Raw genomic sequence first — 57,671 nt, 5'->3', positions numbered from 1 at the left:
AGTCAACAGGAGAATGACAACGATGATTGTTGATGAAAGGATTGTTTGCCGAAGTATAATAAGGGGTCAAACTTATTATAACTGGTATATCCTTGAATAAGGGGTATACTGTCATGCATATGTGTTGCATGGAGAACTACTGATCGAAATGGAGGATAACGTATTTTGTAAAGAACAAAGATGGTTATTTTCTATCTTTGTTCTTTTTATTTGGATTTATTTAAATGTTTTATCAATTCTATGAATAAAGCCGCGTATCCTATCAAAAAAACTTTCAGAAGTACACCGATCATTTCACACATCAATATAAGAAAATAACTTGGAGGTAGCAACATGGAAGGGACATTTTATTCGCTTATTCCTGCTATGGTAATGTTAATTCTAGTGCTATTAACTAGAAAAGTAATTCTATCATTAGGTATTGGTATTATTATAGGGGCATTATTTATACATGATTTTAATATTTTGGGAACCATTCAAGAAATATGGAAATCATTCTATGAGATTTTTGTATTAGATGGTGCTTTAAATGTCGGTAATTTATTGTTATTAGGGTTTTTATTATTACTGGGAATGATGATTGCCTTTTTACAAGCTTCTGGTGGTAGTCGAGCATTTGGGAAATGGATGCTAACACGTGTGAAAACTCGTAAAGGTGCAACTCTAGTTTCTGCTCTATTAGGTATTATTATATTTATTGATGATTATTTCAACGCATTAGCAGTTGGACAAATAGCTAGACCGATTACAGATCAATATAAAATTTCCCGGGTAAAGTTAGCTTACATTGTAGACTCTACTTCTGCCCCAGTTACAGTTATATCACCAATATCTAGCTGGGGGGCCTATATCATTGGAATTTTAGGGGGAATATTTGCTGCAAATGGCTTAACGGATATGCAACCATTACAAGCATTTATCCAAATGATTTCACTTAACTATTATGCAATCGCAGCAACGTTATTAGTTTTTCTAGTAGCCTTTTTCAAAATGGATATCGGTCCAATGCGAACACATGAGGAACGTGCTATTCGGACGGGTGAATTAATTGATCCAAAAAATAATAAAATAGCTGGAGATTTAAGTGGTGTATTTGAACCGCATCCTGAAGGGAAAGTTCGTCATCTAATCTTACCTATTTTGGTGCTTATTATTGTGACAGTCTTAGCTATGTTTTTAACAGGAATCAATAATAGTGAAGGTAATGTTAATATCTTTTCTATTTTTGCTAACACTGACGTAAATTTATCCTTATTTGTTGGTGGCTTAGCGGCTGTTTTAATATCACTTGTATTTCATATAAATCAAAATACACCTAAAGCAAGTTTAGGTAAATTGTTAATAGAAGGAATGAAAACGATGCTTCCGGCGATATATATTTTAATATTTGCTTGGATGATCGGTTCTATCATTGGTACTCTTCAAACTGGTGAATACCTAGCACATATATTTGATAATTTACAGGTGAATGTCGCTTTATTACCATTTTTATTCTTTATCATTGCAGGTTTTATGGCACTAGCAACTGGATCTTCATGGGGAACCTTTGGGATTATGTTGCCAATTGCAGCGGAAGTTGCACTAGTAACAGATACAAGCACACTTCTACCATCATTAGCTGCAGTTTTGGCTGGTGCGGTATTTGGGGATCATTGTACACCAATTTCAGATACGACAATCCTTTCCGCAACTGGATCAGGTGCGAACCATATTGACCATGTATTAACACAGTTACCATATGCAATAATTGCAGCGGTAGTAGCTATGGTAGGATATTTGATAGTGGGCTTCACCAATCAAGTATTTTTATCTTTTATTTTAACTGTTGGATTATTAATTGTAATAGGTTTGGGAATTAATTATTTTCATAAGAAAAATGCATAATTTGAACTATTGACTCATTTATTGAAAATGAGTCAATAGTTTTTTTAGTTATTTTAAATTCTTAAAAATATATTTTGACATAGTAGGAAAATGCCGCTATAATATTTTTAAATATCTGAAAATACACACTAATCTAAGTTCTCTTCTGTTATCGATTGAATAAAAAAAGGGAGGATAATTTATGAGAACTCGTTCACAATGGGGGACAAGAGCAGGTTTTATTTTTGCAGCAGTTGGATCTGCAATAGGCCTTGGGAATATTTGGAGATTCCCGGCTGTTGCATATGAGAATGGTGGAGGAGCGTTTTTTATACCTTATTTATTTGCGCTTCTTACTGCCGGAATTCCATTATTAATTATGGAATTTACTATTGGGCAAAAATATCGTGGATCGGCCCCGCTATCTTTCAAACGGATGAATAAAAAGGCTGAATGGATTGGCTGGTGGGGAGCATTAGTTGCATTTGTAATTGGAACCTATTATTCCGTAATCATTGCTTGGGCTATGTCTTATTCTGTATTCTCACTCAATTTAAATTGGGGATCAGATACAGAAGCGTTCTTATTTAATGATTATTTAGGATTAACAGTTGATCCGGGTAAAACAGGGAGTTTTGTCCCAAGTGTACTTATCCCACTTATTATTGTTTGGGCGATTGTATTTGTCATTTTATTTAGAGGTGTGAAGAAAGGCATTGAAATTGCTAACCGAATTTTTATTCCTTTATTAGTGGTATTATTCTTCATTCTTGTTGTGCGTGCAATTACCTTACCTGGAGCGCTTACAGGGCTTAATGCATTCTTCCAACCCGATTTTAGTGCCATTATGTCATCTGATGTTTGGGTTGCAGCTTATGGACAAATTTTCTTTAGTTTATCGATTGCATTTGCGATCATGATTGCTTATTCAAGTTATTTGCCTAAAAGATCCGACATTACGAATAATGCCTTTATTGTCGGCTTTGGAAATTCTGGTTTTGAGTTATTAGCCGGTATTGGGGTCTTCTCCATTCTAGGATTTATGGCCGGTCAAGCTGGGGTAGGAATTGATGAAGTTGTTGCGGGTGGAGTTGGTCTAGCATTTGTAGTATTCCCGCAGATTATTAATGAAATTCCGGCGTTCAGTGAATTCTTTGGTGTGTTGTTCTTCGTGTCATTAGTTCTAGCTGGTTTGACCTCCTTAATTTCTATTTGTGAAGCTTATATTTCTGCTATAATCGATAAATTTAACCTAACTAGAACGAAAGCTGTTACGTTTGCCGGGGGACTTTCAGCCATCATATCCCTTCTATATGCTACACAAGGTGGATTATTCTTCTTAGATACGGTGGATTACTTTATTAACCAATTTGGCGTTGCGTTTATCGGCTTAGTTGAAGTAATCGCAGTGAGTTGGGTTATGAAACAATTGAAAGATTTAAAAGAGCATGCAAATGGTATTTCTGATATTCGTCTAGGTTCCTGGTGGACGTTTAGTTTAGGTGTGATTACACCAATTGTTCTTGGTTATATGATGTTTGATTTGTTTAGACTTAACCTATTAAGATTATTCCCAACAGATACAGGAAACTATGAAGGATATCCAGATATATTTATTGCCACAGCAGGTTGGGGTGTTGCTGCAGGTGCTTTAATAATCGGTATCCTGTTTACATTTACTAAATGGAAGAACGAAGAACCTTCTGAAGATCTAAAACAATCGGAGGAGGCTAAATAAATGACCGGTGGGGCTATTGTCGTAATGATTATTGGTATTGTAATTATCTGGGGGGGCCTTGGCTTAAGTATTGCTCATGCTATGAAAAGTTCAAAAAAAGTTGATTAGAAGACTCGGTATATCGCTAGGTTTCTGGGCGGATGCCTCAGTTGCACTTATGTAAATCTTTACGGCGGGCGATTAATCGGAGCTCCGCCGTAAAGATTTTTATGCTTTCTACCTGCAGGAATACGGAAAAGGGCGCTTTTCTTTTAATCTTTCGCCATCCGTTCCCATTTTCTTAAAAAAGGATAAGGGTCGAAAGAAAATTCATTTACTCCGTTATCTTTGTACATACCATAATGTAAATGTGGAGGGAATTTTCCTGAAGTCCCGGGAGGTCCATATCCAGTTGATCCTACACTGCCAAGTACATCACCTGGTTGTACGACTTGTCCAATTTTTACATCGTCATTAAAACCGCTCATATGTGCGTAATAGTGGTAAATATTGTAAATATCACGAATACCAATACGCCAACCACCATATAAATTCCAACCCATCATTTCAACAACACCATAAGTTGTTGATTTTACAGGTGTTCCATAATCGGCAAATATATCCGTACCTTCATGGATACGTAAACCTCCAAAACCTCTTCTATCTCCCCAGGTGCTACGATAACTATAATTGTAATTTGTTGCTACAGGGAAATCTCTATTGGTTAAGTTAATGTCTTGAAACTTTCGAAACACTTTCGCTGTATTCTTGATGGTTTGTACGGTTAAGTCGCGTTGATAGTAATTCCACAATCCAATTTTAATATCGTCTTCCGTTGGTCCGGATTCAAGAAGTATATTTCCCATCGTGTATAAAATATCTTCCGGATCATTAGGGTCAGCTTGGCCATCCCCATTTCCATCTTTTCCTTTTCCATCGTGCATTTCAACTATTCCAATGTCTTTGTTTTTCCCTATATTCCCAATTCCAAACCAAATTTCATCTGGTATATCAATGGAAACAACTTGTTCAGGCTCATTGCTATCTAATATATTTCGCTCAAAGTTATCAATAGCAGCAAAATAATACCAAGGTATTTGAGTTAATGCTTCTGTTTTTTTAAATAAGCCCATTCTTTCTTCATAAATGGTATTTTTAACTTCTTCCTCTTCTGCTGCTGCACTAATCGTTGAAACGGAAACGATGAGCACTATCAAATAGAGCATTGGAATGATTCGTTTCTTCAAGTATTTTTCACCTCCTAAAAATACAGGTTCAAAAGAAGGATAAAAAGGATCGACTCGGCTAAAGTCGAACATCCTGAGATTTCGATTACTCATTTCACCCCACCGTAAAGATTTGTTTGAACATCATCTAAAATAGACATTAGCTATCGCCAGGTATTATGGCGATAGCAAAATAAAATGAATTATTCATGTTCGTATGGTTTTTCCATGTCATTAATTAACTTTTGAATCAACTTATCGTAATTACGATTCGTATTTGAGTTATGAAGACTTTGGATATCATACATTAAAGATTTGTTATCACTTACATATACCTTGTAAAAACGTGGCATGACAGATTCAGCAGTTTTTTGGGCAACCTCTTTTGTTAACTTGGAATCACTATTGTTATCTCTATCATAAGCAATAAGCACTTCTTGATCTGTAACAAGTGTTGCCACTTCATTAAATCCATTATTGTTTAAAATTAAACGAGTAATCATGTCAGCCATTTCTCTTCTATCAATTCTAGCTTCATGATTGTCCAGATTTTGTGTATCGATTTCATCTTTTGAATATCGGACATATCCTAATTGATGATTAATATCTTGATTGGATGGGGTTTGAATTTTATGATTTGGATTCAGCTGGTCTTGAATTTGATTTCTATTTTGCATATCTTGTGTCGCGTTGTCTGTATCATCGTTTGTGTTACATGCACTTATTACGATCAACATATATATTGCAATAATGGAAGCGAAGACTTTTTTCATGGTAAACCACCTTTTTTCATATAGTTCGTGTTCAAAAAGGAGGATGAAAAGGACCGACGTTGGCTAAATGCGCAACATCCTAATGTAACGCTGTCTCTATACAGGGGAATGTCTTTTTCACCGGACTTTTTGAACAATCTCATATATCTCAATTATAGTGTGGTAATAAAATAGGAAATAATGCACTGAATTAGGTGGTTTCTATTCAGCAAGATATGGTAAAATATATTCAATTAGGTGAGGTGACTGATACATTGATCGAGTTACATGGAAAGCATTATGAGATCGTAGAAAATATTAAGAATGGTTTTGAAGAAAATGCAATAAAGGAACGGTATTCGGATATCTTGAGTAAATATGATTACATTGTTGGGGATTGGGGATATAACCAGCTTCGTTTAAAAGGTTTTTATCACGATCGAAACGCAAAAGCGCAGGTAGATACTAAAATCAGTGCGTTAGATGATTACATTTACGAATACTGTAATTTTGGTTGTGCTTATTTCGTATTGAAAAAGGTGAAAAAATAGGAGCAGTAATCCTAACACTGCTCCAATTCATTCAAGTCTAGCTCCAGCGCCTAGCGAGACTTCCTTCACCTCTGTCCGTCATTTAAATGGGCGCTTGCGCCTTTGTTATTCATCATGTAAGGGGTGTGCTCCTGGGAATTGTCTTGGCAGATCATCATGTTGATCTTCATCAGGGTAAACATACGCACTCATTCGTTTTTGCCCTTCTTTCCATTCTGTTGATTTGCTTGATACCGTTTCTTCTTTATTTATAGCAGAACCAACAGCACCCTCAGGAAATTCCTCTGGTATTAACTCATTTTTCATTTTTTCGACATTTGAAAAGTTGGAATACTTTTTATTATGATCTTTTGGCATGTTTTTTCCTCCCTTTAGAATTAGCTTTCTCAGAAGTAAAGCATAATATGTTTAGGAGTGAAACGTGTATTCATAAAAGTTTAGGAAAGGGAGTGTAGATCGTTGAATATTTCAACTATATTGAAGTGGATAAGCGGTGGTCTTGAAGCGTTTTGGGGAATACCGTTTATCGGTGGAGTTATTATTATTAGTTATGCGTGGTTACCATTAGCGGTAATGTTTATTTTGCATTTAGTGACCCTGATTTTTTCGGTTTACGAAAAGAAAAAAATCCACGGAAGTATTCTTGGAATTATAACATCATGTATCGGATGGATTCCGATTGTTGGTATGATTATGCATATTATTACAGCAGTATTTCTCCTTATCGATGCCTATAAATCATCACAAATAACAGGCTTTGAAGAGAATTAAATGAACAAGAAGCAACCTTTTGAGGCGAAGGTTGCTTCTTTAAATTTAGTGTAAAGGATAAAACTTTCTTCTATTAAATGCCAAGGTTTTAATCATAATAAGAACAACGGGCATATCCTCTAAACCGTTTTTCAATTAATCTTCCAAGGCGGAATATGGCATCTTCATTTCCTATACTACTCATAATTTGGATGCTAATCGGCATCTGTTTATCATCCACCCCAATTGGTATGGTTAATGAGGGGAGCCCCCAAACATTAGCATAAGTTACATATGGCATATATTGTAAAAAGGTCTTACGTATCGAAAAAATATCATGATATACTTTTCCATGTTCCTTGGCAGCTTGATAATACACAGGAAAAATAAGTAGACGGTTTTTCAAATACTCCGCTAATCTTTTATCTCCCTTTTCAATTATTTCCTTCACTTCTAATGTTCGTTTACCATTTGGCTTAAATAATTTCGAACCAAAAATTCCCCAGGACAACGAAGGGCGAATGGAGGTTCTTTCTGTTAATTTTTCTCTAAAAAAGGCTTTGAAAACTCCTGAACGATCATTGTTATATGCCTCTTGTTCTAAGATATGATTATGATCACTTGCAAGAATATCTTGCCAAAGTTTAGCACTATCTTCAAAGAAAGGGGGAACGGTACGTTTTATAGAGAAGAACTTTTCTAAGTAGGTCTCTACGGTATCAAGCATTTCTTTCATGTTTTCCGAAAGAGGGTATTCGATTGTTCCAGGTAGGATTTCGACTTTATAATTTTGTAAATGTTTAGTTTTTAAACTTTTATTAGATATGATTTCATATAAAAATCGCATATCCTGCACAGATTTACCCATTGGGCCAATCGATAGCATTCTTTCTGCGAATGTATTCATAACTGATGGAAAATGACCTTCTTGTGAGACTTGATTCATTCCTGGTTTAAAACTGATAATACCATTAAAGTGAGCTGGAATGCGAATGGACCCACCAATATCCGAGCCAATTCCTGCTGCTGCACCGCCTACAGCAAGTAAAGCTCCTTCTCCACCACTTGAACCACCCGCTGTTTTTGTGAGATCCCAAGGGTTGTTCGTTCTGCCATATAATTTATTTTCCGTCTCTTGGCTAAAACAAAGAGCAGGTGTATTTGTTTTCCCTAAAATGATTGCCCCTGCTGCTTTTAATTTAGTAATTACCTCTGCGTCCTGCCTAGCTATTAAATCTTGTCGATGTTGCAGTCCGCCTGTAGTTTTCATGTTAGAAACATTGATTGATTCTTTTACACTAATAGGGACCCCATATAAGGCACCTTTATTGTTATTATGTAATGATTGTTCATCTAATTCCTTCGCTTCCTTTAAAGCCTCTTCAAAACGTTTTTCAATCATCGCATTGATACTTAGATTTGCCACATTTATATGCTTTATGTATGCCGTAACTGCTTCCGTACTAGTTAGTTCCCCTTTTCTAATCGCAGAAGCCGTTGATGATGCATCCATTTCAATTATCGCTGTAGTATCCATACCTAGTTCCCTCTTTATTTTTGTGATGTTTTTTTCAGTTTTCCCACTTATGATATAAATATAATGATATGGTAAAATGGAGGAAAGTCAATTAGGGGGAGACGAAAACAATGTATTTTGTTGACAGAAATAATATAGAAATTACTTTAAAAAATATGGATCAATTACTAAATGAGCTATCTAACAATAAAATTGAAAGTTATATAAGTCAATTAGCCCAGGAAAGAATTGCGCATATCTTAATCGAATCTATCCTCGACGTTGGAAACATGATGATTGATGGATTTATTATGAGAGATCCTGGGAGCTATGATGATATCATTGACATATTAGTAGATGAGAAAGTGATACCCCAATTGGAAGAAAAAGGATATAAAGAGGTAATAAGCTTACGTAAGATGCTTGTCAATGATTATCAAAATGTAGACCATGAACAACTAAACGCTGTTCTTTCAAAAAATAAAGCGCTATTAGAACAGTTCAGTACTCATATTAGAACATACCTAAAAAATGAATTAGGGGTTGCTAATGCTTTTTCTAATCATGTCTAACTTCAGCGCCCAGCGACTAGCGAGACTTCCTTCACCTCCGTACGATAAGTCAACATCGGCTCGCTTACGCTCACCGTGTTTCCTTTATCTCCTACGGCTCAGTCCAGTCCGTACGTCGCTAAACGGGCGCTTATGTTTTTCTAATCATAAATAAGGGTGATGTAAATGGGTAAAAAGATGCCTCCAAAACAAAGAATTTTACATCTTTTAAAGAAGAATCATTCCATGGCGATAGGGGAAATCATGGAATATTTTACGATTTCAGAAGTAGCAGTTCGAAAGCATATTCATGAACTAGAAAAACAAGGACTCCTTACTAAAAAAGCCTATAGTCAAAGTATTGGAAGACCTTACTATCAATATACATTAACTAAAGCAGGTCATGAAACTTTTCCAAATCAGTTAAAAACATTGCCATTAGATTTATTAAAGGATTTAGAGGAACTTCAAGGTTCAGAAATTGTCAATGATTTGTTTAAAAAACGGATGCAAAGAGAAACGGATTATTATGAATCATGCATTACTTCTGAAACGCTGCCCGATAGAATCAATCAAGTCGTCCAAGTTCAAAATGACAATGGTTATTTAGTAGAAGTGGAAAAGACAGAAAAGGGTGATTATGAAATTAGAAATTATAATTGTCCAATACTAAATATCGCATCGGAGTACCATCAAGTATGTGAAAATGAAATTACCATGCTTGAGAAATTGTTTTCTGATGGAACCGTTTCTGTTCATTCACTAATTACAAAAGGGTCACATGTTTGCAAATGGACCATTAAAACATCTTAAAATAATTTGATCATGAAATGAGGAAGAAAATGAAGCAATATAACGGATATTTAATCGATTTAGATGGCACCATGTATCTAGGCAAAGAACCAATTCAAGAAGCAACTCTATTTATTGATAAATTAGTGGAGAAAAATATACCTTTCTTATTCGTAACGAACAACTCGACAAAAACGGGGGAAGATGTTGCGGGCAAGCTAAATAATATGGGAATACAGGCAAAGGCAGACCAAGTTGTGACAACAAGTTTAGCAACTGCCAAATATATTAAACAACAAAAACCTAATGCGACCTGCTATGTCATTGGTGAAGCAGGTCTGTATCATGCATTAGAAGAAAATGGACTTAAAGTTGTGGATGGAGAAGAAGCAGATTATGTTATTGTCGGGCTTGACCAAGAACTAACTTATGAAAAATTAGCAAAAGCATGCTTATCTGTCAGAAATGGAGCAACATTTATTTCAACAAATGGGGATGTAGCTTTACCGACAGAAAGAGGATTATTACCTGGGAATGGATCCATCACTTCTGTAATCACGGTGAGTACAGGAGTTGACCCTATATTTATTGGTAAACCTGAATCTATTATTATGGAAGAGGCTTTAAACTTAATTGGATTAACAAAAGAGGAAACATTAATGGTCGGCGATAATTATGATACCGACATTAAAGCAGGGATAAAAGCAGGAATGGACACATTAATGGTTTTTACAGGAGTTACTCCTTTTTCCGAGTATGAACATTTAACTGAAAAACCAACTTATTATGTTCATGGTTTAAATGAATGGTTAGATAACATATAAAGAAGACTTCCATCAGTGGGGGTTTTCCTTCACTCCCACCTACCTTCTTTGTTTCACCAGAACTTTAGGTGGGATAAAATTTTTAGCGAGAAGCGGATACGTCCCAAAATAAGAAAACCTAACACATTCGCTAACAGATGTGTTAGGTTTTCTATGTTAATCATTTTCCATTTCTTCCGCATACGTATGGGCTAGTCGACTCGAAGCTGCTGCTGCAATTGCACCAATAATATCGTCTAAAAATGTATGAACTTCACCCGTTGATTTATCGTTTAATCTTTTTAGAATTCCTGGTTTTTGTTTATCGATGTATCCATAGTTTGTAAAACCAATAGAACCATAAACATTGATGATGGATAATGCAATTACCTCATCAATACCATAAAGCCCTTCATCCTTCTCAATAATTTCTTGTAAAGGTTCTTCTAATTGTTTTTTCTCCGCTAAGATATCTAATTGAATACCTGTAATGATTGCATTTTGTACCTCTCTTTTGGCAAGAACCTTTTCCACATTTTCCCTACATAGGTCTAAATCTAAATCTGAGTGGTAGGCGGATTGTAAATAATAAACTAGCTCCGCGATATGGTCAATGGTGACACCTCGATTAGATATTAAGTCTCTTGCCTTTTTTTCTAGTTCACTTGTTTTTGCCAAATTAATCACCTTTTCTTTTTAGTTAAATAATCATTTTCTCTACATATAATGTTAGTAATGGAGAGGAGAGATATTAGTGCCTTTTAATGATTTTCTTTCTACCTATTATGGTATCCAAGTTGATGAAAAAATAGGCTTTGACCGAGAAGAAGGGTATAGGACTGGTAATTATATCAATTTTATCACTTCTGTTGAAAACAAGGAAATGGTTTATTTGGAACAGGCGAGTCTTGCTTACTTTTTAAGAGATAATCATATAGATCATATCACCTTACCGATTCCGAATCTTCAAGGAGAATGGTTTACCTCTTACCATAATAATAATTATATGGTGATGCAGGTAGCCAATATACAACAAATGGATAAAAACTTTGAAGGTAGAAGATTGGCGGAGTTTCATCAGATTGGATCAAGGTATCAGTATCAACCAAAGGAAATCTCAAGTTACGGTAAGTGGAAATCACTATGGATAGAGAAACTTGATTATGTTGAGGCCAAGGTTGAAAAAGAAGCAAATAAAAATCCGAATGCTTACTACCGACTCGTTATGGATGTTCTACCGTATATTATTGGTATAAGCGAAAATGCTATACAATATATTCGAGAAAGTGAAACAGAAACTAGGTTTCATGAAGTGGATCAAGGAACGATCACATTTCACCGTTATCATCATCAATTAAATGATTCCATCTTATGGATTGATAATTTGGTCTATGATCATCCGATTAGAGACATAGCAGAACATATTAGGAATTGTATAGTAAAAGGGGAAAGTAAAGAAAAAATACTCCAATTTCTAAATGAATATCAATCGGTTCGTCCGTTATCTGTTTTTAGCTTCCGTTTATTATATGGGCGCTTATTATTTCCTGCTCATATTTTAGATTTATTCATACATGGATTTACGGAAGAAAAAGATGAAATTCTATATGAAGAATTGAGGCAGCTTTTAGATAACCAAACTTATTACGAAGATATGCTACGAAACTTTTATGAGAGTTTAGATATTAATCCTAAGATTTTAAATATTCCTGTGGTAAACTGGTTATGAAACAACAACCAAAGGGCGGGGATAGCATGAATAAGCCAAGTATTTATATTACAAGAAAAATACCTAGAGAACTTGTAAATATTTATGAAAATCAATACAACATTCGTATGTGGGAAAAAGAAGAAGAGCCAGTACCAAGGGAAATATTAGTAAAAGAAATCCAACATGCTAATGGAATCATATCTATGCTCAGTGAAAAAATAGATGAAGAACTATTGTCTAAAGCACCACACTTGAAAGTAGTGGCAAATCTTGCAGTTGGATTTGATAACATCAATGTAGATGTAGCAAAAAAACGAGGAATAATCATTACCAATACACCTGATGTATTATCGGAAACCACTGCCGACCTCGGATTTGCATTGCTTATGGCAACAGCTAGAAGAGTGATTGAAGCAAATAATTACATAAAAACGGATCAATGGAAAAATTGGGCACCGTTTTTATTAGCAGGAACGGACATTCACCATAAAACGATAGGTATCGTTGGAATGGGAAGAATAGGTGAAGCAATCGCTAAACGTGCAAAGGGTTTTGAAATGGAAATTTTATATCATAATCGAAGCAGAAAGGAAGAAGCAGAGAAAGAGTTAGGAGCATCCTATGTTTCTTTTGATGAACTATTACGTTTATCGGATTATGTTGTGTCCGTTGTACCATTAACAGACGAAACGAAGAGACTGTTTAATAAGGATACTTTTCGTAAAATGAAGCCATCTTCCATTTTTATTAATATTTCCCGTGGAGGAGTAGTGGACGAAGAAGCGTTAGTAGATGCATTAAAGAATAAAGTGATTGAAGCAGCGGGATTGGATGTATTTAAAAACGAACCAATTAATAGTGATCACCCATTATTAAAGTTAAATAACGTTGTGTGCTTACCACACATCGGTTCCTCTAGCATAGAAACAAGAACAAGAATGATTCAACTTTGTTTGGAGAATGTGGATGGGGTAATACAGGGTAGAGGTGCAAAAACACCGGTATAATATACAAAGGCGGAAGCGCCCGTTTAGTGACGTATAGACTGCGCCTGGCCATGCCAGGTGGTCCGATGTTGCCGCGCAAAGCGGCGGTTTTAATCGGACATTCCACCGCCGTAGGAGATAAAGGAAACACGGTGAGCGTAAGCGAACCGATGTTGACTTATCGTACGGAGGTGAAGGAAGTCTACTAGTCACTGGGCGCTGGAGCCGGACGTGGCTATTTCTGTATCTAAGTTATCCACAGCCATACAAATGTTATAATTTCCTAGACAAGAACAAAGGCAGGTAACGGAATGGTTCCTGCCTTTCATATGTTATTAAAATACTTGCTCGATTTCTTTTACACCAGGTACTTCCGAAGTAAGGGCGCGTTCAATACCGGCTTTTAAAGTAATAGTTGAACTTGGGCAATTTCCACAAGCTCCCATCAGACGTAGAAGAACGACTCCATCCTCGTCCACATCAACTAATTCTACATCTCCACCATCACGTAATAGGAATGGACGTAATTTATTTAACACTTCTTGAACTTGTTCATACATAGTTTTTTCTCCTTTCCCTGAATTCATTATAAAGTTTTCGACTAAAAAAATCTATTTGAATTTTTTTTGATTAATCCATGTTTATTGTTATTTTATCTTGAATATAACATTTTGTAAAATGAAAATCACTAGGGATACGGTGAATCCTGAGATATGAAAAAAATAAAGAGGTAAAGAAAAAATGAATTAGTTGAAGTTGTTAATTTTACTTTGTATACTTAAAATAAAGATTAAGTAAGGAGGTCCGTGAAAAAGATGGTAATTAATTTAACCGATCAAGCAAGTACAAGAATAAAAGAAATGATGCAAGAAGAAAGTGAGAATGTACGTCTACGTTTTGGTGTAAAAGGTGGCGGATGCAGCGGATTATCTTATTCAATCGGATTTGATTACGAAATAAACGAGGAATTGGATGTACAAGAGGAAGTGAATGGTATTCCAGTTGTCATCAATTCACAGGATATTCCAATTATAGAAGGTACAACTATTGATTATAAAGAGAATATGATGGGTGGCGGATTTAGCATTGATAATCCTAAGGCTGTATATTCTTGTGGATGTGGCTCATCCTTTAGAACGAAGGAAGTTGTTGGAACACCAGGTGATTGTTAGTTTCTCTCGCTAGGATGCTTTTTTAAAGTGTTCTAGCTTTTTAACTTGAATGGAGAGTGCGAAATGGGTAAAAGGTGTCATCATGGAATTAGCAAAGATCAGCTGTGTGTTGCAAAAGTACCTTTTTTTAATCATTTAACATTCGATGAGATGGAAAAAATTGCAGATATGAGTCGCCATCTCAATTTTAAAAAAGGCGAAATTATTTTTAGTGAAGGAGATCCATTAGAATATCTATACATCATACATCAGGGGCGGGTTAAAAACTATCAATTGTTTGAGTCTGGTAAAGAACAGTTACTTCGTATATTGGAGTCTGGTGAATTCATGGGGGAGTTAGCTTTATTTACTGAGAAAACGTTAGATAGTTACGCCGAGACAATCGAAAAAACAGAAATATGTGCCATTCATCGTAGTGACATGCAGCAGCTTTTGAAGCAATATCCGACAATAGCTATAAAAATATTAGAGCAATTTAGTAATAGGTTAGATGAAACAGAAAAGTTAGTTGGAAATCTAAGTTCAAAGGATGTAGAAACACGAACGGCAAGTTATTTATTAGAGTTAGTTGACAAATACAATACAACGAGTGTCGAGTTACCTATAAGCAAAAAGGATCTCGCATCTTATTTAGGGACAACTTCGGAAACGCTAAGTAGACGTTTGTCTAGTTTCCAAACAAATGGATGGATTGAGCAAAGAGGTCAACGCAAAATTCAAATATTAGATAGAGAAGCGTTAAGGGAAATGAGTATTCATAAATAAAGAAGCTATAATCAGAAGAAATCTATTATTATAGCTTCTTTATCTATTTCGTCCGGCTCCAGCGCCCAGCGACTAGCGAGACTTCCTTCACCTCCGTGCGATAAGTCAACATCGACTCACTCCGTTCGTCGTGTTTCCTTTATCTCCTACGGCTCAGTCCAGTCCGTACGTCGCTAAACGGGCGCTTCCGCCTTTGTTCTTTTAAAACAAATCTAAATCAGATGAGTGTTTAGGTTGTACGCGTGCTTTTGGATCAATATAACGTTTAGCGTTATTAATTGCTGTTGGTCCTTCACCGAATCCAGTAGCAATCAATTTTACTTTGCCATCATACGTACAAACATCTCCAGCCGCATAAATTCCTGGAATATTTGTTTCCATTTTAGAGTTAACAACAATACTGTTCTTTTCAATTGTTAAGCCCCAATCTTTGATAGGACCTAATTTAGAAATAAAACCATAATTACAAATAATAGAATCGGGTTCTAATGTAATTTGATTCTCACCTTTTACTTCTTGTAAAATCAATTGATCAATTTTGTTGGAAGAAACAATATCAGCCGCAACATAAGGAGTTAGAATATCAACATTAGAGGCATGGAGTTTCTCTACAGTATGTTCATGAGCCCTAAATTCATCACGCCGATGAACTAAGGTAACTTTTTTGGCAATAGGTTCTAACATTAGAGCCCAATCCACTGCGGAATCTCCACCACCTAGTAAAACAACGTGTTGGTCTTTGAATATACTCATATCTCTTACATAATAATGCAGATTTACTCCCTCGAATTGTTCACTATCTCCAATATTTAAGCGGCGCGGTTGAAATGCACCATTACCTGCTGTAATGATCATTGTTTTTGTTAAATGAACATCACCGGTATTAGAAGTAAGCTTCAGAACGTTTTCATCTATTCGATCCACTGTTTCAATAGACTGACTAAGCACAATTTCTGGGTCAAATAAACGAGCTTGTTTTTCTAAATTATCTACTAATTCCTGAGCTCTTACTTTTGGAAAGCCGGCAACATCATATATATATTTCTCTGGATACAGGGCTGTTAATTGCCCACCAGTATGCGGTAAACTCTCAATGATTTTAACACTTGCTTGTCTCATTCCACCGTAAAACGCAGTGAACAATCCGACAGGGCCTGCTCCAATAATCGTAATATCATAGATTTTTTCTGACATGGATATTACCCTCATTTCTACTATTTTAAATTACAATATAGTATTTATAGTATCATAAACAGGGTGGTAGTGGTATGAAAAGACTTTGAATATTGATAAATATAGTAGCGTATACATGGTATCATTCGAATTCAGAAAATAAATAATTAGGAAATTAGATATTAGGGGTTGAAAAAGAAAACAATACACGCTATGATTACATGTGAATTATGTTACAATTTTGTAACAAAATGGTTAAATTTATATTACCAATAAATGTTAATGTACTAGGAAGAGAACAAAGGCGCTGGAGTCTGACGTGGCTATTTCTGTATCTAAGTTATCCACAGCCGTACAAATTTTATAATTTCCTAGGCAATTAGGAAACTTGACATTCACCAAGCTTTTTAAGTGAATGCTAAGTCTATTAAAGTAATAACGAGGTTAGGAGATGGAAGTGAAATTATGCATAGACCACATATCGTCATACTTGGAGCGGGATATGGGGGAATAGTAACTGCATTAAATCTACAAAAGAAATTAAATGCAAATGAGGCACAAATAACACTTGTGAATAAAGAAGATTACCATTATCAAGCTGCTTGGCTACATGAAAATGCGGCTGGATCTTTACATCATGACCAGCTAAGAATTCCTATTAGGGATATTATTAATGAAAAGAAAATAAATTTTATTTTAGATAAAGTGGTTTCCATTAAACCTGAAGAAAAAAAGATAAAACTAGAAGACCAGACAATAGCATACGATATTCTTATTATTGCTTTGGGTTTTGAATCGGAAATGCCAGAGAATCATGGATTAGAGGAAAATGCCTTTTTTATAGGGGATATAAATAGTGCAAGGCTTATAAGGGAGCATTTAGAATATAATTTTGCTTGTTACCATAATGAAGATGTAAAGAATAAAGGAAGATTGAACATCGTAATTGGCGGTGGCGGTCCAACAGGAGTAGAATTTGCTGGTGAATTAGTTGATCGTATTCCAGAAATCTGTAAAGAATATGATATTGAAAAAGCATTGGTTCGTATAATTATGTTAGAGTCAGAAGCAACGATTTTACCTGCTGTTGATGAATCGTTACAACAATATGCAACGAACTCCTTGGTTTCTCGTGGTGTGGAGATAATAACAGGGGCAACGATTAAGGAATGTCATGCAGATACAATAACTTATGAAAAAGATGGGATACTAGAGGAAATACCTACCGTTACCAAAATATGGACAGCGGGGGTAAGAGCTAATTCTTTAGTTAAAAAGTCTGGATTACAAACCAAAGATGGAAAAGTAGCAGTAACTGGAGAGATGAAGGCACCTGACTTTCAAGATATCTTTGTTGTAGGTGATTGTGCAAATGTTATAGATCAAAAAAGTGGAAAAGCCTTTAACCCTACAGCGCAAATTACTGTTCAACAAGCAGCATTAGTTGCTTATAATGTTGTAGCAATGATAAAAGGAAATAAATTAAGAACGTTTGAACCTAAAATTAAAGGCATGGTTGTTTGTTTAGGGAGCCATGATGGAATCGGCCAAATTTTTAATAAACGTAAATTATTCGGGTGGAAGGCTCCACTCGCTAAACGATTAGTCGATACACAATACCTTTTAAAACTAGGAGGATTAAGCTTAGTGCTGAAAAAGGGAAAGTTCAAATTTTTAAATAGTTAATGAAAAGCAAAGGAGTGAACTGTTCCTTTGCTTTTTGTTTGAATTCATATAAAATGAAAATGATATCTTTGTATATGGGGAAAGGAGTATCTCGATTGGTTCAATTATTAGTTATGATCATTTTATATTTTGTCATGTTTTTTGGAATTGCATTTATTGTAAATATGCTTATACGTAAAACATGGCTTATGGCGTATTTATATCCATTTATTCTAATTATTATGATCGATAATTTAGCAACTTGGGAATATATTGTGAGGCCTGGACAAGCTTTTTCAGCTCTAGGTACTAAATTAGTAAATTTAACTGGATTTGACATTATTTTATTTGTGTTTGGTTTCTTAGGAACCATTACAGCTGGATATGTTATGAAACTACTAAGAAAGAATGGTTATCAAATGTTTTAATAGTTTTATATGAAAAAAATGAATAAAATCTAATGTGATTGGAAATGATGACACCCAGAGAGGTGTTATTCATGAAAATCAAAAATTTTATTCGAAGGACGACTTTGACTTTCTTATTTTTAGTAGCATTATACGTGACAATATCTACTATATCTAATATTACCATTGCAGATATGAAAATTTGGGCAGATAATTTACAGATACAACGCACAGATGAAAACTCATTAGATTACAGAAATCTAGAAAAGAAAGAGGAAAGACTTAAGAAAGTTAAACCTACTGAACGATTAATATCTAATAATGAAGTTGATGGATCTAAGACTTTAGAAGATATAGTTGATGTGGAAGGTTATCCCTCTAAGGTTGTAATGGCGACGGGTTATACAGCGGGTTATGAATCAACAGGTAAGACGGAAGCTCATCCTTCTTTTGGAATTACGTTCTCGGGAGTAAAAGTGAAGAGAGATCTATATTCTACTATCGCTGCAGATACGAGTGTATTTCCGATTGGTACTATTCTGTTTATTCCGGAGTATGGTTATGGTGTCGTAGCTGATACTGGTAGCGCTATTGTTGGGAATAAAATTGATTTGTATTTTAATACAGTGGAAGATGTTTTTAATGAGTGGGGAAAAAAAGAAGTAGAAGTGTTTATTATTCAAGAAGGTAATGGAAGTATAACGGAAGAAGAACTAGTAGCATTAAATGAAGAAAATGAAGCATTACAAGTGTTTAGACAGCAATTTATATCAGAGGATTAAAAAAGATTTTTCTTCTTCCAGTTTAAAATTGTGGAAAAATAATAATAAATGAAAAAGCATACCATATCGAAATCGGTATGCTTTTTATATTGGCGGTTAAGAAAGCATAAAATCTTTCCCGTCCGCATAAGTGCAACTAAGGCATCCGCCTACCCTAAAGCGGATGCCAAGATTTTTAAGAGAAACGTGGAGTCTAGAACAATGGATATAAAGCCAAAGCGACGATGATTCCAGTCAGTCCACCGAAAAAGACTTCGCTAGGTTCATGACCAAGTAATTCCTTTAATTCTTGACGTTTTTCATAATCTTTTTTTCTATTCCAGTCTTTTGCGTGTTCAAAGAATAATTGAAAATCATTAATTAACCGATTTAATACAACAGCGTGCCTTCCTGCATGTCTACGAACACCTGAAGCATCGTACATGGTGATTACACTAAATATGGCGGATATTGCAAACATAGACGAAGATAAGCCTTCAACTATACCAATCGCTGTGGTGAGGGCGGCTACTGCTGCTGAATGACTACTTGGCATGCCACCAGTACTAAATGCAATACTCGGCGTAAATTGCTTAGTTACTAAAAACTTTATTGGGATTTTTATGAATTGGGCAAAAACGATTGCTGATAATGCCGCCCAAATAGGGAAATTAGAAAATATCTCCATCTAAGTTTCAACACCTACCTAATTATTTTAGTGGTTAGGAAATTTAAAGTTTCCCAACTATATTACCTGCTTAGTAAAGAAAAAGCTTTTAAATATAGATTATGTAATTGTAGTAATTTTAACATAGGTGAAAACTAGGTAAAAGAATTAGCTAAATAAAAGAGAACCTAAACGTGCAGTAGACTCCCATCTCAAGCTTCTTGAGAAACAAAGAAGGTAGGTGGTAGATCAACAGCCCGTAAAGGTCCGATAAGTTCGACTAACCATCAGTGAGGGATGAAGGAAAACCCCCATTGATGGAAGTCTTCTTTATTGAATGATGGTATCTAAAGCGATTTCCATCATGTCATTAAATGTTGTTTGTCTTTCCTCAGAAGTCGTTTCTTCGCCTGTTAAGATATGATCTGAAACGGTTAAGACAGATAATGCTTTTCGGCTATACTTTGCAGCAAGCGTATACAGTGCCGTCGTTTCCATCTCAACAGCTAATACTTGATAGCTTGCAAGCAGTTCATTAATTTCCTGTGCATTTTCACGATAAAAAGAATCGCTCGTAAAGACATTACCTACTTTTAAGTTCAAACCTTTTTGGACCCCATTATCGTAGGCGGCTTTTAATAAATGGAAATCTGCTAATGGTGCATAATCAATTTGATTAAAAATCATTCGATTCGTTTGGGAATCAGTAGTTGCCCCTTGTGCTAAAATGACATCTCTTACTTTTACATCTTTTTGAAGAGCACCACAGGTTCCAACACGAATTAGTTTCTGTACATCATATTCTCGGATTAATTCATTTACGTAAATGGATATGGAAGGGACACCCATACCTGTACCTTGAACAGATACACGTTCCCCCTTATAAGTTCCAGTAAATCCTAACATTCCCCTAATTTCATTATATGGATTTACATTTTCAAGGAAATTCTCTGCAATAAATTTTGCACGCAATGGATCGCCCGGTAATAAAATTTTATCTGCAATTTCTCCCTTTTTTGCGCCAATATGGACACTCATTATTTTATCCTCCCTTAACGAATGGTGTAAAATAACGGTATCATATTATAAAAAGGAAGACAAATGTCATTTACAAACGGAACAAGGCTTAAATGGGGAGGTGAGTATGACACTTTAATGAGTTGTCTTCACAGCAAACTTCTTTCACGAATGATGTCGTTTCGTTTGATAAATATATAAAATTGTATATAATAAACATAGTTAACTCGTACAGCTTAAATAGTGTTCGAGTGAATTATAGGAAGAAGGGTGAAAAAATGAAATCACAAACATTTAAAATCACAGCTGAGTCTGGAGTGCATGCAAGACCAGCTACATTATTAGTTAATAAAGCTGGACAGTTCGAATCCGAAGTAAACATTAATTACAAGGGTAAATCCGTTAATTTAAAATCCATTATGGGTGTTATGTCTTTAGGAATCCCTGGTGGAGCAGAGATCGAAATTTCTACTGAAGGAAATGATGAAGAAGAAGCATTAAATGCATTAGCTGACGTAGTTAAAGAGCATTTAGGGGAATAAATAATATTATAAAAAGCTAGAGGGAGACAAATTTTCCTCTAGCTTTTTATGTTATAATATCGCTTTTTATAGTTGTTTTCTTCCAAACGGTTTAAAGTTAGTATTGCTTGTTGGTTATAAGGGGTATCCTCTTGTAAAAGCTTTTCTTTATATGTATGAACCGCGACTTTTAAAGAATCCCCATACGAAGGTACTTCTGCATCGTAAGGATGAACAGCAGGTTTTTTTACATTCATTTTTTCTTGATAGAATAAAGCTTTTCGTTCATGAAAAAATACACCCTCCACTTGTCCAGGATTATGCAGATCCCCTTGCATTGGATGCTTTAGCACAGCTAACACTTCTATTAGATAGTTTTTACCTCTATCTTCCTTGACTTTTCCAATGTAAGTTCCTGAATGGTAATGAGCTTTTACAATATCTCCAATGTTTACTTCAGCCATAACATATCACCTCTAAGTACATTGTGCCAAAAAAAGTAAAATTAAGCGAATAATATGGAAATAGGTTTAGTAAATAAGCTTATTTTGCTATAATGAACATTGGAAGGAAGGCGATAGAATGAATTTATATATATTAATGCCATTTTTATATTTTCCAGAAGATAAGACTGAATATATTCCAGCTGTCATCTCGTTAATCATTTTTATGACATTAGCATGTGTTGCAATGTATATCTTTTATAAGAAGTCGAAGAAGGATGAAAAGGAATTCAATAAAAAATATAGTGAACAGTTGCAACAGGTTGCTAAGAATAATAACGAAAAGTAACATCAAAAGGAGCATTACATAAGTTGCTTCTTTTTTGTTTGATGCAAATGGGTCTAAGTTGATTTAACGTTTGTATATTTTACTACAAGAAGTGAATAATAACGCAAAATGCACTAAAAAGGGGAAAGCTACATGCGTTTATTATTCATAATCTTTTTTACTTTGGTCTTGGCATCGTGCGGTAATGGGGAAACTGAGTCCACAAGAACAGTTGATATGTATAATGCTGAAGGTGATATGGTTGGAACAGCGACATTAAATGAAATGCCGGATGGGGTTCAAGTGAAATTAAAACTAGAAGGACTGACACCGGGATTTCACGGTATTCATGTTCATGAGTATCCCCAATGCAAGGGTCCTGATTTTAAAAGCGCTGGAAGTCACCTCAATCCTGAAGGGAATGAACATGGCTTAATGCATCCAGAAGGGGCCCATTTGGGTGATTTACCAAATATAGAGGCGGATAGTGACGGGTTAGTAGATGCGGAACTAATGTTGAGTGGAGCTACACTAAGAGAAGGGAAAAATTCCATTCTCAAAGGGGACGGTACTTCACTAGTTATACATGAATCACAAGATGATGGAGTTAGCCAGCCTGCAGGGAATTCCGGGGCTCGAATTATGTGTGGGACAATTAAAGCGGAACCTAAGAAAAATACGGAAACTCCTACAGATCCAACCGAGACAAATGAAGAGCAAGAAGAAGAAGGATGAACAAAATAACCACGTCCCTTTGCTGACGTGGTTATTATTTTATTATCTATTTTTTATTGCTTCGATAATTCGTTTTGTCCCTTCTGCAATAGTAGCACGGGGACAAGCTAAATTCATACGCATATATTGTTTACCTTCTTCGCCATAATCAACACCTGCGTTCAGCCCAACCCTAGCCTTATGAATCATAAATTCCTTTAATTCTTTCGCATCAAGACCTAGTGAGCTACAATCAATCCAGAGTAGATAGGTCCCTTCAGAAGGCGTAACGCGTAAGTCTGTGTTATGTTCAAGTTCTTTCGTAACATAATCTCTATGACCTTCTAAGACGGTGAGAAGTTCATTTAGCCATGGCGATCCATAATTATATGCCGCTTCTAAAGCAGTATTTGCCATCGTATTTAATCCGTTGCCATGACCTTGTTTTTGAAATTCTTCTATTAATTTTTTACGTTTTTCCTTATTTGTAGTAATAACGTAAGATGCCTCTAGTCCTGCTAAATTAAATGTTTTGGAAGGAGCCATACAAGTTATCGTATGATTTGCAATCTCTTCAGACAAAGAAGCAATAGGAATGTGTTTCTTTCCAGAAAACACAAGATCGGCATGAATTTCATCAGAAATGATAAGCACATTATATTTCAAACATAGTCTAGCCATTTCCTCTAATTCCGCTTTCTTCCAAACTCTTCCTACAGGATTGTGAGGGGAACAAAGTATAAAAGCTTTTACTCCAGATTTTAACTTTTCTTCAAAGTCATTAAAGTTAATTGTATAATAATTATTTTCTTCTATTAATGGGTTTTTAACAATTTCTCGATCATGGGCTTGTATAACATTGTAGAACGGTGTATAAACGGGTGTTTGTATTAAAATCTTATCTTGAGGCTCCGTAAATGCCCTAATAGCCATATGTAAGCTTGTAACAACGCCTTTACTGAAAGAAAGCCATTCACGATTTATTTCCCAATCATGTCGAGTTTTTACCCAATTTACGATAGAATCTTTCACGGCATTATCTACAACTGTATATCCATAGATTCCATGTTCTGCACGTTTAATAAGTGCTTCATTTACTTCACGTGGAGCCTGAAAATCCATATCAGCTACCCACATAGGCAGAATATCTTCATTTTGAAAGATAAACTCTCTTAAGTCCCACTTCATTGAACGTGTGTTTAAACGATTATGTACTCTATCAAAAATACTCACTATGATTAACCTCCTATCTTCATTATTGTTATTATATCAAATTAGCAGAAATATAAAGGAAAAATGGCAAAAAAAAAGCAAAGCGTTGTAACGCCTTGCATACAGGGGGAATACGAGAAAGTCTTACAATATTAGTTATTCCCCGGTATAAAAAATATAAACTTCTTTTTTTAAAAAAGTAAAATAAATTTTTTATCATTCTTTCTCATTGAATTCTAATCGTTTTCTTAGTACAATTTTCATTCAGACATTTATTATAAAAATGGAAATAAAGAATAAAGGAGAAGGAAATGTATGAAAAAAATAATAGTATTTCTAATGATTTTGGGAGTTTTAAGTGCCTGTGGTAATGCGAGTTCTCAAGACGCAGAACAGCCGAATACAGATGTAAAAGATGAAACTATTACCACTCAGAAGGATACGGAAGCGAATAAAGAAGAAGCCGAAACTGGAATGGAAAATAATGAAGTAAATAACGAGAACACTGAAATGGAAAATAATGAAATAAATAATGAGAAAACGGAAGTGGAAAGTGATGAAGTGAATTATGAAGAAATGGCAATTTGGGAAGAAGTAATACCTACTAATAATTATTCGCTAAGGGTTGTTGAAGATAATAATCATAAACGTATTGTACTCTTTGAAGATGAAAATGGTCATGTTTCTTATAAAAGTATTTACATAAAAGACAAGGATCGTTTAAAAGTAATAGACACAGATACTGATGATGGATTATTATATAACGATAAAATATAAAAAAGCAAAAAGCACCCCTATTGGAGGTGCTTTAAACTTATCCCACCTAAAACGGGCAGTAAGACTCCTACCCCAAGCTTTTGGAGAAACAAAGAAATCAGCTGGGAGATCAACTGCCCATAAAGGTCCGATAAGTGTGACTAACCATCAGTGGGGAATGAAGGAACCCCCTACTGATGGAGTCTTCTATAAGCGTTTTTCTAATTCTTCTTTTTGACTTTCAAAACCAGGTTTACCAAGTAAGGCAAACATGTTTTTCTTATATGCTTCCACACCTGGCTGGTCGAATGGGTTAACACCTAATAGATATCCACTCATACCACAAGCTTTTTCAAAGAAGTACACAAGATAACCGAACGTATAAGCATTTATCTCTGGGATTTCTAAAATTAAATTAGGTACGCCTCCATCTGTATGAGCAAGCATGGTACCTTGGAATGCTTTGTCGTTGATTTCTTGAATGGTTTTACCAGCTAAGTAGTTCAATCCGTCTAAATCATTTTCTTCAGCTTCTAACGTTAAGTCAATTTTAGATTTATTAACATGAAGAACCGTTTCAAAAATGTTACGACGACCTTCTTGAATATATTGACCTAAAGAGTGTAGGTCTGTCGTAAAGTTTGCTGAAGAAGGATAAATACCTTTTTGGTCCTTTCCTTCACTTTCTCCAAATAATTGTTTCCACCATTCAGAGAAGTATTGTAGGTTAGGTTCGTAGTTGATTAATAACTCTGTAACCTTTCCTTTATTGTAAAGGATATTACGGACAGCAGCATATTGATATGCCGCATTATTTTCTAGAGACGGATCTGAAAAATCATTCATTGCGTCTCTCGCACCCTGCATCATTTCATCCGTGTTAACACCACTTACGGCGATAGGGAGTAACCCAACTGCGGTCAGTACAGAATAACGACCACCGACATCATCAGGGATCACAAATGTTTCATATCCAGCTGCATCTGCAGAAGTCTTTAAGGCACCTCTTGCTTTGTCAGTAGTTGCAAAAATACGACCTTTTGCTTCTTCTACACCATATTTTTCTTCCAAATACTTTTTAAATATACGGAAAGCAACAGCAGGTTCAGTTGTAGTACCTGATTTTGAAATAACGTTAATGGAGAAATCTTTATTTTTTAATACATCAAATAATTCACTCATATAAGTGGAGCTTAAATGATTACCAACAAAAATAATTTGTGGTGCTTTTCTTTCTTCTTTAGAAAGAATATTTTGGAATGAGTGATTCAACATTTCTATAGCTGCACGAGCGCCTAGATAAGAGCCGCCAATACCTATAACCAAAAGAACATCGGAATCATTTCTAATTTTTTCTGCAGCTTTTTGAATGCGTGCATATTCTTCTTTATCATAATTTTCTGGAAGGTCAACCCATCCTAAAAAGTCTTTTCCAGCTCCAGTTTTATTATGTAACATATGATGAGCAGTTTTGACAAAGTCACTAAGGTTGTCTATTTCGCTTTGATTAAAGAATGACAAAGCTTTATCATATTTAAAAGATACATGTGTCATGCTGTAATTCCTCCTAATAAATAAAGATATGATTATACTTTAACTAATTAAATATTTTACATCAAGATTGAAACTTTTAGAAGTAATAGACTTTTCAAAAGGGCTGTATATGAAAAGGGCATGTCCAGTTCGCCTGTTCATGCCCATCCCTAGCTAGTTTTTAAATGTTCCTTCACGTTCCTCTGATTGTTCAATCCACTCTTGTAGTTTATCTTTAAGCGTATTAAATCCTGATGTTGCTTCTTCTTGTTGTTGTTTTGGTTTTTGCATCTTTTGGGGTTTAGTAGTTTCTTTTTTTGGTGCTTCCTCAGTTGCTCTGATGGAAAGTGATACTTTGTTATTTTCTTCATTTACGTTCAAAACTTTAACTTTTACTTCATCGCCAACGGATAAATGATCATTAATATCTTTAACAAAACCGTGAGTGATTTCAGAGATATGAACCAAACCTTGAGTTTCATCATCTAATGCAACAAAGGCACCATATGGTTGAATCCCTGTAACTTTACCTTCTAATACTTGACCAGCCTCAAATTTATTTGTCATGCCGAACATCTCCTATTTTTTCAATTCTTATTAGTACGTGTACAAAAAGGAGGATGAAAAGAACGGAGCATTTCACGTGAAGAACGGAAAAGCAAATCAACGAGTTACCACAGGATGTGGGTGACTTCCACGTTCGTCACAGGACGTGACAGAACCTAGTCGAAGATCCCTAAAACTGAAGCGTCTTTTTCACCGGACTTTTTGAACAACCTCTATTAGACAATAAATAATTTTATCACACATTAGTTTATCAAGCAAAGAAGTTTACCAATCTGTTATAGATAATAAGATATCTTCTTTTTTTATAATAAAATCTTGGGAGGGATGAATTTGATATTGATTATTTCGTATAATTCCAAGAAGCAGATGTCCTCTTTTTAATAGTTTTTGCGATACGTCGAGAAAAGACAGTTCTGTTAATTCCACTGGACATTTGGAATGAGAAAATTGCTTTTGTTTTAAGAGGTTAGTAATGTCTTCAAATGGAGTAGCTGTTTTTTTATGTGACAATTCATGAAAAAATAGGATACTCATAAAGTTATTGGAACGAATAATGGTTGTAGCTCCAGCTCTTAATGCATTCTCAATTTGTACTTTTGATAAAATTTCCGCGACGATAGGGACATCTTTGTTATTACCTCTAATAGCTAGTGTTGCTAGGATGGTCCAGTTATCCGAATGTCTTTCACTTTTTAAGTCATTTGCTGAAATTAATACCCTTGATGCATGCTTGATATTAGCCATGTGTAACACATAATCTTCGGTTGCATCTCCATTTATAAAATGGACGGGATAATTTTGATACGATATCTTTTTTTCCGAATGGTCAATTAGAACAATTTCCAAATTGGGAAAAATATCTGTAACAATTTCAATAAGTTGTCTAGTTCTTTCATTCCATCCAATAAAGATAAGATGATTTTGTCCTTTGAATTTTAGTTTCCCCCTTATAAGGTCTTGTTCTTTTCTAACGGCACGAGAAGAAACGGCTGACACATAAAGAGCAATAAAACTTCCGCCGGTTAACATTAATAATATACCTACTATTCGACCTTCTGTAGTTAGGGGAGTATAGTCTCCATATCCAACGGTTGCTGCTGTAACAAATGCCCACCAGATCCCATCGAAAATAGTCGGAAACTGCTTAGGTTCAATAAAATGGATAAGGATTCCGTAAAATAACATGACAATGATAACAAGTAAAAGCAATTTAATCAGTAAGGGAAGACGTAAATAAAGATATTTTATAAATTTGATAGTCATACGAATCACCTATTAAGGTTTTTCTTTCTAGCTTCAGCGCTCAACTCTTAATAGTATGGACGAAATGTCCGCATTATAATACATGCAAAATAGAAGAAAAAATGGCATTGATTAATCAATACCATTTTTTCTTCTATTATTTATTTAATGCATTTTTGATGCTTTGGTAAACTTCAGGGCGGAACTCTGTTTTTTCTTGGAATGCTTGATGCATAGATTTATACAGTTCTTTTGATTTTTCTTCAAAATCTTCCGCATCTTTTGATGGTAAACTAGCTCTCTTCTCATCCACAAATTGTTGAACTACATCCGCACGTGGTCCCCATTTAGCGAATTCGTTTCCATCTTTATCAATAAAAATAAATATAGGAATTGATCTTGACTTACCATTTGTTAAATACTGATCCATTAAGTCTAAATTAGAGTCTCGAAGAAGCATACGAACATCAATATTTGCTTTTTTAGATAATCTTAATAGAATCGGGATGTTAAGCATTGCGTCGCCACACCAATCCTCTGTAAGTACGATAGCACGGAGACTTTTTTCTTTTATTTTTTCATAAAACGCTGTATCCTCAGGTGCTTGAAAGCTTTCATAAATATCAAGAAAACCTTCTTTGTTTTTTTCCATACCCTTTATGTACTCTTCCGGTGACATTGCCTTTTCAAACCATTGATTTAAATCCATGTCATCCCCTCCATTTTTTTCTTTATTTTACCTATTAAATCAGAATGGGTAAACTTAAGTGCTCTATACTTTTATTTTTGCTATGATAAATCTATTAAAAGGTTGTCATTAGGAGGAATGCTTGGATGAATTGTAATAAAGAATTTCTATTGGAGCTATTAACAACACCATCACCTTCTAGTATGGAGATGGAAATTCAAAAGAAATGGATTAACTATGTAAAAGAATTTGCGGATGAAGTCATAACAGATAATGCAGGAAATGCAGTTGGTGTTTTAAATCCAAATGCTGAATTTAAAATATTGCTAGCAGGGCATTGTGATGAAATAGCACTTGTTGTTAATCGAATTGATGATGGGGGATTTTTATACTTTGATAAAATGGGTGGTATTAATCCGAAAGCAGCAGTAGGAATGCAGGTAACTGTTTTAGGTTATGAAAAAACAATCACTGGAGTAATTGGAGTTAATGCCCAACATCATGGCGGTTTAAAAAGTGATTTTGATTTGGGCGATTTATTTATAGATTGTGGTTATCAATCAAAAGAGGAAGCGGAAAAGGAAGTACAAATTGGTGATTTATGTGTATATAAAGTGAATCCCGAAATTTTAAAGGATCGTTATATTACAGGTAGGGGATTAGATAATCGGACTGGGTTATTTATCGTTGCAGAAGTATTAAAACGATTATCAGAAAAGGATATAAATGTCGGTGTTTATGCGGCAAGTACGGTAAATGAAGAAACGAATATGGGTGGTGCGTATTTTGCTGCTTCAGGAATTAATCCTACAATGGCCATTGCCTGTGATGTGACATTCGCAACCGATTACCCTGGGGTAAATAAAAATAAATATGGAGATGTAAGATTAGAGAAAGGTCCTGTTTTAGCTAAAGGTGCGCCGATTAACATTAAAATGAACAAATTATTAGAAAACGCCGCTAAAAAACTGGATATAAATGTTCAATACGAGTTAACGCCAAGAATGACTGGGACGGATGCTGATAAAATGAGATTTACCGGTAAGGGAGTTCCGATTGCATTAGTATCATTACCGTTACGTTATATGCATTCGCCTGTTGAAACAGCTAGTTTTATCGATATGGAACAGGAAATGGAGTTATTAGTAACGATGATTGAAAATATGACAGGAAAAGAGAGTCTTAATCCTTTGGAAGATTAGTAAATAACTCTTTTCAAATTAAAAAATAAGATGTATACTATACATAAATAATTTAATAATCGATTTCAATCTTCGGGGCAGGGTGTAATTCCCGACCGGCGGTAAATAGCTGTTCGCTATAAGTCCGCGACCCACAGTTTATTTAGATTGTGGTTGACCTGGTGGAAACCCAGGACCGACAGTTAAAGTCTGGATGAGAGAAGATGTCGAGCCTGATTAGGTACTTTTTTTGTACCATAATTTTGCTATACTTTTGTATATTAAACCCTAAAGCGCCCCAATTAGGCCTTTAGGGTTTTTATGTGTAAATATAGCATTTTTATCAGATTTAGGCTTCTCCTTCACGACAAGATAGAAATCGATCATATTGAAGGAGGATAACAAATGGGAAAATCAACTAAGCAATCATTAAGTTTAGTTAAATTAATTATTTTGGCATTATTAGGGACAATTTCATTAGTATTATTTTTCTTAAACTTTCCTTTGCCATTTCTACCACCTTACTTAAAAATAGATTTTAGCGAAGTTCCGGCTTTAATGGCGGGCCTAATTTTTTCTCCAGTCGCTGGTGTTATCGTCGTAGCAGTGAAGAACTTATTGTATCTTGCAGTTTCAGGTGCAGGTGATCCAATTGGAGTTGCGGCAAACTTTTTAGCAGGTCTTATGTTTGTTTTACCGGTATCCATTTTTTATCATCGATTTAAAAAAGGTGTGAAAAGTGTTGTTTCCGGACTAGTAACAGGAACAATCATTATGACAATTGGAATGAGTGTTCTAAATTACTTTATTGTTTTACCAGCGTATGGTTGGTTTATGGGTTGGGAAATGACACCAGAAGTAATTTGGTCCTCTGTTTTAATAGGGGTACTTCCATTTAATGCAATTAAAGGAATTATAGTGGGAATCTTATTCGTTCCTTTATTTATCAAGATGAAGAACTGGGTAGAACAACAACAAGCAAAATTTATATAAATAAAATTCACAGCTAGCCTCTAGGGGTTAGCTTTTTATGTAAATAAAAAAGAAGCAGCAAGTAAACTGCTTCTCCGTCCTTCATCTATTTTTTCTTTGAAACAATTCCTATTGTACATCTTGATATACATATTAAAGCATCTTCTTCGTCCGTTAGGCGTACTTCCCAAACGGCGGTTGTTTTACCACTGTGGATAGGTTTTCCTTTTGCGGTAACTATTCCCTCTCTTTTACTTTTAATATGATTGGCGTTAATCTCAATACCGAAGACATTACATTCATTGAGATCGACATTCATTGCTGCTCCCATACTTGCAACAGTTTCAGCGAGTGCGACAGATGCGCCACCGTGTAAAAAACCATATGGTTGACGAGTTCGTTTATCTACTGGCATAGTCATAATTATTTCATTTTTATCTAAAGAAACGATTTCAATCCCTAGATTTTCGATCAATGTATCATTTAATAAATCTTCCATCTCTATCCCCTTAAATAAAATGACTTATTAGTAATGATATACCTAAAAGTAATCCATATATCGTATTCGTTTTTCCAGTTTCCTTCATTGCTGGCATCATTTCTAGAGGTTCTGTTTTACCACGGAAATTTTTAATTACTTTAATCGCTATAGGTATGCTTGCAAATGTTATGATAGACCATAATGGTAATATATTAAAAATAATATAAACAGCAGTTAGAAGGTAAGCAATAAAAAATAAAAATGCCATAACCGTTATGGATTTTTCCCTACCTAAAAGAACTGGTATTGTCTTTCGTCCGCCTTTCTTATCTCCATCTCTATCGCGAATATTATTTGCCATATTGATACTTCCAATAAGAATCATGACGGGAAGTGATATAAATACGACTCGTCCTGTTAATACATCCGTTTGAATAAAGTAGCTTATACCAATAATAACGGATCCCATCATTAGACCGGATGCTAGCTCACCAAAAGGTGTAGACGAAATTGGAAGAGGACCACCAGTATATAAATATCCAATTGCCATACATGCAAGTCCAATTACCATGATCCACCAACTAGATACATAACAAATATAGGCCCCAATAAACATAGCTAAAATATAAAGGATAATGGCGAGGTTTTTTATTGTTTTTGGCTTAATTCCATCACGTACGATGGAACCGCTAATTCCAACAGATTCAGTTGTGTCTAAGCCTCTTTTAAAGTCGTAGTACTCATTAAAAAGGTTTGTGGCCGTTTGTATAAGTATGGAAGCTACGAGCATAGCAAAAAATAATAGCCAATCTATCTTACCATCAACGTAAGCAAGCATCGTTCCTACGAATACAGGAACAAAAGAAGCGGTTAACGTATGTGGACGAGTCATTCGCCACCATACATGGAAGCCGTCTTTTTCATTTAAGGCATGCTTTATATTATTATTAGTCGACTGCATTCAAGTCTTCCCCCTGACGTCATTCAATATGATAATTTGTTAGATAAAGAAGTATTTCTTAGAACATCATTCTAATTTTAGGTGAATCAGTATAGGGTGTCAATGTTTTATCCTATTCTAAGAAAGTTCTCAAAATCATCTTTTCATCAGTTTCCTAAATGAAAGAAAAGGGCTTTTCTTGAGAAAGATAGCAAAAGGGCATAAAATATATATGGACGTTTTTGCCATATCGGAGGTTTACGTAAAATGATTGAATTAAAAGAAGAACAAGTTGAAACCATTCTTGAAAAAGCGATTGAAGGCATAAATAGTGATGATGACTATCAACTTGTTAGCATGACTAAAAAGATAAAATATAATAATGCTCTTTCATTTTTTGAAGCAGCGAAATATATAAAAAAGAACCGTACGTTTTGGATGAGCTCGGAGGAAGATTTTTATTTAGTCGGGATTGGTCAGGCGTACGAAATTATAGCAGAGGAGTCGCGCTTTGAAGAAACAAAAAAGGCGTGGAATCAGTTGTTGGAGAAAGCGACAATCTATAATCCTTATGAACAGCCCGGGACAGGGATTGTTGCATTAGGTGGATTGTCTTTTGATCCCAAAAAGCCAACCACACCGCTATGGGAAAATTTTAAACCTAGCCATTTTACAGTTCCCGAATTTTTAATGACAAAACACAATAGAGAGTGTTATCTCACGGTAAATATTTTAGTAAGGAAAAATGATCATCCCCGTCAACTTGCCAATGAATGGAGGGATTTGGAAAACTCACTTTTTCAAAAGGCAAGCATAGAAAAGCAAATGTTAACAATTACAGAAAAAAAAGAAATAGAACCGACGGAATGGAAAGAAACCGTTCGGAAAGCTAAAGAAAAAATTAACCATTCAGATATAGAAAAAATTGTTTTAGCTCGTGAAATGTATTTACGGTTTAATGAAAATGCAAATATAGGATCTATTTTACAGAAATTATTAGATACCCATCCAAGCAGTTATATTTTTGCTATTGAAAAGGATGAAGATTGTTTTCTCGGTGCTACACCGGAAAGACTTGTCAAATTAGAGAAGGATCATTTACTTTCTACATGTTTGGCAGGGACCGCGCCAAGAGGGAAGACGAAAGAAGAAGATCAAGCAATTAGTGAAGGTTTATTACATGATCAAAAGAATCGAGAAGAACATGATTTTGTTGTGAAAATGATAAAAAATGCAATAAAAGATTGTTGTACACATCTTGATGTGCCTAATGAACCAATCATTTATCCTTTAACAAACTTACAACATTTATATACACCTGTAACTGCAACACTAAAAAAGGAGTATAGTTTATTTGATATCATTGAGAAACTTCATCCAACACCTGCTCTAGGCGGTACACCAAAGGAAGCTTCTCTTCAGTTTATAAGAGAATATGAACGTTTAGATCGCGGGTGGTATGGGGCGCCAATTGGATGGCTAGATAGTAATCAGAATGGAGAATTTGCTGTAGCTATTCGTTCAGCTTTAATTAAAGATACAGAAGCTTCATTATTTGCAGGTTGTGGTGTTGTAAAAGACTCCAATCCTGATGAAGAATATGAAGAAACCAACATCAAATTTTTGCCGATGTTATCTGTTTTAGGAGGTTAAGTAAATAATGGAGCGCATTGAAATACTAACGAGATATACTGCTAATTTTGTAGACGGAATTGTACAAAGTGGAGTGACGGACGTAGTTATTTCACCTGGGTCAAGGTCAACACCTCTAGCATTAACATTCACGGAACATCCAGACATTAAAGAATGGGTTTTAGTCGATGAACGTTCTGCAGCATTTTTTGCGTTGGGAATGGCGAAAGAACAAAGTAAGCCAGTTGTACTAGTTTGTACTTCTGGAACAGCCACAGCAAATTACTTTCCTGCAATTATAGAAGCATATTATAGCAGGGTGCCACTTATCGTATTAACAGCTGATCGTCCGCATGAGCTGCGGGACACTGGAGCACCACAAGCGATTGAGCAAATTAAAATGTACGGTGATTATGTGAAATGGTTTCACGAAATGGCGTTACCTGAGGCGACACCAGAAATGTTAGAATACGTCCGTAATAAAGCCAGTCGTGCAGTTTATACGGCAAATGAGGGGAATCCTGGTGTTATTCATTTGAATTTTCCGTTTCGTGAACCATTAACACCAGATTTTGCGATTGATAAACTATGGGAGCCTATTGGTTTACCACATTGGAAACAGATTGATCAATTAGTATATGATGGGGAGAAACAACTTAGCTCCCGTGATTTAAAATCGATTGTAACCCAGTTAAAGAATTTAAAACGAGGTTTAATTGTATGTGGTCCACAAATGGAACCTCGTTTAGCTGAGTCAGTAGCTAATTTGGCACTAAAGTGGGGAGTACCGGTTTTAGCAGATCCATTATCACAAGTTCGTTCAGGTCATCATCCTCTAGATAATATTATAGAAGGATACGATGCCATACTAAAAAATAAAACTATCCGAGACTTACTAAAGCCTGACTTCATTATTCGTTTTGGGGCTATGCCAGTATCGAAACCCTTTTTATTTTTTATGAAGGAAAATAAAGATGCAGTACAGTTTGTCGTGGAAAATCATGCCGGTTACAGGGAATTTACAGGAAATAGAACGCAATTTATTTTTGCTAATTCTTCGCAGCTATGTGAAAGACTATTTCAAGTAACTGATTTTAAAATGGATCCATCATGGTTAAGAAAATGGAAAAATATGAACCATATTGCTAAAAAACATATCCTATCTAGTCAGGAAGAAAAAATGACTGAAGGAGAGGCGGTACGTAGTCTATTCGAAGTTACTCCAAATGATAGCTATGTTTATGTTGCGAATAGTATGCCTATCCGCGATGTTGACAGTTTTATGCTGAATACAGAAAAAAATATAACTGTCTTGGCGAATAGAGGAGCTAATGGTATCGATGGACTTATTTCAAGTGGAATGGGTGCCGCAACTTCGAAAAAGCCCGTTACTATTATTGCTGGTGACCTATCTTTCTACCATGACATGAACGGTCTATTAGCCGCTAAGTTCTTTCAATTAAATGTTACGATACTTTTAATCAATAACAATGGTGGAGGTATTTTTTCCTTTTTACCACAGTCCAATAGTAATAATAAACATTTTGAAGCTATATTTGGCACTCCACTTGATATAGATTTCAGATATGCCGCTTTTATGTATGGTGGTAAATATGCAATAGCAAATACAAATGATGAATTAAAAGAACTATTGCAAACTAGCCATAATCAAAAAGGCTTACATGTTATTGAAATTAAGACAGATCGAGCGGAAAATGTTGTTTGGCATCAAAAAATTTGGAAAGTTATTGAGAAAGAAATTATAGAACGTTGGGGATGATGAAGTGTACATTTCATTAGAGGACGGTCATTATTGGTATGAGATCCACGGTCAAGGGATTCCTGTTGTGTTATTACATGGGTTTACCGGAAGTACTGAAACTTGGAATCATTTCTGCCATTCTGTGGAAGGGCTAAAAGTAATTACAATAGATTTACCAGGTCATGGAAAAACGAAACTGAAAAATCCACGCTTAATGGAAGACTGCTGTAAAGACCTAGATACTATATTTGAAACTTTAGAGCTAGATTCCTTTCATCTTTTAGGTTATTCCATGGGGGGTAGAACAGCGTTATCCTATGCGTGCCTATATCCTCGGCGATTACAATCATTAATATTAGAAAGTGCGTCCCCGGGTTTATTAAGTAATGAAGAACGGACAAATCGAATGGAAAAGGACGGGCGTTTAGCTGAAAAGTTAGAAAAAGTGGGAATAGAGTCTTTTGTGGATTTTTGGGAGGATATCCCTCTTTTTGCTACCCAAAAAAGTCTTCCTCAATCGGTTAGAAAAGCAATACGAAAAGAACGCCTTAATCAGGATGCATTTGGTTTAGCGTCGTCACTTCGATACATGGGCACTGGAAAGCAACCATCATGGTGGAATCATCTTTCGAGTATTCAACTACCAGTTTTCTTATTAACCGGTGGAAAAGATGAGAAATTTGTTCGCATTAATAAAAAGATGCAAAAATTATTTTTTTCATGTAAGCTTAAAGTATGCGAAAATGCAGGACATGCAGTTCACGTGGAAAATCCTCAAATTTTTGATAAACTAGTAACGGAATTTGTAAAAGAGGTACATAATAGTAGATGATGAAGGAGGAGTAAAATGGCTGCTGAATGGAAGAAGTCAAAAGAGTATTCAGAAATTATTTATGAAAAATATAATGGAGTTGCAAAAGTTACGATTAATCGCCCCGAAAAACGTAACGCATTTACACCGCTTACGGTAAATGAAATGATTGATGCGTTTACGGATGCTAGAGATGATTCTGAAATTGGTGTAATTATTCTAGCTGGAGAAGGGGATAAAGCATTTTGTTCTGGTGGAGATCAAACCGTAAGAGGACATGGTGGATATGTTGGGAGCGACCAAGTTCCACGATTAAACGTACTTGATTTGCAAAGATTAATCCGTACGATTCCAAAACCAGTTATTGCAATGGTATCTGGTTATGCCATTGGTGGTGGACATGTCCTTCACGTTGTTTGTGATTTAACAATCGCAGCGGACAATGCCATTTTTGGACAAACAGGACCAAAAGTGGGTAGCTTTGATGCGGGATATGGTGCAGGCTATTTAGCCCGTCATATTGGTCATAAACGTGCAAGAGAGATTTGGTACTTATGTCGTCAATATAATGCGGATGAAGCATACGAAATGGGAATGGTAAATAAAGTAGTACCACTTGAACAATTGGAAGAAGAAACATTACAGTGGTGTGAAGAAATTCTAGAAAAATCACCTACTGCAATTCGTTTCCTAAAAGCATCATTCAATGCAGATACAGATGGATTAGCTGGTTTACAACAGCTTGGCGGAGATGCAACATTGCTTTATTACACAACAGATGAAGCAAAAGAAGGTAGAGATGCCTTCAAAGAGAAAAGAAAACCGAACTTTAAAAAGTTCCCGCGTTTTCCTTGATTCATTGAAAAAAATTACTATGATGAACCCTTTGCTTGTAATAGCGAGGGTTTTTCCTTTGTATCGTTAATTAATAGAAAGGAGCATAATCATGTCGGAAACAATTCCACATTGGCTGACGAAACAAGCTGACATTAACCCAAACCAAACCGCAATTGAATTAGAGAACGGGGAAACTTATACGTTTAAACAATTAAAAGAAGCTAGTCAATGTTTTGCTAGGAAATTGGCTGCACTAAATGTACATGAAGGGACGCATGTCGGAATTTTATCCGGCAATAGCATAGAAATGATTGTTGCTATTCATGCGTTAAGTTATTTAGGAGCGGTTGGAGTACTTTTAAATGTGAGACTTTCACGACCGGAATTAGAGTTTCAATTAAAAGACGCAAATGTTTCTATCGTTTTAACCTCGGATAAGTACAAAATGAGTGCAAGCCAAATTCAGGTTTCGATGGTGAAGAGTTTTTCGGAAATAAATGTATTGCAAGAAAAATACAATATACCTTTAAAAACGGAGCTTAATTTGGAAGATGTTTTTACAGTTATTTATACCTCTGGTACTACAGGTTTTCCAAAGGGGGTACTCCATACGTACGGTAATCATTGGTGGAGTGCGATTGGCTCTGCTCTGAATCTAGGCTTGAATAAAGATGATAAGTGGCTTATTCCTTTACCGATTTTTCATGTAAGTGGTCTATCCACCTCTATAAAAAGCCTAATTTATGGCATGCCTATTTACGTATTAGAGAAATTTGACGTGAAAAAAGTTCATGATGCTATCATGTCCAAGGGTATTACAATTGTTTCTGTCGTTACGGTTATGGTACAAAAATTATTAAATGAATTAGGGAACAATCGCTATCCTAATACATTACGATGCATGTTGCTTGGTGGTGGTCCAGCACCAAAGCCATTATTAGAAAAAGCGAAAGAAAAGGGAATTCCTGTTTTTCAATCCTATGGAATGACGGAAACTTCATCACAAATCGTTACATTAAGTCCGCAAGACGCTTTAAAAAAATTAGGATCAGCGGGAAAAGCCCTTTTTCCAGCGCAGCTTCGAATTGATGGAGGCAATGAAGACTCTATAGGAGAGATTATCGTCAAAGGTCCGATGGTAACAAAAGGTTATTATAGAAATGAAGAAGCAAATAAAAAATCCTTTCATAATGGTTGGCTTAGGACAGGTGATATGGGATATTTAGATGATGATGGATTTTTATATGTAGTGGATCGTAGGAAAGATCTTATCATTTCTGGGGGAGAAAACATCTATCCTTCCGAGATTGAAAGTGTATTGTCTGGAATGGAACAAATTAAGGAAGTGGGGGTAACAGGTTTAGCAGACGAAACATGGGGGCAGGTTCCAATTGCTTTTGTCGTAAAGATAAAAGATGTAACGGCATCTGAGGTTTTCTCATTTTTGCGACAAAGATTAGCGAAATATAAAATTCCGAAAGAAATTCACTTTGTAGAAGAATTACCGAGGAATGCTTCGAATAAACTAGTAAGAAGTAAGCTACTTGAATTGCGGAGATAATAAAAATTGGCCTTTACTTTGAGAACAACCAATCTTTTAGAATACTTTCCTAACAGGAAGCCAAATTAGTATTAGGAGGTGTTCCTGATGGAAAAAAACAAATATTATGTAAGCTTGGTGGAGGGTGAGATTTCACATCGTCCACATGATCGAAATGGTTATTTAGAGATAAGTGCTACGGAAACAGAGTTAAGTAATCTACGTAGAAAATTCGAAAATATGCATGATGCTGGAGTAGTTACATTTTTTCGTGCACATTTACCGTTTGTAGAATATCATCATGATGATTCAAACGACAAATACGACTCCAATATGCTAGAGGTGTATCAAATGCTTTATGAATTAGGAAATAAAAAAACACGTGAGCATATTGAAAGTATGGGAATTTTAAATGAAAATGATATGTAAAAGACAGAGAAAATATGTTATTGTTTAATAACAGACTTATCTGTTAATTTATCCCACCTAAATTGGCAGTAAGTCTCCCGCCCCAAGCTTCTGGAGAATAAAGAAGATAGGTGGGAAGAACAATACCCGTAAAGATACGATAAGCGTGACTAACATCAGTGGGAGATGAAGGAACCCCCCACTTATGGAAGTCTTCTTTATGATTCCTGCATCTTCATTTGTGTTTAACCCCTTAGATAAAAAGGAATAGTAAAAATAATAATGCTAAGGGGGATACAATATGAAGAAAATAGCTATATTTATAGGTGTTTTAATCACGGGGATAATTGTGCTTCTTCTGAGTATTACGAACGAAAACCTTTTACCTGTTTCAGCTGAAGGTCGGCAATTTACTCTGTCTTCTGAGTATATGGAAACAGGAGATAAAATGGAGAATAAACAATTAACACATGAAGATATAGTTTTTTTAACGAATGAGTTTATGGATATATTAGTACAACCAACAGATATAAATGGAAGAGTAATTGACTTTCATACTAAAGAGGAATTGTTAAAAGAATTTGAAGGAATCACAACAAAAGAAGTTGCAATGCCGTATGTTGATTTTTACTACAAGGAAAAAGGGGATGGGCTTTATATAGTACCTACAGAAACCCCACCTTGGTTTGTTGCTAAAAATGAATATAAAATCGATCAAATAAATGAAACAAAGGTAATACTAACTCAGAAAAATCAGGTGGATTTGTATGGGGATTACACGATTGAAATAGAATTCACTTATAATGGGGATTGGAAAATTAGTAGTATTACACATCGTTAGTAGGTTATGAAAAAAGGCAGTTGAAGTTTTTGAAAACATTTAGAGATTTTTATAATAATGAAGTTACCTTTTCCTATGAAGACCATCCATTTTCTAAAAATCCCAAGCACGTTTGGATTATATGTCGTTATAATGACCAATGGCTTTTAACTAGACATAAAGAAAGAGGGCTAGAGTTCCCAGGTGGCAAGGTTGAAAAAGGAGAAAATGCACAAGAAGCTGCTATTCGTGAAATTAAAGAAGAAACAGGCGGAATTGTGAAACATATAAGTTATGTCGGTCAATATTATGTGGATGGTAAAAGTGATTACGTGATAAAGAATGTGTATTTTGCTACTATAGAAAACCTAGTTGAACAAAATCATTATTTTGAAACAGAAGGACCTGTACTTTTAAATGAAATTCCTTCAGATGTTAGAAAGAATAAAGAGTATAGTTTCATTATGAAAGATTCTGTGCTGGATTCTAGCTTAAAATGGATTCAGAATCATTTTTAACTCACCTAAACGGGCAGCAAGACTCCCACCCCGAGCCTCTTGGGAAACAAAGAAGGTAGGTGGGAGATCACCTGCCCGTAAAGATCCGATACGTGCGACTAACCATCAGGGTGGAGAAGGTAAACCTTGCACCGATGGTTAGTATTTTTTAAAAGATAGGAAAAATTTAGCTTATTAAATCTTGTCATAGGGAAGACAACATCCAGCTCCAGCGCCCAGCGACTAGCGAGACTTCCTTCACCTCCGTACGATAAGTCAACATCGACTCACTCCGCTCGTCGTGTTTCCTTTATCTCCTGCGGTTCAGTCCAGTCCGTACGTCGCTAAACGGGCGCTTCCGCTTTTGTTCAGTGGGCATGTTTTATTAACCATCTTTCTATTCCTTCCACTACTTTGTACATGATTGCTGCAAGAATAGCGATAAGCACAAGGCTAGACATTACAAGGGTGAAGTCAAATACTTGGAATCCATAAATGATTAAATAACCGAGTCCTTGCTTCGAAACTAAATATTCACCAACAATTACTCCGACCCATGATAATCCTACATTAACTTTTAGCGTTGAGATCATAGTTGGCATGGTGGCTGGAAATACAGCTTCTTTAAAACATTGCCATCTCGTTGCACCGAAGCTTTTTAATACTTTGGAATAATTTGGATCTACTTCATTGTAAGCCGAGAAGATGTTTATGGTGGTTATAATTACGGATACAAGGAACCCCATTGCTATGATGGATAAATATCCTGGTCCAAGCGCTACGATAATGATTGGCCCCAGCGCAACTTTAGGCATTGCGTTTAGTACCACTATATAAGGATCCATAATTTTAGAAAAGCGTGTAAAAGACCATAGTAATGTTGCCAGTAAAATTCCGCCAAGAGTACCAATGATGAAACCTAATATAGTCTCAAATAACGTTACTGATAAATGGGAAAACATTGATCCATTTGCAAATCTACCTATTAATGAGGTGAAAATCCGACTTGGTGAGCTAAATAGTAATGGATCAATCCAATACAAACGACTTGCAATTTCCCATAATGCAAAGAACATGATGAGAATGAAAAATTGCCATATCAACACAATTTTCTTTTCCTTTTTTCTTTCCTTCAGATAGCTATCGAATAATTGTTGATCGCTTTTCATTTCTTATCACCTTCTCTACTGTCAAGCTCCTCCCATATTTTATCAAAAAGTGGCTGATATTTAGGATGTTTTCTAGCGTCGAGTGGGGGATTTTGACGAATTTCAATTGGGACTTCAAATACTTTAGCAATACTTCCTGGGTTCGCATTCATTACTAAAATTCGGTCACTCATTGCTATTGCTTCACCGATATCGTGAGTAACAAGAATAGCTGTTTTATGATAATTTTTTAGAAGTTTGCCAACTAAATCCTCTAATTTAAGCTTGGTTTGGTAATCTAACGCCGAAAATGGCTCATCTAGAAGGAGGATTTTAGGGTCATAGATAAGCGTTCTAACAAGTGCTACACGTTGTCTCATACCACCGGATAATGAAGTTGGGTATTGATCTTGAACTCCTTTTAAGCCAACTTCTTGTAAAAGTTGAATAGCGGTTTCCTTTAATTCAACTGTTGGTTTATTATGGATTTTAGGACCGAGCAACACGTTGTCAATAATATTTTTCCACGGGAAGAGATAATCTTGTTGCAACATGTATCCAATAGCAAGTTCTGATTCTTGAATATCTTTATTTTCAAGTAGGACTTTACCTTGTGTTTGTTTCATAATGCCAGCTATAATGGATAGTATGGTTGATTTTCCACAACCACTCGGTCCAAGCAAGGAAACAAACTCACCTTCCTTTAAGGAAAATGATATGTCATGAAGTGCTTTAGTATAGCCGTCTTTAGAAAAGTAGTGGTGTGATACATGATCCAATGTTAGAAATGACACGCTAATTTCCTCCTTAGTCGTTTATTACTTTTTCCGCAAATTCCGTATTCACCAACTCTTCATAAGGGACATCTTCGGGTAGCTCACCTGCTTCGTCCATAATTGTTTTCAGTTGTTCCCATTCTTCTTTATCCAAAAGTGGGTCTGTTGCAAAAGAATCTTGGTTTTTATAACGTTCAATAGATGAAGCTAATAATTCGATATCGGTATCTTCAAAATATGGCGAAACAATTTCTGCGAGGGTCATTGCATCTGTTTCTTGGACCCAGGCCTGAGCTTTATACAATGCTTTCGTGAATTTTAATACCGTTTCTTCATTTTTGTCCATATAACTTTGCTTAGCCATGAATCCTGTATAAGGGACAGTGCCAGATTCTTCACCAAAGGAAGCTACAATATGTCCGGTTCCTTCCCGTTCAAAAACACTTGCTGTTGGTTCAAATAACTGTACATACTCGTAATCACCAGAAGCAAAAGCACTTGGTATGTTTGCAAAATCGACACTTTGGTCTAAATTAACGTCTGCATGCGGATCCACACCGTGTTTTTTTAACACATATTCTCCAACCATCTGAGGCATTCCACCAACTCGCTGTCCGAGAAAGTTTTCTCCTCTTAAATCTTCCCACGTAAAGTCAGGTTTTACCTCTTTTGCTACTAAAAATGTACCATCTGTTTGTGTGAGTTGGGCAAAGTTAATCGCATAATCCTTTGAATCTTGTGCATATACATAAATGGACGTTTCGGCACCCACTAAAGCTATATCGATTCCATCAGATAATAACGTGGTCATAGTCGTGTCTCCGCCCCATGTAGTTTGCAGGTCAATTTCTAGACCTTCTTCTTCAAAAAAACCTTCTTCTACCGCTACATACATAGGTGTATAGAAAACAGATCTCGTTACTTCACCGATACTGATTTTGGATGTTCCACCTGTACCACAAGCCGAAAGAAAGATAAGTAAACCGATGGACAACAAAATAAAGCCTTTAATCTTTCTCATAGTTCTCGACCCTTTCATTTAAATTATCTTCCTTCCACAGTTTATGCCTAGGAGAAAATTGTGTGATTGCCTATTGATTTAAAGTTTTTTTCAAACGAAAAAAGCCGATCTCCTAAAAGAGACCGACTTTTTGAATTTTATTATTTAAATAGTGGACCCGCATTCTTAATTTCATCGGATGCATGAGTGAATTTCTTGAAGTTTTCGTGGAATTTCAAAGCTAATTCTTTTGCCGCTTTGTCATAAGCTGCTTTATCACCCCAAGTTTGTTTTGGAACTAACACTTCATCAGGAACCCCAGGAATATGAAGTGGAATATTTAATCCGAATACTTCATCTTGAACGGTTTCTACATTATTAAGTTCACCTTCTAGTGCAGAGTGAATCATTGCACGAGTATAAGAAAGTTTCATACGGTTTCCTACCCCGTAGGAACCACCTGTCCAGCCAGTATTAACTAAAAACACTTTGGCATTGAATTGATCTATTTTATCTCCTAGCATTTCAGCGTATTTAGATGGAGCTAATGGTAAGAATGGGGAACCAAAGCACGCTGAGAAAGTTGCTTGCGGTTCTGTCACACCACGTTCTGTACCAGCAAGTTTACTAGTATATCCACTTAAGAAATGATACATAGCTTGCTCTTTCGTTAATTTACTAATAGGTGGTAACGTGCCGGAAGCATCAGCTGTTAGGAAAATAATTGCATTTGGATGGCCCGCAACACTTGGTGTAACAATATTATCGATATTCTCTAAAGAATACGCTGCCCTAGTATTCTCAGTAAGAGAGGTATCGTCATATTCTGGTGTTCTTGTATTTTCATCTAATATTACATTCTCGAGTACAGATCCGAAGCGAATCGCGTTGTATATTTGTGGCTCTTTTTCTTCTGAGAGGTTAATACATTTTGCATAACAGCCACCTTCTATATTAAATACCCCATTCGGACTCCAACCATGTTCATCATCCCCAATTAATCGGCGGTACGGATCCGCAGAAAGCGTAGTCTTACCTGTACCAGACAGACCAAAGAATAAAGCAACGTCACCTTCTTTACCTACGTTAGCAGAGCAATGCATGGATAATACATCCTGTTGTGGAAGAAGGTAGTTCATAACAGAGAATATAGATTTCTTAATCTCTCCGGCATACTCCGTTCCACCAATAAGAACAATTCTCTTTTTAAAAGAAATAATGATAAAGGTTTCGGAATTTGTTCCATCAACACTAGGGTCAGCTTTAAAATTAGGTGCAGAAATAACAGTGAATTCACTTTGATGGTTCTCTAATTCGTCTTGTTGTGGCTTAATGAATAATTGACGAGAAAATAGATTGTGCCATGCAAATTCATTAATTACTTGAATTGGTAAGCGATATTTTTTATCTGCTCCAGCAAATCCTTTGAAAGAATAAATTTCATCTTTTTCTTTTAAATAATCAATCACTTTCTCATATAGACTATCAAAATACTTCTCTTCAATGGGTTGATTTACTGCTCCCCAATTAATAGTAGCTTCACACACTTCATCACGAACAATAAATTTATCACCAGGGGATCTTCCTGTATATTTTCCAGTTGTTGCTCGAACCGCCCCAGTTTCACTTAATGCTGCTTCTCCCCTGCCCAATATACGTTCCACTAATTGTGGTTCGGATAAATTCTCTTTGATGTTTTCATGTTGATGAAGTAAATCTTTCCATAATGTTCTTTCCACCATTTTCATAAAAAAAATCCCCCGCTTTATAATAAATTACTGATGAAGATAATTAGAAAACTTGGCATTCACTATAGGATAGGTTTAGCGAATGCGTTAGTTGCACTTAGCAGATTTATACAGTGGGGCGGGTAATCGGTACCCCAAACGAGAAAGAATCTATACTTTCCTAACTGCTAAAAATTGTACTTTTCATTACATTCGATTATTAGTATAACACATATACAAAAATAATCCATACTATTTATGTTTCAATTTAGTAAAATTTGCTATTTGTTAAATTAACGGAAATAACTACAATATTTCTATCCCACTCAAGCCTCTAAGGAAACAAAGAAGGTAGGTGGGAGATCAACTGCCCGTAAAGATCCGATCAGTGCGACTAACCATCAGTGGAGAATGAAGGAAAACCCCCAATGATGGAAGTATTCTTTATTTGCTTCAACCATCATATGTAGAGGAAAAGTTATTGACATTACTCACACATTTCGTTACGATAACAATGGACGGAAACTCTCTTATTCCGAGTTGGCGGAGGGACAGACCCTATGAAGCCCAGCAACCTCACACGCTTGTGAAAAGGTGCTTACCTGAAGCAAGGATCATTCCTTGAACAATAAGAGTGAAAGGACCGAACCCTTTCCTCAATGTAGGATAGGGATTTTTTTGCTTTTAAAGAAGAAACAGTTCCTTTTATCCCACCTAAATGGGCAGTAAGACTCCCTCCTCAAGCTTCTGAAGAACAAAGAAGGTAAGCGGGAGATCAACTACCCGCAAAGGTCCGATAAGTACGACAGTGGGGAATGAAGGAAAATCCCCACTGATGGAAGTCTTCTTTATTATATAAAAAGCAATGGTTTCTTCAATGCTTTTATATATAGAATATACAAAGATCTTTAATCGAAATAATGAAAAGAGTTCCGTAACACCAATTAAAGGAGAGAATGAGCCTTATGGCTGAAAAACGTCGTTTATTCACATCTGAGTCTGTAACAGAAGGGCATCCAGATAAAATGTCAGATCAAATATCAGATGCCATTTTAGATGAAATTATAAAAAATGATCCCAATGCAAGAGTTGCTTGTGAGACTACAGTAACTACTGGTCTTGTTTTAGTAGCTGGTGAAATTACTACTAGTACGTATGTAGATATTCCTGCAATTGTCAGGAAAACGGTGAAAGAGATTGGCTATACAAGAGCTAAATATGGATTTGATGCAGATACCTGCGCTGTCTTAACAGCAATAGATGAACAATCTCCAGATATTGCGATGGGAGTAGATAAAGCGCTAGAAGCACGTGAAGGCAAAATGAGTGACGAAGCAATCGCTGCAATTGGAGCGGGAGACCAAGGATTAATGTTTGGTTTTGCTTGTGACGAGACAGAAGAGCTTATGCCTTTACCAATCTCATTAGCACATAAATTATCTAAACGATTAGCAGATATTCGTAAAGAAAATATAGTAGATTATTTACGTCCAGATGGAAAAACACAAGTAACTGTCGAATATGATGAAAATAATAATCCGGTTCGTATTGACACTATTGTTATTTCTACTCAACATCATCCAGAAGTATCTCAAGAACAGATTGAAAAAGACATGAAAGAACAAGTAATTCTTCCTATAGTGCCTAAAGAATTACTAGATGACCATACGAAATATTTTATAAATCCAACTGGTAGATTCGTTGTTGGGGGACCACAAGGCGATGTTGGTTTAACTGGTCGTAAAATTATAGTAGATACGTATGGCGGATATGCAAGACATGGCGGAGGGGCATTTAGTGGTAAAGATTCCACAAAAGTAGACCGCTCTGCTGCTTATGCAGCCCGTTATGTTGCAAAAAATATTGTTGCAGCAGGACTTGCGAAGTCTTGTGAAGTTCAGTTAGCTTATGCAATTGGTGTAGCGGAACCCGTTTCTATATCTATTGATACATTTGGAACTGGTACAGTACATGAAACTAAATTAGTGGATGCTGTTCGTAAAGTGTTTGATTTAAGGCCTGCAGGGATAATTAATATGTTAGACCTAAGAAAACCAATCTTTAAAAACACAGCGGCATATGGCCATTTTGGTAGAACAGATGTTCAGTTCCCGTGGGAGAAATTGGATAGGGTAGATGAATTAAAGGATTTAATAAAATAAAGTAACAGGAACAAAGGCGGAAGCGCCCGTTTAGTGACGTATAGACTGCGCCTGGCCATGCCAGGTGGTCCGATGTTGCCGCGCAAAGCGGCGGTTTTAATCGGACATTCCACTTCCGTAGGAGATAAAGGAAACATGCCCCTTCATAGGGGTATGCCGACGTTGGCCGCAAAGGCCGCACTTAGTCGGCCTTCCTTTAATACTTTGAGCCGATGTTGACTTTCACCGCAAGGGTATAAGTGCGACTAAGCCTCTGGTTTCACCATCGGCAAGTCTTCTTTATCGTGTCATGAGGTGAAGGAAGTCTACTAGTCACTGGGCGCTGGAGCCGGACGTGGCTATTTTTGTATCTAAGTTCTCCACAGCCATACAAATTATATAAATTCCTAGACACCATGAAAGCTGCCAGCACGGAGATGTGGCAGTTTTTTTGATTTTATCACTGAAGTATTACAATTATGTTACAATATGATTTTTTTGTGATATAATTATCCTAGATTTCGAATCACTTATTAAAGATTCCAATAAAAAGGTGCTCCAGACTTTGGTAGAAAATTAAACAAAAAGCCTGTAGATAATTAGTGGAATTATCCCAATTCGAAACGCAGTCTTTACTTTGTAATTGCTAATGAATTATTTTAATAGAAAGAGGTAACTATCATGTGTGGTTTTATTGGAATGGTATACGATTATCCAACTGATGTAGATGAAAAAGACATGGATTCATTAAGAAGGAAAAATAATATTATTGCTCATCGTGGTCCAGATGATGAAGGTTATTTTGTCGATGAGTACATATCTTTTGGTTTTAGGCGTTTAAGTATAATTGATATTGAAAGTGGAGTTCAACCATTAAGTTATGATAATGATAAAATTTGGCTTGTTTTTAATGGAGAAATCTATAATTATGTAGAACTTCGTGACGAATTAAAACAAGATGGTTATTCATTTTCAACAGAATCTGATACAGAAGTGATTGCCGCTTTATTTTCTAAATACAAAGAAGATGCATTTCAATATTTAAGAGGAATGTACTCTATTCTAGTGTGGGATAAAGATGATAAGACACTATATGGTGCACGAGATCCATTTGGAATTAAGCCATTATATTATTATCGTACGGAAGACGGAATTGCTTTTGCTTCGGAGAAAAAAAGTCTTGGACTAATGCTTGAAAAAGAAGAAGTAAATGTTGATGCATTACAGCACTATTTAAGCTTTCAATATGCGCCAGAACCAATGACATTGGCTCAAGGGATTGAAAAGGTAGAACCAGGACATTATTTTGTTAAAAAAATAGGCGAAGATATAACATTTACTAGATATTGGCATGCAACCTTCCAACCTATTTTTAATAAAGATAAAAAAGATTGGATAAATCAAATTCAAGAAGTTATGTATGATTCTGTAAAAGTTCATATGCGAAGTGATGTACCTGTAGGATCATTTTTATCCGGTGGTATTGATTCTACTCTTATTGTTTCCATTGCTAAGGAATTTAATCCAAATATCAAAACTTTTTCTGTTGGTTTTCAAAGAGATGGCTTCTCAGAAGTAGATGTTGCTAAAGAAACAGCTGATAAATTAAAAGTAGAAAATATTTCTTACACCATTACTCCTGAAGAGTACGTAGAAAATTTACCTAAAATTATGTGGCATATGGATGACCCATTGGCTGACCCAGCTTGTGTACCATTATACTTTGTTGCTAGAGAAGCTAGAAAACATGTAAAGGTTGCCCTTTCTGGTGAAGGTTCTGACGAATTATTTGGTGGATATAATATATATCGAGAACCAGAATCTCTTAAAATATTTAATGCCATTCCTCGGCCAATAAAGGGATTATTAGCCAATGTAGCAAAAGCACTCCCAGAAGGTATGAAGGGGAAAAGCTTCTTGGAACGTGGGATAACCCCGCTTAGGGAACGTTATATAGGAAATGCAAAGATGTTTGAAGAGAATGAGAAACGTGAACTTTTGACTCATTATATAGAAAATAACAATTATCAACAAATCACAGATGGGTTGTATGATTTTGTAAAGGATTATCCATTAGTGAACCAAATGCAGTATATAGACATTCATACTTGGCTACGTGGTGATATTCTATTAAAAGCAGACAGGGTGACAATGGCTAATTCATTAGAGCTACGTGTTCCTTTCTTAGATAAAGAGGTCTTTCGTGTTGCTAGCGGTATTCCTGTAGACTTAAAAATTGCAAATGGTACAACAAAGAGTATCCTTAGAGAAGCTGCAAAAGGAATCATTCCTGAACATGTCTTAGATCGTAAAAAATTAGGATTTCCTGTTCCAATTCGCCATTGGCTTAAAAAGGAACTAAATGGCTGGGCAAAACAACTTATTGCCGAAAGTGAAACGGACTATCTCCTTAATAAGAAATATGTACTAGATTTACTTGATTCCCATTGTAAAGGTAATGGGGATTATAGTAGAAAAATCTGGACAGTCCTTATGTTTATGCTATGGCATCAAATATTTGTGGAACATAAATATGACTTTGACAACTTTACAATAGATAAGAATAATAAGAAAGGCTCTGAGTTAGTAGGAGCATAAATGAAAAACAGGCACTTCTATCAAATGGATAGTAAGTGCCTGTTTTATAGAAATTGTACCAACTTTTCTTTGAACAATTTTTTAAAGATTGGTGTGGTTTTTATAATATTTTCCTTTATCTACATAAGATTTTCTAACGCGTTCCATCTCTTGGTAATCTTCTTCCGTTAATTTGCGGACAACTTTCGCAGGGCGTCCCATAACGAGAGTATGGGGTGGAATCTTTTTTCCAGGTGGAACAAGGCTACCCGCACCTACAAACGCACTTTCACCAATCTCTGCTTTATCTAGAATAATAGAACCCATTCCAATTAGAGCATTTTTTCGAACAATCGCGGAATGTAATGTTACTTGATGGCCGACCGTAACATCATCTTCAACAATTAAGGGATTATTAGGGCTCTGATGTAGCATGGATAAATCTTGAATACTTACCCGTTTACCAATATAGGTTGGTGCAACATCTCCCCTGATTACTGTTTTAAACCATATATTAGATTCCTTATCAATTGTAACATCACCAACAATGACAGCATCACTAGCAATAAATGCTGAATCATGGATGTTTGGTTTACTCCCCATATATTCTCCAATCATAAACTTTCCCCCATAAGTTATTATTTTTATTTTGTTTGTCCATGTTGATATAATAAGTATAACAAAGAATGAATGGAAAAGTGAACGGAGGAAATGTAATGTCTCGCATACCAACAAATTCATTAAGATTAATGACCATTGTGTTTCTGAAAATATTTCCAGCTGTAAATGCGGAGTTACAAAAATGGGAAGCAAAGGCAGAGCAAATTCCGAATAAAGAGTTAAGAACACAAGCACTTAATAGTATTCATTCTAAACAATTTCATTGCCTTGGCGGAGCGGTTTTTTCGCTTCTTGCCAAAGATAAATGGAAAGAGGCTCTTCGATTTATAGTCGCTTATCAAACCATTAGTGACTACCTTGATAATCTATGTGATCGAAGTACCTCGCTTGATCCGGATGATTTTGAACTTTTGCATAAGGCAATGGAAGATGCCTTATCTCCCGAGAATGACTGTAAGAATTATTATCAATTGCGAAAAGAACAAGATGATGGAAGTTATTTAAAAGACCTTGTGCGTACATGCCAGGATGTTCTAGCTAAAGTAGAAGAGCCTATTTTAATAAATGTACAATTAGAGGATTTGGAGACAATGTATCAAGCATTACAAATACATAAACATGTAAAGGTGAATGAACGTATACCAAGACTTACTACATGGTTTAATGAAAATAGAGAAAAAACACCTACACTAAGGTGGTATGAATTTGCTGCTGCAACAGGTTCAACGTTAGGGATATTTTGCCTTATTTCCTATGCTTTATCAGATTGTATGACAAAGGAATTAGCTGAAGAAATTTATCATAGTTATTTTCCGTATATGCAAGGGTTACATATTTTATTAGATTATTATATTGATCAAAAGGAAGATCAAGAGGAAGGGGATTTAAACTTTTGTAGTTTTTATGAAAATGAGCAAGAGTTGAAGGAACGTCTTGTATATTTTATAAAACAAACAGATGAAAAAATTCAAACCTTACCTCATTTATCATTCCATAAAATGGTATACCGTGGATTAGTTGGACTCTATTTAGGAGACGATAAGATAAAGACATTGCAAGATGAAGAAAAAATAAAAAAAACATTGTTAGATTATAGCGGAATGACAGCACGGTTCTTTCATTGGAATACAAAAATGTACTATAGATTTAACAAAAATCATCAAGTGGGATAACTAAATGGGGAAATATAGAAAATGAGATGTAACATAACATCTCATTTTTTCTGTATTGCAATAATAAATGGAGGGGAGTTTTTTTGATTAATAAAACCGTATTGTAAAACGTTATATTCTTTCTGATCCAGTCTAATAACGTGTTTCAATATCGCCTCTTTTTCTTCTTTGCCACCGTCATGTCCGTGATAAACGACTAAAACCATAAGACCATTTTGTTTTAAACGATTTAAAATAGTATCAATAGCTGTAATGGTTGATTCTGGTTTTGTTATAATCTTTTTATCACTTCTAGGTAAATAGCCAAGATTAAAAATAGCACCACCTATTGTTTGATTTTCTTCTTTCGATAAATAGTCCTCCAAATTAGCGTGACTATCATGAATAAGGGAGACATTAGAGATTCCATTATTTATTAATGTTTCTCTAGTAGATACAATAGCCTTTTCCTGAATATCGAAAGCAAGGACATGGCCATTTTTTCCAACTATTTCACTCAAAAAAATCGTATCATTTCCATTCCCACATGTTGCGTCAATCACTAATTCGCCAACGTTAACGGATTCTTCTAATAAATGATGAGAAAATTGAAGAACTCCTTTTAACATATAATCACCTCACCGTAACTCATTAATTTCGATTCCTAATAAAAACTACCATATATTTTAGCATAAAAGTATATATTTTGAATGTATTGACAAAGATGGTAGTATTCTTTATAATTTCGATATAATATGACAATAACTAAAAGAGTGTGTTCAAAAAAGAGGATAAAAAGGACCGAGAAGTTCGAGGCGGCGAAGCTTTGAGTACCGGAACGTATGCAATTAATACGTGAGGAACGGAAAAGCAAGCCAACGAAGAAATTCGAAGTGTCATTTTTACCGGACTTTTTGAACTACCTCTAAAAGAAGGATTAGTAGTAACTGTTTTTAAGGCGTAGAGAGGTAGTGGTTGGTGAAAACTATCGCTTAAAACTTTATGAACTCGCCTTCTTTGTTGTGGGTGCGAATGAAGTAGTAGTCCCTGCCGTAACTCTGCGTTAAAGACTAAAGTGAACGTTAAACCATTTATACGTTAATTTGGGTGGTACCGCGGGAAAGCCGAGCTTCTCGTCCCTGATTTAAGGGATGAGTGGCTTTTTTTATTGTATATATAAGGAGGAATGGATTTTGAGTTTTGATCATCGGACCATTGAAAAGAAATGGCAAACCTATTGGGAAGAAAATAAAACATTTAAAACAGATACATATTCTAAAAAAGAAAAGTTTTATGCATTAGATATGTTTCCGTATCCATCGGGAGCTGGACTTCATGTAGGACACCCTGAAGGATATACAGCGACAGACATATTATCACGAATGAAGCGTATGCAAGGGTATGAAGTACTTCATCCGATGGGGTGGGACGCGTTTGGGCTTCCAGCTGAGCAATATGCGATTGACACTGGAAATAGCCCAGCAGAATTCACAGAGAAGAACATTCAAACATTTAAGCGACAAATTCAAGAACTTGGTTTCTCTTATGATTGGGATCGAGAAATTAATACGACAGATCCCAACTATTATAAATGGACTCAGTGGATTTTCCTTAAATTATACGAAAAGGGTCTCGCTTATATCGATGAAGTACCAGTAAACTGGTGTCCAGCTCTAGGAACGGTACTTGCAAATGAAGAAGTGATTGATGGTAAAAGTGAACGAGGTGGACACCCAGTTATTCGTAAGCCGATGAAACAGTGGATGCTTCGAATCACCGCTTATGCTGACCGTTTATTGGAAGACTTGGATGATCTAGATTGGCCGGAAAGTCTAAAAGAAATGCAACGCAATTGGATTGGAAAATCGGAAGGTGCCGAAGTAACATTTAAGATTGATGGTCATACTGAAAAAGATTTTGTTGTATTTACTACTCGACCGGATACATTGTTCGGAGCAACATATGCTGTACTAGCACCAGAGCATCCATATGTTAAAGAAATCACTACAACCGAACAAAAAGAGCAGGTTGAAGCGTATTTAGAAGAAGTTCAAAAAAAATCAGATTTAGAACGAACAGATTTAGCTAAAGACAAGACTGGTGTTTTTACCGGTGCATATGCGATTAATCCAGTGAATAATAAAAAAATTCCTATATGGGTAGCGGATTATGTATTAATGTCTTATGGTACAGGTGCTATTATGGCGGTTCCAGCTCATGATGAACGAGACTACGATTTTGCCAAAAAATTTGATCTGCCAATAATAGAAGTAGTTGCTGGAGGCGACATCACAAAAGAAGTATACACTGGTGATGGAGAACATGTGAATTCTGATTTCTTGAATGGGTTACATCAAGACGAAGCGATTACAAAAGCAATTGAATGGCTGGAGGAAAATGGTAAAGGTGAAAAGAAAATAACGTATCGTCTACGTGATTGGTTATTTGCTAGACAACGTTACTGGGGTGAACCAATTCCTATTATTCATTGGGAAGATGGGACAACGACAGCTGTTCCGGAAGAAGAATTACCATTGGAATTACCGAAAATGTCCGAAATTAAACCATCAGGAACTGGAGAATCTCCACTTGCTAATAATGAAGAGTGGGTCAATGTAGTTGATCCAGAAACAGGTAAAAAAGGTAGACGTGAAACGAATACAATGCCACAGTGGGCTGGAAGTTCATGGTACTTCTTACGATACATTGACCCTAATAACTCAGAAAAATTAGCTGACTACGAGGCTCTAAAACAATGGATGCCAGTAGATGTTTACATTGGCGGAGCGGAACATGCTGTGCTTCATTTACTATATGCTCGTTTCTGGCATAAATTCCTTTATGATATTGGTGTGGTACCTACTAAAGAACCTTTCCAGAAGTTATATAACCAAGGAATGATCCTTGGTGAAGGAAACGAAAAAATGAGTAAATCAAAAGGAAATGTAGTTAACCCAGATGATATCGTAGGTTCCCATGGAGCAGACACATTAAGATTATATGAAATGTTTATGGGGCCGTTGGATGCTTCTGTAGCGTGGTCTACAAATGGTTTGGATGGAGCAAGACGTTTCTTAGATCGGGTATGGCGTTTATTTGTAAATGATGATGGTACATTATCAGAGAAAATTGTGGATGATGAAAGTAATGTTAACTTAGATAAAGTCTATAATGAAACTGTAAAAAAAGTGACAGTAGACTTTGAAAATTTACATTTTAATACTGCCATTTCACAAATGATGGTTTTCGTTAACGAGGGATATAAAGCGGATAAATTGCCCAAAAAATATGTGGAAGGTTTTATCAAGCTTCTTTCACCAATCGCACCGCATATAACAGAAGAACTATGGGAGAAATTAGGTAATAATGATACTATTGCTTATGCAGAGTGGCCTACCTATGATGAGTCTAAATTGGTAGAGGAAGAGGTAGAGGTCGCACTTCAAGTAATGGGGAAAGTTCGTTCTAAGATCCAAGTTTCTAAAGATATTTCTAAAGATGATCTTGAAAAACAAGCACTTGAAGATGAAACAATCCAAAAATGGCTAGAAGGAAAAACAATTCGAAAAGTAATCGTAGTTCCTGGAAAGCTAGTTAACATTGTAGCTAACTAATAAAATAAAAAGGATTTCTTCCATTTGGGAAGGAATCCTTTTTATTTTTCTTAGTAGGCGGGGAAGTATTTTACATATTTTCCATATAAGTACAATGGAGTATTCGAGCAAAGTTAATCGAACGAAAAGTTAACGATTTGAATCTTTCCATTCCGTTTGTAAGACTACCCATTTTCCGTCAGTATAATACCATAAGGATTCTATTGTACCTAAATGATCTTCGTTAGAAATACCACCTACCTGCTTATAGCTACGTAAACCATAGCCCTTATTATCTGTTAATTTTACAGGCACATAGTAGTCTGGAGTGTTTAATAATAATGATTTAGATTTTTTTAATTTACCGTCTTTACCATATACACCGGACTGAATATAAGCATCTGAACGGTTTTGTAGATTTATTTGTATTGGTTTTGCATTAGGAGTTATTTTAAGATCTGCTTTGTAATCATCTATAAATTTACCAGAAATATATTTAAGTTTAGGAAGCGAAATCTCTAATTGTTTATTGGAAGCAAAGGTATGCAGTTTTTGTTTACCTAGCCCTTTTTTGTTAGAAGAACTCTGGTACAAAATATCTTGCACATTATCATGGTTTGCGTCAATAAACTGAATCTGTGGTTCATAGCCATCCCCATAGTTAACTCTCCATCTTTCGTCATCCTGGTCTTTACTTCTAATTTCGGCCCATATATTATGATAATAGTCTCCGTCTTGGGAAAATGGAACTCCCATTAAATCGATATCCTCTAATAGACCATCACCAGTAACATCCGCTTGATATGTGTTTATAAGCACGGCATCCTTTTCTTTTGCTAATCCATTAGCAGTAAAGGTTGGTTGAATGGTTAACATCGTGATTAATACTAACTTTAAGAATGTCATTTCAGTTCTCCTCTTTCTATCATAATTAGGTGAGAGGACCCCATCCTCAAGGAATGTGTAGGGTGTAACTATGAGTACATGGGGGTGAATCGTCTTTTTATATTGATGAACACGGTTGGTGTGGTGATATATTTTTGAAAAATGATCATTGAAAATTAAACATGCTAGGTTGTGGCGAGAATCGTTGATTTGCCACGTAAAATGTTATGTTAGTCAAACATGTCGGCTGAGCCACATAAATGTGTGAAAAGCTGAAAAGTAGTCCCAAAGGCATAAAGATAAGACCAATGGATAGTGAGGGTGGGTGTTTACGGTACACCACTGTGTCAACTACGCTATCGTTTAGTGTTCATTAATGCTTAAAAGTTAGAATCCCCTACTTTAAATCTTTGTCAGCAATTATTGGCAGGAGTATTTATTCTTATATTAGATTGTGCTTAGATTTACAATCCTATACACATGGTCTTTTTATAATATAATTTGTTGTTTTTACCAGTATAAATTTATTCCACCTAAACGAGCGGTAAGACTCCACCTTAAGCTTCTGGGGAACAAAGAAGGTAGATGGGAGATAACTGCCCGTAAAAGTTCGATAAGTACAACTGACTATCAGTGGGGGATGAAGTAAAGCCCTCATTGATGGAAGTTTTCTCTATTGACTTTATTTAAGGGGAATAGTATTATTGTTTTACAGTCACTTTGAGCGACTAAATACTTCATAATAAACAGTAAAAATATAAAAGTTTTAAGCTATTGACTTTTTTTCGACAAAGTGATAAGATATATTACCTAGTATGAGTGACCTATTAATTCTGCTTAATAAATAGTGTTTGACATTAGTTGGTTATCATGCTATACTTTAAAAGTTGCTCTTTGAAAACTGAATTAAACAACCAGTATGTTAAGAAAAAGGAAACTCGTTTTTCTTTTAAAAAATAGAGGTTTTTCCTCTAAAAGCTAAGAACTTCAAATGAATTTTATTTATTTGAAACAATCTTTTTTGGAGAGTTTGATCTTGGCTCAGGACGAACGCTGGCGGCGTGCCTAATACATGCAAGTCGAGCGCGGGAAACTCTTCTGATCCCTTCGGGGTGAAGAGAGTGGAACGAGCGGCGGACGGGTGAGTAACACGTGGGCAACCTACCTATAAGACTGGGATAACTCGCGGAAACGTGAGCTAATACCGGATAATACTTTTTATTGCATAATAAGAAGTTTGAAAGGCGGCGTAAGCTGTCACTTATAGATGGGCCCGCGGCGCATTAGCTAGTTGGTGAGGTAAAGGCTCACCAAGGCAACGA

The 57,671-nt window shown here is 35.7% G+C and carries 57 protein-coding genes, 1 rRNA gene, 3 riboswitches and 1 other annotated feature (1 of these 62 running past the window's edge); of the genes, 34 read left to right on the top strand and 24 right to left on the bottom strand.

Annotated features, from left to right (window positions below):
- Positions 1-147, top strand: a riboswitch (Lysine riboswitch) (it extends 30 nt beyond the left edge of the window).
- Positions 148-333: 186 nt separating this feature from the next.
- The 3 genes from ACFQ18_RS00290 to ACFQ18_RS00280 all read left to right on the top strand — a co-directional run bounded on the left by ACFQ18_RS00290 (position 334) and on the right by ACFQ18_RS00280 (position 3,709).
- Positions 334-1,884 (top strand): Na+/H+ antiporter NhaC family protein, encoded by a 1,551-nt coding sequence (locus ACFQ18_RS00290; protein WP_204797604.1) that lies wholly within the window; start codon positions 334-336, stop codon positions 1,882-1,884.
- 181 nt (positions 1,885-2,065) lie between these two features.
- Entirely contained in the window at positions 2,066-3,601 is a 1,536-nt protein-coding gene (locus tag ACFQ18_RS00285) for a sodium-dependent transporter (RefSeq protein ID WP_047184628.1), read from the top strand.
- A complete protein-coding gene (locus ACFQ18_RS00280; RefSeq protein WP_111014431.1) occupies positions 3,602-3,709 on the top strand; it encodes a MetS family NSS transporter small subunit in 108 nt (35 codons plus the stop codon).
- 143 nt (positions 3,710-3,852) lie between these two features.
- Here ACFQ18_RS00280 and ACFQ18_RS00275 read toward each other — a convergent pair whose 3' ends face one another.
- Both ACFQ18_RS00275 and ACFQ18_RS00270 read right to left on the bottom strand, forming a co-directional pair.
- Positions 3,853-4,920, bottom strand: coding sequence for a M23 family metallopeptidase (locus ACFQ18_RS00275; RefSeq protein ID WP_379565455.1), 1,068 nt, complete (start codon positions 4,918-4,920; stop codon positions 3,853-3,855).
- Positions 4,921-5,009: 89 nt separating this feature from the next.
- The gene (locus ACFQ18_RS00270) at positions 5,010-5,579 is read right to left on the bottom strand and encodes a YhcN/YlaJ family sporulation lipoprotein (RefSeq protein ID WP_047184627.1); all 570 of its coding nucleotides are present in this window, start codon (positions 5,577-5,579) and stop codon (positions 5,010-5,012) included.
- 254 nt (positions 5,580-5,833) lie between these two features.
- On the opposite strand from ACFQ18_RS00270, the gene ACFQ18_RS00265 reads away from it, so the two are divergent.
- Complete coding sequence (locus ACFQ18_RS00265) at positions 5,834-6,109, top strand: YutD family protein (protein ID WP_047184894.1); 276 nt, start codon at positions 5,834-5,836, stop codon at positions 6,107-6,109.
- 105 nt (positions 6,110-6,214) lie between these two features.
- On the opposite strand, the gene ACFQ18_RS00260 is transcribed toward ACFQ18_RS00265, so the two are convergent.
- A complete protein-coding gene (locus tag ACFQ18_RS00260) occupies positions 6,215-6,466 on the bottom strand; it encodes a hypothetical protein (RefSeq protein ID WP_047184626.1) in 252 nt (83 codons plus the stop codon).
- A gap of 102 nt (positions 6,467-6,568) precedes the next feature.
- Between ACFQ18_RS00260 and ACFQ18_RS00255 the strand changes: the two genes are divergently transcribed.
- Positions 6,569-6,880: a hypothetical protein gene (locus ACFQ18_RS00255; RefSeq protein ID WP_047184625.1), complete on the top strand. Its 312-nt coding sequence runs from the start codon at positions 6,569-6,571 to the stop codon at positions 6,878-6,880.
- 88 nt (positions 6,881-6,968) lie between these two features.
- Here the strand turns inward: ACFQ18_RS00255 and ACFQ18_RS00250 are convergent, their stop codons facing one another.
- Complete coding sequence (locus ACFQ18_RS00250; RefSeq protein WP_204797602.1) at positions 6,969-8,396, bottom strand: amidase; 1,428 nt, start codon at positions 8,394-8,396, stop codon at positions 6,969-6,971.
- Between the two features lie 110 nt (positions 8,397-8,506).
- On the opposite strand from ACFQ18_RS00250, the gene ACFQ18_RS00245 reads away from it, so the two are divergent.
- The 3 genes from ACFQ18_RS00245 (at position 8,507) to ACFQ18_RS00235 (ending at position 10,542) form a co-directional block, all read left to right on the top strand.
- Positions 8,507-8,947: a DUF86 domain-containing protein gene (locus tag ACFQ18_RS00245; RefSeq protein WP_047184623.1), complete on the top strand. Its 441-nt coding sequence runs from the start codon at positions 8,507-8,509 to the stop codon at positions 8,945-8,947.
- Positions 8,948-9,112: 165 nt separating this feature from the next.
- Complete coding sequence (locus ACFQ18_RS00240; protein ID WP_047184622.1) at positions 9,113-9,739, top strand: helix-turn-helix transcriptional regulator; 627 nt, start codon at positions 9,113-9,115, stop codon at positions 9,737-9,739.
- Positions 9,740-9,768: 29 nt separating this feature from the next.
- The gene (locus ACFQ18_RS00235) at positions 9,769-10,542 is read left to right on the top strand and encodes a TIGR01457 family HAD-type hydrolase (protein ID WP_047184621.1); all 774 of its coding nucleotides are present in this window, start codon (positions 9,769-9,771) and stop codon (positions 10,540-10,542) included.
- Between the two features lie 156 nt (positions 10,543-10,698).
- Here the strand turns inward: ACFQ18_RS00235 and ACFQ18_RS00230 are convergent, their stop codons facing one another.
- Complete coding sequence (locus tag ACFQ18_RS00230; protein WP_052771686.1) at positions 10,699-11,205, bottom strand: phosphatidylglycerophosphatase A family protein; 507 nt, start codon at positions 11,203-11,205, stop codon at positions 10,699-10,701.
- A gap of 70 nt (positions 11,206-11,275) precedes the next feature.
- Between ACFQ18_RS00230 and ACFQ18_RS00225 the strand changes: the two genes are divergently transcribed.
- Both ACFQ18_RS00225 and ACFQ18_RS00220 read left to right on the top strand, forming a co-directional pair.
- Positions 11,276-12,250, top strand: a complete 975-nt coding sequence (locus tag ACFQ18_RS00225; RefSeq protein WP_204797601.1) for a hypothetical protein — start codon at positions 11,276-11,278, stop codon at positions 12,248-12,250.
- A 26-nt stretch (positions 12,251-12,276) separates the two neighbouring features.
- Complete coding sequence (locus ACFQ18_RS00220) at positions 12,277-13,239, top strand: 2-hydroxyacid dehydrogenase (RefSeq protein ID WP_204797600.1); 963 nt, start codon at positions 12,277-12,279, stop codon at positions 13,237-13,239.
- Positions 13,240-13,553: 314 nt separating this feature from the next.
- Here ACFQ18_RS00220 and ACFQ18_RS00215 read toward each other — a convergent pair whose 3' ends face one another.
- Positions 13,554-13,778 carry a NifU family protein gene (locus ACFQ18_RS00215; protein ID WP_047184618.1) on the bottom strand — a complete coding sequence of 75 codons (225 nt, stop codon included), beginning with the start codon at positions 13,776-13,778 and terminating at the stop codon, positions 13,554-13,556.
- A gap of 255 nt (positions 13,779-14,033) precedes the next feature.
- Between ACFQ18_RS00215 and ACFQ18_RS00210 the strand changes: the two genes are divergently transcribed.
- Together ACFQ18_RS00210 and ACFQ18_RS00205 are read left to right on the top strand one after the other, a co-directional pair.
- A complete protein-coding gene (locus ACFQ18_RS00210; protein ID WP_047184617.1) occupies positions 14,034-14,390 on the top strand; it encodes a HesB/IscA family protein in 357 nt (118 codons plus the stop codon).
- Between the two features lie 63 nt (positions 14,391-14,453).
- Positions 14,454-15,155, top strand: a complete 702-nt coding sequence (locus ACFQ18_RS00205; RefSeq protein WP_047184616.1) for a Crp/Fnr family transcriptional regulator — start codon at positions 14,454-14,456, stop codon at positions 15,153-15,155.
- A 201-nt stretch (positions 15,156-15,356) separates the two neighbouring features.
- Here ACFQ18_RS00205 and ACFQ18_RS00200 read toward each other — a convergent pair whose 3' ends face one another.
- Positions 15,357-16,349, bottom strand: a complete 993-nt coding sequence (locus ACFQ18_RS00200; protein ID WP_047184615.1) for an NAD(P)/FAD-dependent oxidoreductase — start codon at positions 16,347-16,349, stop codon at positions 15,357-15,359.
- A 444-nt stretch (positions 16,350-16,793) separates the two neighbouring features.
- On the opposite strand from ACFQ18_RS00200, the gene ACFQ18_RS00195 reads away from it, so the two are divergent.
- The 3 genes from ACFQ18_RS00195 (at position 16,794) to ACFQ18_RS00185 (ending at position 19,182) form a co-directional block, all read left to right on the top strand.
- Positions 16,794-18,014: an NAD(P)/FAD-dependent oxidoreductase gene (locus tag ACFQ18_RS00195; RefSeq protein WP_047184614.1), complete on the top strand. Its 1,221-nt coding sequence runs from the start codon at positions 16,794-16,796 to the stop codon at positions 18,012-18,014.
- A 95-nt stretch (positions 18,015-18,109) separates the two neighbouring features.
- Positions 18,110-18,421, top strand: coding sequence for a YuiB family protein (locus ACFQ18_RS00190; protein WP_186301035.1), 312 nt, complete (start codon positions 18,110-18,112; stop codon positions 18,419-18,421).
- 71 nt (positions 18,422-18,492) lie between these two features.
- A complete protein-coding gene (locus ACFQ18_RS00185) occupies positions 18,493-19,182 on the top strand; it encodes a 3D domain-containing protein (RefSeq protein ID WP_047184613.1) in 690 nt (229 codons plus the stop codon).
- Positions 19,183-19,375: 193 nt separating this feature from the next.
- On the opposite strand, the gene ACFQ18_RS00180 is transcribed toward ACFQ18_RS00185, so the two are convergent.
- Together ACFQ18_RS00180 and deoD are read right to left on the bottom strand one after the other, a co-directional pair.
- The gene (locus ACFQ18_RS00180) at positions 19,376-19,849 is read right to left on the bottom strand and encodes a divergent PAP2 family protein (RefSeq protein ID WP_047184612.1); all 474 of its coding nucleotides are present in this window, start codon (positions 19,847-19,849) and stop codon (positions 19,376-19,378) included.
- 309 nt (positions 19,850-20,158) lie between these two features.
- Entirely contained in the window at positions 20,159-20,866 is a 708-nt protein-coding gene (gene deoD / locus ACFQ18_RS00175) for a purine-nucleoside phosphorylase (RefSeq protein ID WP_060667526.1), read from the bottom strand.
- A 257-nt stretch (positions 20,867-21,123) separates the two neighbouring features.
- Between deoD and ACFQ18_RS00170 the strand changes: the two genes are divergently transcribed.
- A complete protein-coding gene (locus tag ACFQ18_RS00170) occupies positions 21,124-21,387 on the top strand; it encodes a phosphocarrier protein HPr (protein WP_047184610.1) in 264 nt (87 codons plus the stop codon).
- Between the two features lie 38 nt (positions 21,388-21,425).
- Here the strand turns inward: ACFQ18_RS00170 and ACFQ18_RS00165 are convergent, their stop codons facing one another.
- The gene (locus tag ACFQ18_RS00165; protein WP_047184609.1) at positions 21,426-21,830 is read right to left on the bottom strand and encodes a kinase-associated lipoprotein B; all 405 of its coding nucleotides are present in this window, start codon (positions 21,828-21,830) and stop codon (positions 21,426-21,428) included.
- Between the two features lie 118 nt (positions 21,831-21,948).
- On the opposite strand from ACFQ18_RS00165, the gene ACFQ18_RS00160 reads away from it, so the two are divergent.
- Together ACFQ18_RS00160 and ACFQ18_RS00155 are read left to right on the top strand one after the other, a co-directional pair.
- Positions 21,949-22,158 (top strand): hypothetical protein, encoded by a 210-nt coding sequence (locus ACFQ18_RS00160; RefSeq protein ID WP_047184608.1) that lies wholly within the window; start codon positions 21,949-21,951, stop codon positions 22,156-22,158.
- A gap of 132 nt (positions 22,159-22,290) precedes the next feature.
- Entirely contained in the window at positions 22,291-22,872 is a 582-nt protein-coding gene (locus tag ACFQ18_RS00155) for a superoxide dismutase family protein (protein ID WP_047184607.1), read from the top strand.
- Between the two features lie 42 nt (positions 22,873-22,914).
- On the opposite strand, the gene ACFQ18_RS00150 is transcribed toward ACFQ18_RS00155, so the two are convergent.
- On the bottom strand, positions 22,915-24,084 hold the full coding sequence (locus ACFQ18_RS00150) for a MalY/PatB family protein (protein WP_047184606.1): 1,170 nt from the start codon (positions 24,082-24,084) through the stop codon (positions 22,915-22,917).
- Between the two features lie 294 nt (positions 24,085-24,378).
- Here ACFQ18_RS00150 and ACFQ18_RS00145 point away from each other — a divergent pair, with 294 nt between their 5' ends.
- Positions 24,379-24,840 carry a hypothetical protein gene (locus ACFQ18_RS00145; protein WP_204797599.1) on the top strand — a complete coding sequence of 154 codons (462 nt, stop codon included), beginning with the start codon at positions 24,379-24,381 and terminating at the stop codon, positions 24,838-24,840.
- Between the two features lie 186 nt (positions 24,841-25,026).
- Here the strand turns inward: ACFQ18_RS00145 and ACFQ18_RS00140 are convergent, their stop codons facing one another.
- From ACFQ18_RS00140 to ACFQ18_RS00125, 4 genes are all read right to left on the bottom strand, one after another.
- Positions 25,027-26,373 carry a glucose-6-phosphate isomerase gene (locus tag ACFQ18_RS00140; protein WP_047184604.1) on the bottom strand — a complete coding sequence of 449 codons (1,347 nt, stop codon included), beginning with the start codon at positions 26,371-26,373 and terminating at the stop codon, positions 25,027-25,029.
- Between the two features lie 153 nt (positions 26,374-26,526).
- Positions 26,527-26,919 carry a S1 domain-containing post-transcriptional regulator GSP13 gene (gene yugI, locus ACFQ18_RS00135; RefSeq protein ID WP_060669355.1) on the bottom strand — a complete coding sequence of 131 codons (393 nt, stop codon included), beginning with the start codon at positions 26,917-26,919 and terminating at the stop codon, positions 26,527-26,529.
- A gap of 264 nt (positions 26,920-27,183) precedes the next feature.
- Positions 27,184-28,182, bottom strand: a complete 999-nt coding sequence (locus ACFQ18_RS00130; protein WP_047184602.1) for a potassium channel family protein — start codon at positions 28,180-28,182, stop codon at positions 27,184-27,186.
- Positions 28,183-28,318: 136 nt separating this feature from the next.
- Positions 28,319-28,870: a thioredoxin family protein gene (locus tag ACFQ18_RS00125; RefSeq protein ID WP_047184601.1), complete on the bottom strand. Its 552-nt coding sequence runs from the start codon at positions 28,868-28,870 to the stop codon at positions 28,319-28,321.
- A gap of 125 nt (positions 28,871-28,995) precedes the next feature.
- On the opposite strand from ACFQ18_RS00125, the gene ACFQ18_RS00120 reads away from it, so the two are divergent.
- Positions 28,996-30,051: a M20/M25/M40 family metallo-hydrolase gene (locus ACFQ18_RS00120; RefSeq protein WP_047184600.1), complete on the top strand. Its 1,056-nt coding sequence runs from the start codon at positions 28,996-28,998 to the stop codon at positions 30,049-30,051.
- Between the two features lie 64 nt (positions 30,052-30,115).
- Positions 30,116-30,260: riboswitch (FMN riboswitch) on the top strand.
- Positions 30,261-30,435: 175 nt separating this feature from the next.
- Positions 30,436-31,023 (top strand): ECF transporter S component, encoded by a 588-nt coding sequence (locus ACFQ18_RS00115; RefSeq protein ID WP_047184599.1) that lies wholly within the window; start codon positions 30,436-30,438, stop codon positions 31,021-31,023.
- 85 nt (positions 31,024-31,108) lie between these two features.
- Here ACFQ18_RS00115 and ACFQ18_RS00110 read toward each other — a convergent pair whose 3' ends face one another.
- Together ACFQ18_RS00110 and ACFQ18_RS00105 are read right to left on the bottom strand one after the other, a co-directional pair.
- The gene (locus tag ACFQ18_RS00110; RefSeq protein WP_047184598.1) at positions 31,109-31,501 is read right to left on the bottom strand and encodes a hotdog fold thioesterase; all 393 of its coding nucleotides are present in this window, start codon (positions 31,499-31,501) and stop codon (positions 31,109-31,111) included.
- A 10-nt stretch (positions 31,502-31,511) separates the two neighbouring features.
- Complete coding sequence (locus tag ACFQ18_RS00105) at positions 31,512-32,444, bottom strand: 1,4-dihydroxy-2-naphthoate polyprenyltransferase (protein ID WP_047184597.1); 933 nt, start codon at positions 32,442-32,444, stop codon at positions 31,512-31,514.
- Between the two features lie 246 nt (positions 32,445-32,690).
- On the opposite strand from ACFQ18_RS00105, the gene ACFQ18_RS00100 reads away from it, so the two are divergent.
- From ACFQ18_RS00100 to ytkD, 8 genes are all read left to right on the top strand, one after another.
- Entirely contained in the window at positions 32,691-34,076 is a 1,386-nt protein-coding gene (locus ACFQ18_RS00100; RefSeq protein ID WP_060668740.1) for an isochorismate synthase, read from the top strand.
- 7 nt (positions 34,077-34,083) lie between these two features.
- Positions 34,084-35,835, top strand: a complete 1,752-nt coding sequence (menD, locus tag ACFQ18_RS00095; protein ID WP_060668739.1) for a 2-succinyl-5-enolpyruvyl-6-hydroxy-3-cyclohexene-1-carboxylic-acid synthase — start codon at positions 34,084-34,086, stop codon at positions 35,833-35,835.
- Positions 35,836-35,839: 4 nt separating this feature from the next.
- Entirely contained in the window at positions 35,840-36,649 is an 810-nt protein-coding gene (gene menH, locus ACFQ18_RS00090; RefSeq protein WP_047184594.1) for a 2-succinyl-6-hydroxy-2,4-cyclohexadiene-1-carboxylate synthase, read from the top strand.
- A gap of 15 nt (positions 36,650-36,664) precedes the next feature.
- Positions 36,665-37,483, top strand: a complete 819-nt coding sequence (menB, locus tag ACFQ18_RS00085; protein ID WP_047184593.1) for a 1,4-dihydroxy-2-naphthoyl-CoA synthase — start codon at positions 36,665-36,667, stop codon at positions 37,481-37,483.
- Positions 37,484-37,574: 91 nt separating this feature from the next.
- Entirely contained in the window at positions 37,575-39,026 is a 1,452-nt protein-coding gene (locus ACFQ18_RS00080; RefSeq protein WP_047184592.1) for an o-succinylbenzoate--CoA ligase, read from the top strand.
- 87 nt (positions 39,027-39,113) lie between these two features.
- Entirely contained in the window at positions 39,114-39,434 is a 321-nt protein-coding gene (locus ACFQ18_RS00075; RefSeq protein WP_047184591.1) for a hypothetical protein, read from the top strand.
- Positions 39,435-39,714: 280 nt separating this feature from the next.
- The gene (locus ACFQ18_RS00070; RefSeq protein ID WP_047184590.1) at positions 39,715-40,254 is read left to right on the top strand and encodes a hypothetical protein; all 540 of its coding nucleotides are present in this window, start codon (positions 39,715-39,717) and stop codon (positions 40,252-40,254) included.
- A 29-nt stretch (positions 40,255-40,283) separates the two neighbouring features.
- Positions 40,284-40,751: an RNA deprotection pyrophosphohydrolase gene (gene ytkD, locus ACFQ18_RS00065; RefSeq protein WP_047184589.1), complete on the top strand. Its 468-nt coding sequence runs from the start codon at positions 40,284-40,286 to the stop codon at positions 40,749-40,751.
- Between the two features lie 347 nt (positions 40,752-41,098).
- On the opposite strand, the gene ACFQ18_RS00060 is transcribed toward ytkD, so the two are convergent.
- The 4 genes from ACFQ18_RS00060 to pckA all read right to left on the bottom strand — a co-directional run bounded on the left by ACFQ18_RS00060 (position 41,099) and on the right by pckA (position 45,402).
- Entirely contained in the window at positions 41,099-41,899 is an 801-nt protein-coding gene (locus tag ACFQ18_RS00060) for an ABC transporter permease (protein WP_047184588.1), read from the bottom strand.
- Positions 41,896-42,672 carry an ABC transporter ATP-binding protein gene (locus tag ACFQ18_RS00055; RefSeq protein WP_047184587.1) on the bottom strand — a complete coding sequence of 259 codons (777 nt, stop codon included), beginning with the start codon at positions 42,670-42,672 and terminating at the stop codon, positions 41,896-41,898. Before ACFQ18_RS00055 ends, ACFQ18_RS00060 begins: the two co-directional genes overlap by 4 nt.
- Positions 42,673-42,685: 13 nt before the next feature.
- Positions 42,686-43,675 carry an ABC transporter substrate-binding protein gene (locus ACFQ18_RS00050; RefSeq protein WP_204797598.1) on the bottom strand — a complete coding sequence of 330 codons (990 nt, stop codon included), beginning with the start codon at positions 43,673-43,675 and terminating at the stop codon, positions 42,686-42,688.
- Positions 43,676-43,815: 140 nt separating this feature from the next.
- Positions 43,816-45,402, bottom strand: coding sequence for a phosphoenolpyruvate carboxykinase (ATP) (pckA, locus tag ACFQ18_RS00045; RefSeq protein ID WP_084824041.1), 1,587 nt, complete (start codon positions 45,400-45,402; stop codon positions 43,816-43,818).
- Between the two features lie 506 nt (positions 45,403-45,908).
- Positions 45,909-46,016: riboswitch (SAM riboswitch) on the top strand.
- Between the two features lie 330 nt (positions 46,017-46,346).
- Here pckA and metK point away from each other — a divergent pair.
- Positions 46,347-47,543, top strand: a complete 1,197-nt coding sequence (gene metK, locus ACFQ18_RS00040; RefSeq protein WP_047184586.1) for a methionine adenosyltransferase — start codon at positions 46,347-46,349, stop codon at positions 47,541-47,543.
- A gap of 660 nt (positions 47,544-48,203) precedes the next feature.
- Positions 48,204-50,120, top strand: a complete 1,917-nt coding sequence (gene asnB, locus ACFQ18_RS00035; protein WP_204797597.1) for an asparagine synthase (glutamine-hydrolyzing) — start codon at positions 48,204-48,206, stop codon at positions 50,118-50,120.
- An 81-nt stretch (positions 50,121-50,201) separates the two neighbouring features.
- Here asnB and ACFQ18_RS00030 read toward each other — a convergent pair whose 3' ends face one another.
- Positions 50,202-50,717: a gamma carbonic anhydrase gene (locus ACFQ18_RS00030; RefSeq protein WP_047184584.1), complete on the bottom strand. Its 516-nt coding sequence runs from the start codon at positions 50,715-50,717 to the stop codon at positions 50,202-50,204.
- Between the two features lie 98 nt (positions 50,718-50,815).
- Here ACFQ18_RS00030 and ACFQ18_RS00025 point away from each other — a divergent pair, with 98 nt between their 5' ends.
- Positions 50,816-51,892: a tetraprenyl-beta-curcumene synthase family protein gene (locus tag ACFQ18_RS00025; RefSeq protein WP_204797596.1), complete on the top strand. Its 1,077-nt coding sequence runs from the start codon at positions 50,816-50,818 to the stop codon at positions 51,890-51,892.
- A 41-nt stretch (positions 51,893-51,933) separates the two neighbouring features.
- Here the strand turns inward: ACFQ18_RS00025 and ACFQ18_RS00020 are convergent, their stop codons facing one another.
- Complete coding sequence (locus ACFQ18_RS00020) at positions 51,934-52,500, bottom strand: tRNA (mnm(5)s(2)U34)-methyltransferase (RefSeq protein ID WP_204797595.1); 567 nt, start codon at positions 52,498-52,500, stop codon at positions 51,934-51,936.
- 295 nt (positions 52,501-52,795) lie between these two features.
- Positions 52,796-53,015 (top strand) — a binding site (T-box leader).
- 49 nt (positions 53,016-53,064) lie between these two features.
- On the opposite strand from ACFQ18_RS00020, the gene leuS reads away from it, so the two are divergent.
- Positions 53,065-55,485 carry a leucine--tRNA ligase gene (leuS, locus tag ACFQ18_RS00015; RefSeq protein ID WP_060668733.1) on the top strand — a complete coding sequence of 807 codons (2,421 nt, stop codon included), beginning with the start codon at positions 53,065-53,067 and terminating at the stop codon, positions 55,483-55,485.
- 129 nt (positions 55,486-55,614) lie between these two features.
- Here leuS and ACFQ18_RS00010 read toward each other — a convergent pair whose 3' ends face one another.
- The gene (locus ACFQ18_RS00010; RefSeq protein WP_204797594.1) at positions 55,615-56,370 is read right to left on the bottom strand and encodes a hypothetical protein; all 756 of its coding nucleotides are present in this window, start codon (positions 56,368-56,370) and stop codon (positions 55,615-55,617) included.
- 997 nt (positions 56,371-57,367) lie between these two features.
- Between ACFQ18_RS00010 and ACFQ18_RS00005 the strand changes: the two genes are divergently transcribed.
- Positions 57,368-57,671 (top strand): 16S ribosomal RNA (locus tag ACFQ18_RS00005); the annotation flags it as partial.

The sequence above is a fragment of the Oceanobacillus caeni genome (assembly GCF_042678465.1).
GTDB classification, from domain to species: Bacteria; Bacillota; Bacilli; order Bacillales; family Amphibacillaceae; genus Oceanobacillus; species Oceanobacillus caeni.
Note: the sequence above shows the minus strand (reverse complement) of the source record. Positions and strands in the feature narration are given on the sequence as shown.

Bases quoted from the DNA above. Each gene is read 5' to 3' on its own strand.
- ACFQ18_RS00290 (WP_204797604.1), top strand. From the start codon at position 334: ATGGAAGGGACATTTTATTCGCTTATTCCTGCTATGGTAATGTTAATT.
- ACFQ18_RS00285 (WP_047184628.1), top strand. From the start codon at position 2,066: ATGAGAACTCGTTCACAATGGGGGACAAGAGCAGGTTTTATTTTTGCA.
- ACFQ18_RS00280 (WP_111014431.1), top strand. From the start codon at position 3,602: ATGACCGGTGGGGCTATTGTCGTAATGATTATTGGTATTGTAATTATC.
- ACFQ18_RS00275 (WP_379565455.1), bottom strand. From the start codon at position 4,920: ATGAGTAATCGAAATCTCAGGATGTTCGACTTTAGCCGAGTCGATCCT.
- ACFQ18_RS00270 (WP_047184627.1), bottom strand. From the start codon at position 5,579: ATGAAAAAAGTCTTCGCTTCCATTATTGCAATATATATGTTGATCGTA.
- ACFQ18_RS00260 (WP_047184626.1), bottom strand. From the start codon at position 6,466: ATGCCAAAAGATCATAATAAAAAGTATTCCAACTTTTCAAATGTCGAA.
- ACFQ18_RS00250 (WP_204797602.1), bottom strand. From the start codon at position 8,396: ATGGATACTACAGCGATAATTGAAATGGATGCATCATCAACGGCTTCT.
- ACFQ18_RS00245 (WP_047184623.1), top strand. From the start codon at position 8,507: ATGTATTTTGTTGACAGAAATAATATAGAAATTACTTTAAAAAATATG.
- ACFQ18_RS00240 (WP_047184622.1), top strand. From the start codon at position 9,113: ATGGGTAAAAAGATGCCTCCAAAACAAAGAATTTTACATCTTTTAAAG.
- ACFQ18_RS00235 (WP_047184621.1), top strand. From the start codon at position 9,769: ATGAAGCAATATAACGGATATTTAATCGATTTAGATGGCACCATGTAT.
- ACFQ18_RS00220 (WP_204797600.1), top strand. From the start codon at position 12,277: ATGAATAAGCCAAGTATTTATATTACAAGAAAAATACCTAGAGAACTT.
- ACFQ18_RS00215 (WP_047184618.1), bottom strand. From the start codon at position 13,778: ATGTATGAACAAGTTCAAGAAGTGTTAAATAAATTACGTCCATTCCTA.
- ACFQ18_RS00210 (WP_047184617.1), top strand. From the start codon at position 14,034: ATGGTAATTAATTTAACCGATCAAGCAAGTACAAGAATAAAAGAAATG.
- ACFQ18_RS00205 (WP_047184616.1), top strand. From the start codon at position 14,454: ATGGGTAAAAGGTGTCATCATGGAATTAGCAAAGATCAGCTGTGTGTT.
- ACFQ18_RS00200 (WP_047184615.1), bottom strand. From the start codon at position 16,349: ATGTCAGAAAAAATCTATGATATTACGATTATTGGAGCAGGCCCTGTC.
- ACFQ18_RS00195 (WP_047184614.1), top strand. From the start codon at position 16,794: ATGCATAGACCACATATCGTCATACTTGGAGCGGGATATGGGGGAATA.
- ACFQ18_RS00185 (WP_047184613.1), top strand. From the start codon at position 18,493: ATGAAAATCAAAAATTTTATTCGAAGGACGACTTTGACTTTCTTATTT.
- ACFQ18_RS00180 (WP_047184612.1), bottom strand. From the start codon at position 19,849: ATGGAGATATTTTCTAATTTCCCTATTTGGGCGGCATTATCAGCAATC.
- deoD (WP_060667526.1), bottom strand. From the start codon at position 20,866: ATGAGTGTCCATATTGGCGCAAAAAAGGGAGAAATTGCAGATAAAATT.
- ACFQ18_RS00170 (WP_047184610.1), top strand. From the start codon at position 21,124: ATGAAATCACAAACATTTAAAATCACAGCTGAGTCTGGAGTGCATGCA.
- ACFQ18_RS00165 (WP_047184609.1), bottom strand. From the start codon at position 21,830: ATGGCTGAAGTAAACATTGGAGATATTGTAAAAGCTCATTACCATTCA.
- ACFQ18_RS00160 (WP_047184608.1), top strand. From the start codon at position 21,949: ATGAATTTATATATATTAATGCCATTTTTATATTTTCCAGAAGATAAG.
- ACFQ18_RS00155 (WP_047184607.1), top strand. From the start codon at position 22,291: ATGCGTTTATTATTCATAATCTTTTTTACTTTGGTCTTGGCATCGTGC.
- ACFQ18_RS00145 (WP_204797599.1), top strand. From the start codon at position 24,379: ATGAAAAAAATAATAGTATTTCTAATGATTTTGGGAGTTTTAAGTGCC.
- ACFQ18_RS00140 (WP_047184604.1), bottom strand. From the start codon at position 26,373: ATGACACATGTATCTTTTAAATATGATAAAGCTTTGTCATTCTTTAAT.
- yugI (WP_060669355.1), bottom strand. From the start codon at position 26,919: ATGACAAATAAATTTGAGGCTGGTCAAGTATTAGAAGGTAAAGTTACA.
- ACFQ18_RS00130 (WP_047184602.1), bottom strand. From the start codon at position 28,182: ATGACTATCAAATTTATAAAATATCTTTATTTACGTCTTCCCTTACTG.
- ACFQ18_RS00125 (WP_047184601.1), bottom strand. From the start codon at position 28,870: ATGGATTTAAATCAATGGTTTGAAAAGGCAATGTCACCGGAAGAGTAC.
- ACFQ18_RS00120 (WP_047184600.1), top strand. From the start codon at position 28,996: ATGAATTGTAATAAAGAATTTCTATTGGAGCTATTAACAACACCATCA.
- ACFQ18_RS00115 (WP_047184599.1), top strand. From the start codon at position 30,436: ATGGGAAAATCAACTAAGCAATCATTAAGTTTAGTTAAATTAATTATT.
- ACFQ18_RS00110 (WP_047184598.1), bottom strand. From the start codon at position 31,501: ATGGAAGATTTATTAAATGATACATTGATCGAAAATCTAGGGATTGAA.
- ACFQ18_RS00105 (WP_047184597.1), bottom strand. From the start codon at position 32,444: ATGCAGTCGACTAATAATAATATAAAGCATGCCTTAAATGAAAAAGAC.
- ACFQ18_RS00100 (WP_060668740.1), top strand. From the start codon at position 32,691: ATGATTGAATTAAAAGAAGAACAAGTTGAAACCATTCTTGAAAAAGCG.
- menD (WP_060668739.1), top strand. From the start codon at position 34,084: ATGGAGCGCATTGAAATACTAACGAGATATACTGCTAATTTTGTAGAC.
- menB (WP_047184593.1), top strand. From the start codon at position 36,665: ATGGCTGCTGAATGGAAGAAGTCAAAAGAGTATTCAGAAATTATTTAT.
- ACFQ18_RS00080 (WP_047184592.1), top strand. From the start codon at position 37,575: ATGTCGGAAACAATTCCACATTGGCTGACGAAACAAGCTGACATTAAC.
- ACFQ18_RS00075 (WP_047184591.1), top strand. From the start codon at position 39,114: ATGGAAAAAAACAAATATTATGTAAGCTTGGTGGAGGGTGAGATTTCA.
- ACFQ18_RS00070 (WP_047184590.1), top strand. From the start codon at position 39,715: ATGAAGAAAATAGCTATATTTATAGGTGTTTTAATCACGGGGATAATT.
- ACFQ18_RS00060 (WP_047184588.1), bottom strand. From the start codon at position 41,899: ATGAAAAGCGATCAACAATTATTCGATAGCTATCTGAAGGAAAGAAAA.
- ACFQ18_RS00050 (WP_204797598.1), bottom strand. From the start codon at position 43,675: ATGAGAAAGATTAAAGGCTTTATTTTGTTGTCCATCGGTTTACTTATC.
- pckA (WP_084824041.1), bottom strand. From the start codon at position 45,402: ATGAAAATGGTGGAAAGAACATTATGGAAAGATTTACTTCATCAACAT.
- metK (WP_047184586.1), top strand. From the start codon at position 46,347: ATGGCTGAAAAACGTCGTTTATTCACATCTGAGTCTGTAACAGAAGGG.
- asnB (WP_204797597.1), top strand. From the start codon at position 48,204: ATGTGTGGTTTTATTGGAATGGTATACGATTATCCAACTGATGTAGAT.
- ACFQ18_RS00030 (WP_047184584.1), bottom strand. From the start codon at position 50,717: ATGATTGGAGAATATATGGGGAGTAAACCAAACATCCATGATTCAGCA.
- ACFQ18_RS00025 (WP_204797596.1), top strand. From the start codon at position 50,816: ATGTCTCGCATACCAACAAATTCATTAAGATTAATGACCATTGTGTTT.
- ACFQ18_RS00020 (WP_204797595.1), bottom strand. From the start codon at position 52,500: ATGTTAAAAGGAGTTCTTCAATTTTCTCATCATTTATTAGAAGAATCC.
- ACFQ18_RS00010 (WP_204797594.1), bottom strand. From the start codon at position 56,370: ATGACATTCTTAAAGTTAGTATTAATCACGATGTTAACCATTCAACCA.